Raw genomic sequence first — 57671 nt, 5'->3', positions numbered from 1 at the left:
TATAGCTTAATTTTCTTGCACGCCATTGTTTTAATTGTCGGTGGGGCATATACCTATGCACGTGTACCTTTAGGTTTTGAGATCGCTCAATGGTTCAGTTTAGATCGAAATCCTTATGACAAGATTGGACATTTTATGCAAGGTTTTGTGCCTGCCATTGCTGCACGGGAAATTTTGATTCGACATCAGATTTTAGCCAAAGGGAAAATGCTCAGTTTTATTGTGATCTGTATTGTACTAGCCATTAGTGCGACTTATGAATTGATTGAATGGGCAGCTGCATTAGCGCTTGGACAAGGTGCGCAAGAGTTTCTTGGTACACAAGGATATGAGTGGGACACTCAATCTGATATGTTCTTTGCCTTAATTGGAGTAATAACTGCCTTGCTATTGCTGTCCAAATGGCATGACCGACAAATTGCAAAGCTGATGAATTGATCTTAATCAATGCATGAATCTGTCATTAAGAAACGACAGATTCATTTTTCTGTGAGTATTTTGCATACGCCAGTGCAATGAGCAGAATTGCCAAACCACCCAGGCTTAAAACAAAACCCACCCAGATCGGTGCTAACCAACCCATATTATGGCTAAGTACCCATCCTCCAAGAAATGCGCCTAAGGCATTGGCTAAATTAAATGCGGAATGATTTAATGATGCCGCTAATGTTTGTGCATCGCCTGCGATGTCCATTAAATGTGTTTGTAATGCGCCACCTAATCCAATCACAGTGAAACCAATCAGAAATAAGGCTGTAATCGCAGTATAGAGATTAGACATCATAAAACTTGCAAGTACAAAGGCGAGTGCAGAACTCACCAAAATTCCAATCATCGTTCTGAATAGGCTTTTATCTGCTAGCCAGCCTGAAACGAGACCTCCAATCACCATACCAACACCCCAAATGGCTAGCGCAATCGGGACGATACGAATATCGGCGTGTGTATATTCAGTTAAAATTGGAGATACATAACTATAAACAGAGAACATGCCGCCAAAACCAACTGCACCCACAGCAAGTGTTAGCCACATATTGATGTTTTTTAGACCTGCCAATTCCGCTCTAATACTGGCTGACTTTTGTAGTGGAATATTGGGAACGAAAAGGCTGACACCGATTAAAGTAATAAAGGCAATCACGGCAGAAAACTCAAAACCAGATTTCCAACCAAATTGCTGACCAAGCCAAGTTGCAATAGGAACCCCAATCACATTTGCAAGGGTGAGTCCCATCATGACTTGTGCAATCGCAGTTGCTCTACGTTGTTTTCCTGCCAATTCGGCTGCAACTAATGCGGCTACACCAAAATAAGCACCATGAGGAAAGCCTGCAATAAAACGCGATATCAGCATAGCTTCAGATGTTGTTGCGAAGGCATTGGCGGCATTGGCTAAACCATAAAATAACATCAAGCTGAGTAATAGCGTTTTACGCGGTACTTTAGCTCCTAAAATTGCAATAATCGGTGCGCCAACCATAACACCAAGCGCATAGGCGCTAATGAAATAGCCTGCATGTGGAACACTGACATTTAAATCAGTAGCGATTTCTTGAATCAACCCCATAGCAACAAATTCAGTCGTTCCAATACAGAAACTACCAACTGCTAAGGAGAAAATCACTAGAAAAAGAGAGAAATTAGGTTGAGGAGATAAATTTAACAACTGTTTTAATCAGAACATAGAGAGATCTAAATTATAACCATCAAGATACTTTAGATCTTAAGCTTATCGTATTGATTGTGCATATTTATCAGATTTCGTAGAGCCTTTTGGCTATACCTTGGCAATTCATAGAAGTAAAAAGATGGCTGATTACAGAGAACTACTTAAAACTAATTTTTCGACGAATCTGTATTTTATTCCAGCTTATAGGCCTGAGTTAAATCGAATCGAGATGGTATGGAAGCAAATGAAATATGATTGGCGAGATTTTCAAGTCATGACAGCTGATAAAATAGAGCAATGAGTGGAGAAAGTATCAAAACAATTCGGAAAAGAATACATGTTTACTTTTTGATGACAACCTATAATCAGTAAATCAATAAAAGAAGAATGGGTATTGAGCATGTATTTGGCAGCCTGAAAACCTTCAAGATCCCTTGCCGAACGTTATCGAAATAGAGGCAAAAGACTCGGTTTGAGATTCAATTTAATTGCTGGAATCTATAACTTGGAGCTGAGTAAAAGATGATTTATGAAATAAGTCTATTATAAAAAAGTTTTAATTATTTATGTCAAATCATAAAAGTAGAAATAGTCGCAACTACTTCTACTTTAATTAGAGGATGTATCAGGCTTAATGAGGTGGTAGCAACATAATAACTGCTTGATTCAGTAACAATACGATATCTTCTAAAATATCCGTATGATTAAATTCTTCATCAAATGTTAAGCTTTCACCATCTGCAATTTGTTTCAGTTGTGCTTGGAAAGATTGAGAAATACAGATATTTTCCCCATTTGCCCAAAAGTCTAATAATTGATCTTGTTGTCTATAGAGCAATCTTGATGCAGGTTCTAGAATAAGTTGATAGCCGCCATTGATAACTTCAAGTAAATCATCTACCACAATTTCTTCTGGCTCAGGAATACTATTGGGATATTTAGACTCACTCATGTATGCCATGATCGCAGCATCAAATTCTGGTGCTTGAGTGAGATAATCAAGTAATTGAGTCTTGAGATAAGAAAATTCGGAATTATTTATCTCTCCAATAGCATTTGTTTTTATGCGAGTAATATCCACGAGAGGATTTGTTAAGACTGAGTTTTTTGCGAATTGTTCACTGAGTCGATCTGTCATTTCAGCTAAATTTGGCATACGGAAGCCAAATGAGAAAGTTAAACAATCATCCTCGGCAACGCCATAATGAGCAAGACCAGGTGGTACATATAATAGATCGCCAGGTGCAAGTACCTCATCAAAATTTACACTCATTTGAGAAAGGAGTTTTAATGGTTGATCTGCAACAAACTCTGTTGATTCATCACACATTTGACCGAGTTGCCAACGGCGATGACCATGCCCTTGTACAAGGAATACATCATAGAAATCGAAGTGCTTACCAACAGAGCCACCTTTAGGTGCATAAGAGACCATGATGTCATCGCGGCGCCATTGAGGAATAAATGGAAATTTTTTCCAGAGCTCAGCAATATCAAAAGAATAATGGTCCACCGCTTGAACCAGGATAGTCCAAAGATTCGGTAACTTTTGGAAATCGCCTTTAGTGAGTGGTGATGATTTTACATGCCATTCATTTGGATTTTTATTTTTTTGACGAATCAAGCGAGCACTGACATCTTCTTCTAGCGCTAGTTCCTTGACATCTTCGGGTTCTAATAAACCCATAATTTCAGGCATTGCATTGCGAACTAACAATGGTTTTTTTTGCCAATATTCATTCAAGAATTGTTCTGCGGTAATACCGCCGAGTACCGCTAAGGATTCAGACATGTCAAAGAGACCAGCAACTTAAAAATTATGGTGTATTCTCTATTGAGTTGAATATCGGTGCAAGTCTTGTGATGATTGTAAGTAAATCTATAAGAAATTCGGTTTAAAAGCTTCAGAAAGTATTTAATCTTGATCAATTAGAAGTGGACTCGTTCACAGCCTTTCAAAAAAACAGTATGCTTAAGATGCAGAAAGGAGCATACATGTATCAAGTACTGGCAAGAAAATACCGTCCTCGTAATTTCAATGAGTTAGTTGGGCAAAACCATGTTTCTCGTGCTTTAACCAGCGCATTAGAACGTGGGCGTTTGCATCATGCTTATTTGTTTACAGGAACGCGCGGTGTCGGGAAAACCACGATTGCCCGTATTTTAGCCAAGTGTTTGAACTGCGAGACAGGGGTCACTTCAACGCCGTGTGAAGTTTGTGCAACTTGTAAGGCGGTCAATGAAGGTCGTTTTATTGATTTAATTGAAATCGATGCGGCATCACGGACCAAGGTTGAAGATACCCGCGAGTTACTCGACAATGTGCCTTATGCGCCGACGCAGGGTCGCTTCAAGGTCTATCTGATCGATGAAGTGCATATGCTTTCAACGCATTCATTTAATGCCTTGCTCAAAACTCTGGAAGAACCACCAGAGCATGTGAAGTTCCTCTTTGCAACGACAGATCCACAGAAATTGCCGATCACCGTCATCTCGCGCTGTTTGCAATTTACGTTACGTCCTTTGGCTGTTGATGAAATTACGGAACATTTGACAGCAATTTTAAATAAAGAGCATATCGAAGCCGATCAAGATGCGATTTGGCAAATTGCAGAATCTGCACAAGGTTCATTACGTGATGCCTTGTCTTTAACAGACCAAGCAATTGCTTATGGTCAAGGTGCAGTCCATCATCAAGATGTTAAAGATATGCTCGGTTTGATTGACCGAACCATTATTTATGACCTGATTCTTGCTATTCATCACAATCAGCAAGCACGGGTAAGTCAGCTCCTTCTACAATTTAGACAGCAAGCTTTAGATGTGTCCTTGGTTTTAGACCAATTGGTTTCTACCTTGCATGAATTGGCGTTGTTGCAATATTTACCTGATCTTGCACTGAAATATAGTGAAGAAATTAACCAGAAGATTCTACAATTGTCGAAACTCATTTCTGCCCAAGATTTGCAGTTGTATTATCAAATTGCCTGTAAAGGTCGAGCTGAGTTGCAACTTGCGGTGACGCAAGAGCAAGGCTTTGAAATGACGGTGTTGCGTTTACTGGCGTTTAGACCGTTGAATTTGAATGAAGTTATCGTAACTGCAACACCTGTTACGCAAATTACAGCGCCTGAAGCGCATCAGCCTGTACAGGATTCAAGTACAGAAAATCAGTTTGCATTTCAGCAAGAAGCGGTTAGCGTTGAACCTGAACCTGAACCTGAACCTGAACCTGAACCTGAACCTGAACCTGAACCTGAACCTGAACCTGAACCTGAACTGCGCAATCAAAATCCTCATCTCATGGTGTTTGAGGTCGAGGACGGCCAGTTAATAGGATTGGATATATCAGCGCAACAACAAACGATTCAGTCGAATATCGTTGAGGCGGATGATGTGCTGGTTTTTCCTGTTGAGCAAAATCTTCAAGTACATCTGAAGCAGCCTCAAGCTGAACAGGAACTTGATCTCATCGCAGAGCCAGTGCTTGAAGCGGTTGTTTCGGAACCGATTGTGGTCGCAGATCAGCCTGTTGGATCGCCAATACAACAGCAAGATTTTGGGCAAACAGATTTGATGCCTCAAGATATTTTAAAATTGCGTGAGCGGGTTTTGGAAGGTGAGTGGAATTTGGAGAAGTGGGAATACTGGTTTAGAAATAGTGAACTTTCGCCAGCCGTTCAGGAGTTGGCACAGCATGGCATTATGCAGGGGTATATTAATGGTTCATCTGTGTTTCATATTCCGCAGAAATATGAGGTCATGTTGTCACAATTAAGGCAGGCATTGGAAGAGGCACTTAAATCACAGTGGCCGAATACGCAGTTTAATGTGCAATATCAAGATATTGATTCGATAACACCTTTTACCATGCAGGTCATGCGTAAGGAAAAGGCGTTTCATCGGGCTGTTGAGTTGTTACAGCAGGAACTCACCATTAAAAGTTTAATTGAAACCTTTGATGGTGAGTTACAGAATATTCAACTCAAGTCCTGATGCTTGAGTCCCCCTAAATTTGATATTTGGCTTGTAGTTTCTATCTAACGGCTTGTTGCGAATACTTATTAAAAATACAGAATTGTCTATTTATTTTAAGTAATTAAGTGCTGGTGCATAGTACAACCAAAAAAATTATGTTAAAAAAGAAAGTGAATAATACACTGAAAATAAGGAAAAATAATAATGCGCCGTTTACCTGTTTATTTATTATTGGACACCTCAGGGTCGATGCATGGAGAGCCGATTGAAGCGGTCAAAAATGGGATGCAAATTTTACTTTCAACCTTGCGTCAAGACCCCTATGCGCTGGAAACAGCTTATCTTTCTTTAATAGCTTTTGATAGCCACGCTAAACAACTGGTTCCTTTAACTGAATTGGCTGCATTTCAAGCACCTGATTTGCAGGTAACAGGAACTACTGCTTTAGGCGAGGCCTTAGCCTTGTTGGCTGAGAAGATTGAACAGGAGGTGGTGAAAACAACGGCTGAAATTAAAGGGGATTGGAAGCCGCTTATTTTTATAATGACTGATGGCGTACCCACTGATGACTGGCGCAAAGGTTTGCAACGTTTACAACAAGTCAAAACAGGCGTGATTGTGGCATGTGCCGCAGGGCATGGGGCAGATACATCCATTTTAAAACAAATCACGGAAGTGGTTGTTGAGTTGGCAACCGCAGATTCCAACACAATCAAGGCATTCTTCAAATGGGTGTCTGCAAGTATTTCCACAGGTAGTCAGAAAGTAGATGCAGCCCAAAAAGAAGTGAAAGGCTTGGGTGATTTGCCACCGCCACCACCCGAAGTCAATATCGTATTATAAAACAAACATTAAAATCAAAAGGAGATAAAAATGGCTGTAAGTTTAGGAAAAGGTCAGGGCATTAGTCTAAAAAAAACGGAAAATAATCTGTCACAGGTGACGATTGGCTTGGGGTGGGATATTCAGGAGCAGAAAAAAGGCTTTCTGGGAGGCTTGTTTGGCGGAAAAGATGCCGATTATGATCTTGATGTCGTTGCTTTTTTAGTGGGGCAAAATGGTAAGGTTAATAATTTAGGGCGTGATACTCAAGGCAATGTGACTTTGCAGAATGGGGATGTAGTTTTTTTTAACAATCAGCATCATTCATCAGGACATATTTGGTTGACAGGTGACAACCGCACTGGTGCAGGTGATGGGGATGATGAGCAGATTGTGGTTAAACTGAATGATCTGGGGCAGCAATACCATAAAGTGGTGTTTGTGGTGCAAATCTATAATGGGGCCAGCAATCAGCAACATTTTGGTCAGGTTAAAAATGCCTTTATTCGGGCGGTGGATACCACAGGCAAAGAGATGGTGCGTTTCGATTTGTCAGGTACGGGACAATATGACCAGCAACGTTCGTTGCTCTTTGCCGAGCTGGTTCGGGAGCCTACAGGCTGGAAGTTTAATGCAGTCGGGCAGCCATCAAGTTCTGACTCATTTGTGGAATGGTTGAAACAATACGCTTAATTGATGATTTGTATAAGGGTTTTTACACAATGCGCCGTTTGCCTGTTTATATTTTATTGGATACTTCGGGGTCAATGCGAGGAGAGCCAATTCATTCTGTGAATGTTGGATTACAGTCGATGCTTAGTGCATTACGGCAAGACCCTTATGCACTGGAAAGTGTGCATTTAAGTATTATTACCTTTGATTTAGAGGCAAAGGTCTATTTGTCACTGACCCCACTCGATCAGGTTCAATTGAGCAATATTGATGTGCCAAGTGCAGGGGCAACCTTTATGGGCGCTGCTCTGGAGTTGTTGGTAGAACAAGTGAGCCAGCAAATTCAAAAAAGTAGCGATGAGATTAAAGGGGACTGGAGACCTTTATTATTTGTCATGACAGATGGCTCACCCTCAGATGTGTATGCATATCAGCAAGCCGTTCCTGTGATTCAGCAATTAAACTTTGCCAGTATTGTTGCCTGTGCGGCAGGGCCCAAAGCCAAAACTGAACATTTATTGCAACTGACAGATAAGGTTGTGGTATTGGATACCATGGATGCTGCGTCATTTTCAGGATTCTTCAAATGGGTATCGGCAAGTGTAGTGGCAGGCAGCAGCAGTGCAGGCATTTCAAACTCGATTTCATTGCCACCACCACCGCCTGAAGTGCAACTGGTTTTATAAATAACATTATTAAGATTAAGGATATTCAGTTAGATGCGCCGTTTACCTGTTTTTTTTGTGTTGGATTGTTCTGAATCCATGGTGGGGAAAAATATTGAGCAGATGCAGCAGGGTATCCAGCTTATCATGCAGCAATTACGCAAAGACCCTTATGCGCTGGAAACGGTATATGTCTCAGTGATTGCCTTTGCAGGAATTGTCCGAACCCTTGTGCCTTTGGTGGAAGTGTTTGCTTATTATCCAGTGAAATTACCTTTAGGTGGTGGTACACATTTAGGCAAGGCGTTGGAACATTTAATGAATGAGTTTGATCGTCATTTGATCAAGACGACAACGGAAACCAAAGGTGACTGGAAGCCAGTCGTATATTTATTTACAGATGGGCGACCAACCGATGAATGCAAGGATGCTATTTATCGCTGGCAAAAAAAGTATGCTCGCCGTTGTACACTGATTGCACTGGGAATGGGGAAAAATGTCGATTATCACACCCTAAAGCAACTGACAGAACACTGCATAGCCTTTGATGAGTTGAATGAAAAGGATTTCCAAAAGTTCTTCCAATGGATCAGTGCCTCAGTCGTTGCACAAAGTAAAAGTGTGGGGGATGGTGAACAGCAGCAACATCTACCGCTTTTGGATGAACGCTATATGCGGCTGATTAAAGATGTTCAGCCGCAAACTTTGCTGGATGAGCTGTGCGCAACTTTTGTTGGTCGTTGTGGGAAGCTGAATCGCCCTTATTTGATGAAATTTGAACGTGAAATTCAGTATCAGGCCCCTAAAGACTTAGATATTAACCTTAATTTGTATCACTACCAACTGAAAGAGTGCTGCAAAATTGATGAGGATTATTTTACCTGGTCAGATCAAAGTCAGCACCAACAGCAGATTAATACCACTTTGCTTGAAGGCGCGCCTGAGTGCCCACATTGTTTGGCAGAAACGGCATTTGCCATGTGTGGCTGTGGTCAATTGATGTGTTATGACGGTTTTAGTGAAGAAGTCAGTTGCCCGTGGTGCCGCCGCCAAGTTAGTTTTGGCTATGGCGGTTCGGATGGGTTTGATGTGCAACGTGGTCGAGGCTAGGACATTTGTCTTAAGGCTAAAAAGGAAATTTTGTTTATGCTTCAGCCATTAACACCAGAATTACAACAGGCTTTTGCTGATACATTGGCACAACTTTTAAATCATAAAAGCCAGTCATTAACTGAAATGCAAAATCAGGAATGGTGGCAGCAATGTCTACAAAATAAGCGTCTTTACAATGCCTATTATGATCTGGCAGAACAGTTTTATGATGCGGTGGGTTTTCAACTGGAGCAGTTGCCAGATTTTCAGGGATGTTTGTTACAACAAATATTGCAACAGGGACGTTTGCCGATTTATGCGCCTATGCAAAATAGCCCATGTGAAAAGCATGGGTTGTCAAAGAATGCTGTAGAACCTCTGGGCTTTTATCCACAGCCTGATACTGTTCAAGCAGAATCTGTGCACCTTGAATCAGAACAGAAACAACCTTTGACACCACCAAATAATGACAATCAATCCATATTATCCGAAATGACAGATTTGTCTGAATCTAATTCGGTTGAGCCTACGCATTTACCGTTGGCCGTAACGACTCCAATCATTGAAAAACAATCCAGCCCTATTCCAGACAATGCCTCAACATCCCTGCAAACTGGGGTAAAAACGGTGAAAAAAATGCCTCACTTTCAGATTCCCAACGCTAGAGTGGGACAGAACTATCAAGCCAGCATTCAAATGCAACATCCCGTGAAACAGGATGTACAGATTCATCATGAAAGTGTCAGGATTCCTGAAAATCTGGGTATTTGTTTTGATGCGGTGACACAGCAACTTTCAGGCATACCCACACAGGCAGGTGAATTTAAACTCATTTTTCAATATAAAATGGCAAATGAGCAGGCAGGATGGTTGTCAGGGGAAGTCACGTTTATTGTCACGGCTGACCCGCGTAGTTTATGGCAGGTGAATGAGCCTGATCCAAATGCGATGTATTGGAAAGCAAATAATCATTGTCAATTGATTAAGGCGGCAGATTTTAATATTGCTGCGTGTAGTCAGCGAGGACGTTCACATGAACATGCAGGAACGTTCCGTGATGATGACTTTTTTATTGCACAGGTCGCGGATAGTAATTGGTCGGTATTGGTTGTGGCAGATGGTGCAGGAAGTGCCGAATTTTCCCGTGAGGGGTCGAGGGTTGCTGTGAATACTGTTGGCGAGTATTTAAAAGCTTTCATGCAAAAACAATCAGGTGAATCTGACCGATTGCTGGCACAGTGGCAAATCGGAGCCAATGATGATCCTGAAACCAAAAATGCAGCGCATCAGTTAGGCAATCAATTTAGTGATGCGTTTTATTCAGCCGTAACAGAAGCCATTGAACAAATTGAACATGAAGCCACTCGACAAGGCGTTGCCTCTAAATTGTTTGCGACAACATTATTGTTTGCAGTGGTACGGCAACAAGACAATAAAACCTTTATAAGTAGTTTTTGGGTCGGTGATGGAGCGATTGCAGTTTATGGTAAAGACCGCGTGCGGTTAATGGGTAAACCTGATGGAGGAGAATTTGCAGGACAAACCCGCTTTTTAGATTATGGTTGTTTGGTACGAGATTTTAAACAGCGAGTCCATATTGGCTATTTTGATGACGCTCAGGCAGTAATTCTCATGACCGATGGGATTTCTGATCCGCGTTTTGAAACAGATGCAGGGCTGGAAAATCAACAAAAATGGCAGGCACTTTGGCAAGAAATTGAACCACACTTACAACAGGAACAACCTGAACAGGCCTTATTGGAATGGTCGGCATTCTTTAGTGCAGGACACCATGATGATCGAACTCTGGCAATTTTATGGACGGTTTCGACAAGCTCAATCCATGACTCATCTATGGTGACTGAGCCTGTCGAAATAAACGGAGAAGAACATGAGTAAAGTCATTCAATGTCAAACGCTCGATGGCCGTCCAATTGCATTTATTGATGAAGTGATCGGTTCGGGTGCCATGAAAGATGTATATTTTTCTCCTGATAAATCTTATGTGGTGTGTTTTTTTAGCAAGGAAAAAAACCATTTTTATCAGTCTCATGCTGAACTGGAACGGCAGAAAGATCGGTTAAAAGAAATTGTGGGCAATAAATGGCAAGGTATTTTTAACGGTGCGGGTGGTGATTACTGGAAAAATGTATTTTGCTGGCCTGATGGTTTGGTGGAATACAATGGCTTGCTGGGGATTACAGCACCTACTTATCAAAAGCCATTTTTCTTTGAGTTTGGTTCTAAAAATAATGATTTTTTGGGGATTAAAGGGAAAGAAAAAGAGGGAAAATGGTTTGCGAGTGCCAATAACCAGAACCGCTTTCTGGATGAACGGGAAAAAGGCACATGGCTGAACTATCTCAAGATTTGTATTTTAATTGCGCGTGCAGTGCGCCGTATGCATGCGGCTGGTTTGGCCCACTCCGATTTGTCCTATAAAAATATCTTGATTGATCCTGTCATGGGGCGTGCTTGCGTCATTGATGTGGATGGTTTGGTTGTTCCAGGCAAATATCCGCCTGATGTGGTGGGAACACCAGATTTTATTGCGCCTGAAGTGGTGATGACCAACCATCTTAAAAAAGATGATCCTCAACGGCATTTGCCCAATATCATGACGGATCGTCATGCTCTGGCTGTGCTGATTTATATGTATTTGCTCTATCGCCATCCATTACGTGGTGGCAAAGTACATGATGTCAATGACCCACAAAAAGATGAAAATCTGGCAATGGGTGAAAATGCATTATTTATTGAACACCCATCGGATGCAAGTAATCGGGTTAAAGTGGCGCAGGTTCGTCCGAGTGCATTACCGTGGGCAGACCCCGAAAAAATTCCATTTACAGTGACAGGGCCATATTTAAAGGAACTCTTTCTACAGAGTTTTGTTACAGGTCTGCATCAACCGCAGCAACGGCCCTCTGCCAATGACTGGGAAACGGCATTGGTGAAAACGGTTGATTTAATGCAGCCCTGCCTAAATCCAGATTGTGGTCAAAAATGGTATGTATTTGACAACAGCACCAAGCCTGTCTGCCCATTTTGTGGCACGGCATTTCACGGCAAATTGCCTGTGTTAAACCTATATTCGGCACGCAGGGAGGGGAGCTTTAGACCTGATAATCACCGTTTGATGGTCTGGACAGGCCAGTCAATCTATCAATGGCATGCCAATAACTTGATTGCGCCAAATGAACGTTTAAGTGTAGAGCAAACCAAACGGGTGGGTTATTTTATTTTCCATCAACAGCAATGGTGGCTGGTCAATGAGAATTTACCTGAACTGATGGACGTGGCAAGCAAAGAGATTATTCCGATAGGTGGAAAAATTGAATTGACCGATGGGAAGCAGATTTTATTGTCACGTCAGGATGGCGGACGTTTAGTGGTGGTACAAATGGTGGAATGTGAATGAATGCAGCTTTAGAAGTGACGGGAACAAATACAGAAATGAATATCGCTGAAAACTCTATTGGAATCTGGTTTACCCAAGCCCATTCCTGTCAGCGAGATTTAATTTTGGCAGCAAAACATACACCTTTTAATCTACCTATTCATGTGGTGGCCTCCCATCCCGAGTGGCGGCCTGAAATCACATCTGTTGCAGATATTGCGTTACAGGAGCCTGCCGTTGCTGAGCGCGTGGAGTGGGTGCTACAACAGGCACAGCGCCTAAAGGTAAAGCTAATTATTGCAGGGCGTTTTGGACGAATTTATCTGGAACAGAAACACCGTTTCGAGGCTTTGGGTATTCGGATTATGGCTGGCTGCGATCACATGGAGCAGATTGCCCAATTACATGATAAATCAGTATTTACCCAAACCTGTTTACACCATCAGATTGCGGTTGTCCCTGCCACCACTGTATATCATGCTGAAGAGTTGCAAGCCGCCTATGAAAGTTGGTCGAAGAAAGGTGAAGTATGTGTAAAGCCTGTGACAGGTGTATTTGCATCAGGTTTTTGGCATCTGGATACAAAGGCGACATCATTTGATATGTTTGCCAATAGTCAGAATTTTAGGGCACATCCACAAACATTTATTGAAAGTTATCGACAATCGCCGAATCCGCCTGCCTATTTGGTGATGCCATTTTTATCGGGTCAGGAATGTTCAGTGGATATGTTTTGTGTGCATGGGCAAGTCCGATGTGCGGTTGTCCGTTGTAAACAGCGCGGTGGTTACCAGCAACTGAAACTCGAAGGTGAGGCCATTGAACTGGCCAGACAGGTTGCTGAATTGTTTGGTTGTGATGGTTTGGTGAATATGCAGGCCCGTTATAATGATCATGGACAATTATTTATTTTGGAAGTTAATCCTCGCCCTTCGGGTGGAATAGGGCACACATTTTATAGTGGTGTCAATCTGGTCCACGCTGCTATTGCAGAAACATTCGGATTGGATTATCAGCCTGAAAAAATTGAAAATACTGTTATGGTTCGACATATTAGCCAAAGTGTTTGTGTGGTATAAAAAACGGTATAAATATAATTTTTAAGTTAGATTTAAGATATATATGATTGAGATTGAATTACAGAGGGGAGTATTAAGCTTACAACCCAATGACAATAGCCACTGGAAATGGCAGGATTTATTGGGTTTTGCCGAACGCATTAATCCAAAGCGTGCATTTTTATTTGTATCGAAAGTATTAGGGCGGCATATTCCCGTCAGTCCCCACATTATGCGCCATGCCTTTACTGATTTGGCTGAGCTGGTTCCTGATGATTTACCTGAACCTGTGTTGGTTATTGGCATGGCGGAAACGGCGGTTGGGCTGGGCGCAGGCGTTCATCAGGTGTTGCAGCAACGTTATCCTGAAGCGATTTATGTGACAACAACACGCCATCCAGTACATGGTGCGCCATTACTGGCACGTTTTTTAGAAGAACATAGCCATGCACAGGATCAATTGTTATATGGTTCACCCGATGCAGAGCTTCAACAACAGATTCTAAACAGCAAAAGCATTGTACTGGTAGACGATGAAGCATCAACTGGCAAGACCTTTGTCAATTTAATCCATGCTTTACAACAGGCAGGGCTGAATCGAATTTCTCATGTGGTGACTGCCACGCTGGCAGATTGGTCATCAGGCATTCATATTGCCGATCTAAACTGTCAGTCTGTAGCATTAATGACAGGCAAATGGCAATGGCGTGATGCTGAGAATCCAATCCAGATCAATATGCCAAAGGTGGATACAGTCGCCTTTGGCGCGTTTGATACTTTAGCACAGCCGACCTGGGGGCGTTTACCCATTCAGGACAGTGGTGCGCATATTCGGTTGGCGGTACAACCTGATGAACGTATTCTGGTGTTGGGCAGTGGCGAGTATGTCTGGTCTTCTTTCCTGTTGGCAGAGTATTTGCAGCAGCAAGGCGCAGATGTGAGGTTCAGTGCAATTACCCGTTCACCGATTGCTGTTGGACATGCCATTCAGTCTGCCTTGGCATTTGCGGATAACTATGGGCTAGGTATTCAAAATTTTGTCTACAACATCAATCCACAGGATTATGACCGAGTCTTGATTACTGTCGAAACCGCAACACATTCAGTCGCGAAAAGCCTGCTTGAAGCGTTGCCAAATGCTGAAGTGATCAGTGCTGTGGACTATCCTCATCAAAATTTTAACTTGTGTGTTGTAAATGACTGATTTTTTATTTGACTCCAGTGAAATTCGTACACCCTTAATGTTGGTGGATCTGGATGACACGTTGTTCCAGACCCATCGCCGCATTACACCTGAAGCTGACTTTAAAATGGTCACCACTGATAAGCAGGGACAAGCTCTGGCCTATATGAACCCGATACAACAGCATTTTGTACAGTGGTTATTGCATAGTACCCATGTGATTCCAGTGACTGCACGCTGTGCCGAGGCTTTATCCCGAGTTCATTTACCCTTTCAGTATGGGGCGGTCTGTTCTCATGGTGGAACGGTGCTGAATGCGGACCTTAGTGTCAATGCTGAATGGCATGGACAGATGCAACAGGCATTACAACCCTATCAGACACGTCAGGAAGCCCTGATTGAAGCTGTGCAGCAGCATTCCAGACATTTTGGTTCAATTCGGACATGGGTGGTTGAAGAACAGGGATTGGGTTTGTATGTTGTGGCAAAGCAAAATACAGAAAATGACAATCCTTATGCGCCGAATTTTTTGCCCCAGTTGCTCAATAGTCTTGATGTGAATTTATTGTCAGGTTTTTACTTCCATTTAAATGGTAATAATCTGGCACTGATTCCACAGCCTGTGAGTAAGGCCAATGCGGCCAGATTTCTTTTGCAGCAACTTAGCGCACAACAACGCCCAATTTTAGGCTATGGCGACAGTTTGTCGGATGTTGAGTTTTTGAATTTATGTCACTGGTGGGGAATGCCAAACCATAGCCAGTTGAATCGTTGGGTAAAACACAATCTGACGCAGCAGTACAAACAAGAAGGATATTATGGCGATTACCAGTAAACAAAAAATTAGTAGAGAAAAAGCATCAGAACTTATTTTAACACAGGGATTTAGTGGAAGTTATCAAGCTGGGCAAGTGACGTTCCTGTTAAATCGCATCCAGATTCAACCAACAGACACATTGGAAAAGGAACGCCTCATTCAATCAGGTGAAAAACATTATTCACAAATGATCAGTCAGGAGCAGGCACCCACGGAGCGTCATTTGCAGCTATTTGAACAAGCAATGCAGCACGGGCAGCAACGTTTGGCAAAAGAGGTGCAACAACTGGCACAAACACTCTCAACAGAGTTTGCTGAACCGATTGTATTGGTCAGTTTTGTACGTGCTGGTGTGCCATTAGGGGTGTTGCTTTATCATGCATTGCAAGATTTGGGGCATGATTGTGTACATTATGGCATCAGCATTATCAGGGATCGTGGTATTGATTTTGCTGCTCTGGAAACAATTATTGCCAAACATGGCCATCAATCTTTAGTGTTTGTAGATGGCTGGACTGGTAAAGGCGCGATTCAAAAGGAATTGCAACGGAGTCTAGCCAATGACCCCCGTTTTGCTGATCGACCTTTGCCCTTGGTAGTGTTGTCAGATATTGGTGGTTGTGCTTGGTTGGCAGCCAGTGGTGAGGATTGGTTGATTCCATCAGGTGTTTTAGGCTCAACCATTTCAGGATTAATTTCTCGTAGTATTTGCGAAAATGAGCCTTTGCAATTCAACGAGATTGAGGAAAGCAATCTCGGTCAGTGGCATGGCTGTGTTGAATATAATCATTTAAAAGCTTTTGATATGTCACAGTCATTTATTAAACAAATCAATCAGATACGCCGAGAACTTCCGTCAGAAAAAAATGCCGTTTGGACAAGCGCTCAACAGCAATTACAAAGACAGCGAAGTCAGGCTGTGGTTAAACAATTAGCAGAACATTATCAAATTACCAATATCAATCGGATCAAGCCAAGCATTGCCGAAGCAACACGGGCAATTTTAAGGCGTGTGCCTGATCTGGTTCTGCTCAGGGATGCGAATGATGCCGACACGGCATTGTTACGTCATTTAACCGAAATAACCCAGACACCAGTCCAGATAGTGGGTGACCAGATCGCACCTTATCGCGCAATTACCCTCATTCAGAAATTGGGAGCAGGTTGATGTTATCGGCATTATCTTTAGGTGCAACACTCTATATGCCAGCGACCAGACCTGATTTATGGCAAGTGGTGAATGGGGAAAAGTACCCTGAGTTACGTTCTCTGGTCATCTGTCTGGAAGATGCAGTTTCCGAGCATGAGCTGGAAGCGGCAAAAGTCAATTTAAAGCATTTGTTGCAACAGGTTCAGGATCAACCACGTCAAGCACAACATCCTAAAATCTTCATACGCCCTCGCCATATTGCAATGGCGGAAGAGTTGGCGCAGTGGCAGGAACTGATTGCGGTTGATGGCATGGTGCTGCCTAAATTCTGCTTAAATCAATTACGACAATGGCAGCAGATATTACCTGACTTTATTCAGGTGATGCCAACACTTGAAGATGCAGAAGCCTTTGATATGGGCGCTATGCGTGAATTACGTCAGGCATTGCAACAGGACTTTCGTCAGGTTCTGGTGCTGCGAATAGGCGGCAATGATTTACTCAACTGTCTGGCTGTGCGCCGTCCAAGTGATTTGACCCTGTATCAAACGCCTATTGGGGCATTAATTGCAAATCTGGCGGGGCAGTTTTTACCTTATGGCTTTGCACTGAGTGCGCCTGTCTGTGAGCATTTTACTCAGGTGAAGTTATTGCAGGACGAGTTATATCTGGATTTACAACATGGTTTATCTGGAAAAACCATTATTCACCCTGCACAGATTGCGATTGTGCATCAGGCCTATCAAGTCAATGATATTGAATTGAAACAAGCTCAGGATATTTTAAGAGATTCTGGTCAGGCTGTATTCGCCTGTCATGGAAGTATGTTGGAACCTGCCACACATCGCCGTTGGGCAGAACGTATATTAGAGCGATCACAAATATTTGGCATGAAGCAATAACACTAAAAAAAGAGGATAATGAATAATGCAACAATTGACTGCGGGTGCAAATTTGGTACTGGCACAACCTCAGTGTCAGATTAAAATCAAAACTGCATTACCTGCACATATTGATTTAGATGTAAGTGCATATTTACTCAATGCCCAAAACAAAGTTCGTGGTGATGCGGACATGATTTTTTATGGACAGAAACACACTCTAAACCGTAGTGTTGAGTTAATTGAGGCAAATGGTAAAACGCCTTATTTGGCGCAATTCAATTTAAATACCCAATTGCTGGATCTGGAACGGAATAAGATCGCTTTGTGTGCCACCATTGATGGACAGAGTGCAATCAATGCGATTCAGAATATTGAGGTTGAGTTATGGCAAAATGGACAGTTAAGTGCTACGGCTATAGTCAATAGTGCTGAAAAGACTGAAAAAGCCCTCATTTTGGCAGAAGTATATCGTTATAAGGATCAATGGAAATTCCGCTTTGTCAATCAGGGCTTTAATGGTGGATTAAAGCCGCTCTCCGAATATTTTGGTGTTGAAATCAACGATCAACCCAACATGCCGCCGCCACCACCTGTTGCTACACCGCCTCAGTCTAAAATAAACCTCAGTAAAATTACGCTGGACAAAGGCAACAGTCGAATTAATTTAACCAAACAGACACAGGGTTTTGGTGAGATTAAGATTAATCTCAACTGGAATCAGCGTTCTATACAGTCCCAATCGGCAGGCTTCTTTAAAAAACTGCTCAACCAGAATCAGGGAATTGATCTGGATTTAGGCTGTCTATTTGAAATGCAGGATGGCACCAAGTCCGTGATTCAGGCATTGGGCAACCGTTTTGGGGATTTTAACGCTTTCCCATTTATTCAGCTTTCTGCGGACGACCGTACTGGGGCTTTACAGGGTGGTGAATGGCTAAGGATTAATGGTCAATACTGGCAAGAAATTCGCCGTGTCGTGTTATTCGCATTTATCTACGAGGGTGTACCCAATTGGGCGGAAACAGATGCTGTGGTCACCATTTTTGTGCCAGACCAGCCACCCATTGAAATTCGTTTAACTGAGGGACAGCCCTTGGGTATGTGTGGCATTGTCGAACTGACCAATCAGGCTGGCAATATTCAGGTGCAGCGACATGTTCGTTATGTACCTGGTCATAAAGAACTGGATCAGGCTTTTGGTTTTGGCCTGCGCTGGGTAGCAGCTAGTAAATAAAAACCTATTGACTTTTAACTCCAATTAAATTTCTATCATGATGCAATGAGGGAGAAAAAATATGGCAATTAGCTTAAATAAAGGGGGAAATCTTTCCCTAAGTAAAACAGATCCAACTTTAGTTCGTATTTTAATTGGTTTGGGGTGGGACGAACGTGCAACTGATGGCGCATCTTTTGACTTGGATGCCAGTGCGTTTTTATTAACCGCCTCAGGCAAGGTGCGTGGCGACCATGATTTTATTTTCTACAACCAGTTAAAATCACAGGATGGCTCGGTTGAGCATACGGGTGACAATCGTTCAGGTCAGGGCGATGGTGATGATGAATCACTTTTAGTCGATTTATCTAAGGTTTCTCCTGAAGTTGAAAAGATTGCCATTACGGTCACCATTCATGATGCCCAAAGTCGTGGACAGAATTTTGGACAAATTGCCAATGCTTTTATCCGTGTCGTCAATCAGGATTCAGGTATAGAAATTGTGCGTTTTGATTTAGCCGAGGATTATTCAACCGAAACCGCCATGGTATTTGGTGAGGTCTATCGTCATAATGGCGAATGGAAATTTAGAGCAGTCGGTCAGGGCTATGCGGGCGGACTTGCTGCAATGTGTCAACAATATGGTATTCAAGTTGGCTAAAACCGATCTCTCAAAACAGACAAGATGTATGTTTTGAGATTTTTTTGAAAGGGTAACAATGAAACATTTTCGTTTCTCAATTATTTTTACCGTGATCTGTCTGGCATTATCTGCATGGTGGGGCTTCAGTCATGGACCAGAGGCAGGCGTGCAGGCAATGCTTCGGGTATTGCTGATCACTGCAATTCTGGCGGTGATGGAAGTGTCGCTATCTTTTGATAATGCCGTGGTCAACGCATCAATATTGCGTCACTGGGACGAATTCTGGAAAAAAATCTTTTTAACTGTCGGGATTCTGATTGCCGTTTTTGGTATGCGCCTGATTTTCCCAATTGTCATTGTGGCTGTAACTGCAGATATGGGAATGGTTGAAGTTGTCAGGATGGCACTCAACGATCCAGTTCAGTATTCTGAAAAGTTATTGGCACATCACGCGGAAATTGCTGCCTTTGGGGGCATGTTCCTGCTTTTGGTTTTCCTTAACTTCCTGTTTGATGATGGTAAGGACACGCATTGGTTTCATTGGCTGGAATCACGTTTAGCAAATTTAGCGAATGTTCCTGCCATGTCAGTTTTCGTTGCAATGATCGCCCTTCTCATTATGGTGGGTTTTGTTGCGCCAGAGACGAAATTGGTGGTGGCGATTGCAGGCATCTGGGGTATTGTGGTTTATGTGGGTGTTCAGGCACTTGGGCATTTACTTGAAAGCAGCCAGTCAGAAGATGAAGAAGGCGAAGCTTCAGAAAGCGTTACCAAAGGTGCATCAAGCACAATTGTGAAAGCAGGTATTGGGGGTTTCCTTTATCTGGAAGTGCTGGATGCCTCATTCAGTTTTGATGGTGTGATTGGTGCTTTTGCAATTACAACTGATGTTGTTGTGATTATGCTTGGTCTTGCGATTGGTGCAATGTTTGTACGTTCCATGACCATTTATCTGGTGGAAAAAGGCACATTGGAAGCCTTTATTTATCTGGAGCATGGTGCAATGTATGCAATTGGAATGCTGGCAGCAATTATGCTATACACAGGTACAGGTGGGCATGTGCCAGAAGTGGTAACAGGCCTGATTGGGGTGGCGTTCATTATATGGGCAGTTCTCTCATCAATTGCCTATGAAAAACGACAATCACAATCTTGATAAAATCCAGGGATATAACAAAACTGTTATATCCATAAAATATAATTTAGCAATGAGATAAGGAGAATAACTCATGGCAATTAGCTTAACCAAAGGTGGCAATGTTAGCTTGACTAAAGAAGCGCCGGGAATCACTAAAACAACAGTCGGTTTAGGCTGGAACCCTCGCGTGACAGATGGTCAGGCTTTTGACCTTGATGCGATTGCATTCCTTGTTGGAGAAAACGGTAAGGTACGTGCAGACAATGACTTTATTTTCTTCAATAATTTGACTTCATCTGATGGTTCAGTCAAACACAATGGTGACAACCGCACAGGTGAAGGTGCTGGCGATGATGAAACTTTAAGCGTTGATTTAAGCAAAGTTCCTGCTGATGTGAGCAAAGTGATTTTTGCAGTGACGATTTATGATGGTCAGACACGTAACCAGAACTTTGGCCAGGTTGGCAATGCCTATATCCGTGTCATCAATGATGCAGGTGGTAGCGAAATTGCACGCTATGATTTGTCTGAAGACAGCAGCACTGAAACAGCCATGATCTTTGGTGAGCTTTATAAAAATGGCAGCGAATGGAAATTCCGTGCCATTGGTCAAGGCTTTGCAGGCGGTTTAGGGCCTTTGGCAGCCTCTTATGGTGTAGCGGTTTAAGTCGGCAAACCTGCTTTGGAAAAATAGTGTTTAGGCACTATTTTTCTTCACTTGAAGAAATAATGATAAAATAGGCTATTAAAAGAAATGCTGAATCTAGTTCGTGGACAAAAAATAAAATTAAATGATTTATTGCAGGACCAAAACGCTTTTTATATTCAGATTCAATATCAAGCCAGCTTTATACTTGACCTTGCCAGTTTTGGTCTGGATGCTCAATATAAATTGAGTGATGAGCGTTATATGACATTTTATAATCAGCCTAAAACACCATGCCAAGCCGTTCAGTTACTCGATAATCAGCCACAACAGAGTCGTTTCTTGGTCAATCTTGATCAGTTACCAAACACAATCCAATATCTCGTTTTAACCGCTGCGATTGATGGTCAGGCAGTGATGTCACAACTGCAACATGCCACGATTCAAATTTTAAATTTACAATTACAGCCGATTGCTGAATTGAAATTAGAGGGGCAGCTCTTTGCTCAGGAACGAGCCACGATGTTGGTTGAAATTTATCGTAAAGATAATATTTGGCGTTTGGCAGCCATTGGGCAAGGATTCAATGCAGGTTTGGCGGCATTGATTCAACATTTTGGTGGTGAAGTTGCAGAGGAATCAACTCCAGCGCCAATATCACAAACACAAGCTTCCCTAAATATGACACCTGTAGCATCAAGACTTGATTTAAAGAAAAAACTTTCGCTGGAAAAAGCCGAAAAAACAGGTAATGCCTCAATTATTGATCTGACTAAAAAGTCTCTGGTTCAATTAGAAAAGAAAAATTTATTGGGTGTGACAGCACGAGTGGCGTTGGTACTCGATGCATCAGGTTCAATGGATGGACAATATCGCCGTGGTGATGTACAAAAAGTGGTGAATCGTTTAATGCCACTGGCAATTCATTTTGATGATGATGGCAGTTTTGAATGTTGGGCATTTGCACAAAAAACCACACAACTGGATGATGTCACCCTAAATAATGTCAATGACTTTATCAACACCACCCAGCGTGGCTGGAAAAACTGGCAGGTCGGTGCCCGTTATAATGAGGAAATTCCTGCCATTGAGGCTGTCATTGACTATTATAAAAGATTTAAGGATAAAACTCCGACTTATGTATTATTTATTTCTGATGGTGGCGTGGGAAATCGCAGACAAATGCAAAAAGTACTGACCAAAGCCGCAGAATTGCCTATATTTTGGCAGTTTGTGGGAGTGGATGGGCGTGACTACGGAGCTTTGGAAAAACTGGATGAAATGTCTGGACGTATTGTGGACAACTGCAATTTCTTTAGTCTGGACCGAATTGAAAGTGTTTCTGACGAGCGTTTATATGAATTGTTATTGGAAGAATTTCCCGATTGGCTCAAAGTAGCTCAGCAAAAAAATATTGTTCAGAACTGAAGGAATAGAGAAATGGCACAATTTAGTCTGGTTGGTTCACCTGAACCATTTTTACATGTATCTATGCGCCGTGGCGATAAAATTTACTGTGAAAGTAATGCAATGGTCATGATGGAAGCTCCTTTAGAACTGAAAGGACGTTTACAAGGTGGCTTAATGCAGTCATTGTTGCGCCGTTTTGCCAATGAAGAATCTTTATTTCAACAACATATCGAAGCAGTACGTGGTGATGGGGATTGTTTACTTTCTGCTGCACTGGATGGAGATATGCAGATTTTAGATGTAGGTGCAACCCAGTACATTTTAAGTGACGGCGCGTTTGTCGCAGCGCATGATTCCGTGGAAATCAAGGCACGTTTAAACAGCAGTATTGGCGGCGCCTTTTTCGGAAACACGGGTGGATTTCTGGTCATGGAAACCAGCGGACACGGGCAGGTGGTGGTTGCGGGTTGCGGTACATTGTTTGAACTGGAAGTGGAACCAAATAAAGAGGTTGTGATTGATAATGGACATGTGGTGTGTTGGGACTCACGCTTAAACTATAACTTATCTGTTTCAACCTCACAAAGTAGTGGTCTGTTGGGAAATCTGATGAATAGCGTCATGAGTGGCGAGGGAATGGTGTTACGTTTTTCAGGTAAGGGTAAAGTCATTATCTGTTCACGTAATCGTCAGAACTTTCTGGCATGGTTACAAAGCAAGCTAGGCCCATCACGTTCAGGTCAGTAATTTTTTATTATGAATGATAAATCATTGAAAACGTTTATTTCACAAAGAGGAGAAAACAATGGCGATTAATCTGGAAAAAGGTCAGAAAATTAATCTTGAAAAAGCGGATGGAAGCAGCTTACAACAAATTTTTCTGGGTGTAGGCTGGGATGTTGCCAAAAGCAAGGGTTTATTTGGCTTTGGTGGTGGCAGTGGAGACATTGATTTAGATGCGTCCGTCATTCTGTTTGATGAAAATAAACAGGTTGTAGATGTGGTTTATTTTGGGCAGTTACGCAGTAAGGATGGCAGTATCGTACACTCAGGTGATAACCTGACTGGTGCAGGCGATGGTGATGATGAAGTGATTCATGTGAATTTGAATCAAGTGCCAAGCCATGTCAAGTCATTGGCATTTACCGTAAGCAGTTTCCGTGGACAAACTTTTGAAAAAGTTGAAAATGCGTTCTGCCGTCTGGTTGATCAAAACAGTAATCAGGTGATCGCGAGTTATAAACTGTCTTCGCAAGGTGCACATACTGGCCTGATTATTGCCAAAATTTACCGCCATAATGGCGCCTGGAAAATGCATGCGATTGGTGAAAATGTGCATGGTCGTACTTTCCAGGATATTGTTCCGCATGTGTTACCGTATGTTTAATAATTAAGCAGCCCACTTTTCCGAGTCATAATCTGGAAAAGTGGGTTTGATTTAATCCATGAGCATATAGGCGTGTAACACTTCACGCATATATTGTGGAATTGCTCTACTTTTTCTGGTTTGTCGATCTACAAACACATGCACAAAATGCCCTTGAGCTGCTGCTTGTGTTTGATCTTGCTTAAAAATTGCCAGCTCATAACGCAGTGAGGAGTTACCAATCTTTCCAATGGCGACACCCACCTCAACCATTTCAGGAAAGGAGAGTTCCTGTAAGAAACTACAGGCTGAATCTACCACCAAACCAATGATCTCACTGTTGTGAATGTTAAATCCCGTTTTTTGGATCAGTAATGAATTGGCTGCGGTATCAAAGTAACTGTAGTAGGTTACATTGTTGATATGCCCGTAAATATCATTGTCTGCCCATCGGGTCTGAATTGGTAAAAAGAACTTAAACTGTTCGCGTGTTTTTAAAGTGGGTTTACTCATGCATAAATCGCCTGATAAATCTGTAAAGCATCTTGTTCGGTCATTTCTCTTGGATTGTTCTGCAACAGTCGGGTTTGCAGCATGGCATCCTTTGCCAATTGCGGCAATTTTGCCTCGGCAATATCCAGTTCCTTGAGTTCCAGGGTAAGACCACTTTGATCCAGATGGTTTTGCATGTGGTCAATAAATAAATCACATAGTCCATCGATACAGCCTGTACTACGAGGGTCCAGCCATTGCATCAGTTCAGCATAATATTGTTTGGCTTTTGGTGCATTGAATTTTAGAACTTCAACCAAAACCAGTGCATTGCTATGTCCATGTGATAGATGGAAATGTCCACCCAGTGGATAGGCTAGTGCATGAACCGCACCGACAGGTGCATTGGCAAAAGCCTGACCTGCCAGCATTGAACCTACCAGCATATTTTGGCGAGCTTCTAAATCAGCCCCATTTTTCAATACTTTAGTTAAATTATGATTTAATAATTTCAGTGCATTTTGGGCTAACATATCTGCATAGAAGTTTTTTTTAACATTTGAAGTATAGGCTTCAATTGCATGTACCATCGCGTCAATACCTGTTGCAGCCGTGATATGCGCAGGTAAGCCTTGTGTAAAAGTTGCATCTAAAATGGCCACATCGGCATATAAAATTGGTGCTACCACACCCATTTTAGTGGTTGCACCTGTTGTGACAATTGAGATTGGTGTGACTTCTGAACCTGTTCCCGCTGTTGTTGGAATAAGAATGAGTGGCAAACGAGGGGATGTGGCTTGGTTTACACCATAGATTTCACTCAGTTTTTGCTGTTGTTTAGGGTGTGCGAGCAAGGCAATGATTTTAGCCACGTCCATGGAACTACCACCACCAAAACCGATGATCACATCAATTTGCTCTTGTGTCGCAAAATCAACAGCTTCTAAAACAATATGTTCAGGTGGGTCGGCCTGAATATCGGAATAAATGATAGTCTCAAGACCTATCTGATCCAGAATGTCTAGAATGGGTAAATGAAGCTGCTGCTTAATCATGCCAGCATCAGTGACCAGAAGCGCTTTTCGATAATCATGTTGTGACAAGATGGTTCTAAGTTCCTGTATTGAACCTAAACCTGCAATAATGTTGGGAACGGTCTGGAACTGAAACTGGTTCATACGTACATCCTTATTTCTATCTTTTGACAAATCATCGTCCATACCTGACCTATGTCGCAATCATAGACAAAATGCCAACAAATTCTAATAAATACAACATTTTTATATAAGGCAACTATAGGTTTCACTGCCCAAATAAATTACCATAAGATGTTCTAAAAAGTGTAGTTTTGAGGTGATTATGCCATCCCCAATACCGTACAAGGTATTATGTGTCTGTTTAGGAAATATATGCCGTTCACCCACAGCGGAAGCAATTCTCAGACATTATTGTGATGCGCATGGTTTAAATGTATCTGTCGATTCGGCGGGTACGAGTAATTACCACCCAAACAAGGCACCTGATGCGCGAAGCCAGAAACATGCGCTACAGCGTGGCTATGATTTATCGGGCTTACGTGCCAGACAAATTCGTCTTGAGGATTTTATTGAGTTTGATCTGATTCTGGCGATGGACCATGAGAATTTTGAAGATATTCAGTCCCTCATGTCGAAAGCGGTACACCAGTTTGGTGCGGAACAGATCCGCGCCAAAATCGCATTGATGAGTGAGCATGATCCTCATTTTAACCAGCAGGCAGTGCCTGACCCTTACTACGGTGGATCGGATGGATTTGATCGAGTACTTGATCAATGTGAATCTAGCAGCCAAGCATGGGTTAACGTTTTTAAAAAGCAAATGAAAGTAGGGTAATAGGATTTAATTTAATATGCAGGTACAAGCACAAGTTCAGCTTAAAAACTTAAATACATTAAATTTGAGTGCTATTGCTTCGCATTATGTTCAAATCAATCATCCTGATGATGTGATCGAGGCATTAAACTTTGCTGAGCAACACAATTTGAATGCTTTGATTTTATCTGGTGGAAGTAATGTGTTATTACCCCAACAGATTCAAGCTTTGGTGTTGCATTTAAATATACAAGGGATAAATGTTCTCGCTGAAGATGAAAATACCATCACAGTAAAAGTGGGTGCTGGGCAAGTATGGCATGACTTTGTGTTGTACAGCACTCAACAACAATGGTTTGGTTTGCAAAACCTCGCACTCATTCCCGGCTTAGTGGGTGCATCACCTGTGCAGAATATTGGTGCCTATGGTGTTGAAGTTGGCGAGTTTATCGATTCTGTTCAAGTCTATGATCGTCAACTAAAAGTATTTGATTCTATTTTAGGTTTAGACTGTCACTTTGCTTATCGCCATAGTATTTTCAAAGATTATCCAAACCGCTACATCATCGTCAGTGTTACTTTCAAACTATTAAAAAAAGCTGATTTGAAGTTGAGTTATGGTGATCTTAAACAAGCTGTTGGAGAGGAATTCACCGCTGAAAATTTACAAAATCAGGTGATTCATATTCGTCAAAGTAAATTGCCCGATCCAAAAGAATTTCCAAATGTTGGAAGCTTTTTTAAGAATCCAATCTTGACTGAAGCTGAATTTGGCAAAATTGCTCAACATTTTCCAAATATTCCCCATTATCCTCAAACACATAGCAATGTTAAAGTTGCAGCGGGTTGGTTGATTGATCAAGCAGGTTGGAAAGGTAAACAACTTGGTTCTGTTGGAATGTTTGATAAACAGGCATTGGTGTTAGTGAATTATGCAGATGCGACATTAGCTGATGTTAAAAATACCTATCAAACTGTACAAAGTGATGTAAAACAGAAATTTAATATTCAATTAGAACCTGAACCAGTGTTGTATAGTGAGCAAGGCTTAATCCAAGCACATCATGTATAAGGAATTTTATGGGTAAAGTACATTGGATGATTGGCTTAGTACGAATCATAACTATATTTTTCATGCTATTAGGCTGCTCTGTACTTTTTTTATATTCGCCATTTTATTCGCAATTGGTTGTAAAGGGGCTAAACCGATTTGTACCTGTTGATGTGAATGAAGTTGCTGCACAAAGTCAGAAACCAGCTGCATTAAGCGAGCATGAAACTTTGGAGCCGGGGTCTAATTTGTGGATTGCGCGCCAAGCTTATCTCAAGTTAATGGAAAAAACATTTCGGTCTGAAAAACCTGAAGATTTAAGATTAATTCAAGCACGTTATAAATTATTACAACAACTGATGACCGAAGAGCAAGAACGTGAAAATGTAGAAGAAAACCAGCAGACCAATATTCCATTAATGGCGGAGAAATCAGAACAGGAACAAGAGAGTTCTGCTGTAGCAGCAAGTACGCCAATGGATTTTTTACAGTGGAATACGCCTGATAATCAGGCTTTAATGGGAAAATATATTGCTTTTTTAGAAACATATCCTATTGAGTTACCTGTTTATTCAGATGAAAAAGACGAGACAAATAAAGATTTAGTCGATCTGAAGAAGAACAAGGATGGAATGAACGAGTCGCAAGGATTGTCTCAGCCATATGCAATTGTTGTTTTAGGCGGTGGCTTGACACTTGGTGCAAATGGTAAAGATATTGTTGTAAATAACTATACACGTCTTCGATTGGAAAAAACTTTGCAAGTCGAAAAGCAATATCCTCTTCCTATTGTTTTAAGTGGTGTTGAAGCACCTTATATGCAAGCTTGGCTTAAAGAACGAGGTATAGAAGCGAAGCTTCTAGAAAATAGAAGTATGAATACCTGTGAAAACTCCAGATTTAGTTCATTATTACTGCAAAAGAAAGGTGGCGCACCGACAGTCATTCTCATCACAGATGAATATCATATGCCACGAACAAGACGTTTATTTGCACTCAATGGAATTGAAACTGTTCCTGTGATCGCACCGATGCCAACAACATTGACAGACTGGCGACCAAGTGAACAAAACTATGATCACAGTCGTCGTGCTAACTATGAATTGCTAGCAACGATTCGTGATACGCTTTTTGGCTCAAGTCATTGTCGAGAGATACCATAATATGTCCAATATTCCATTTTTAAATCCGACAATACTTAAACAATTGGATTTACCTATCCCCAATAGAGAAACAACGCCTCAGCTTTTAGAGCCGCTTGATTTATCAAAAATAATAGAACCTTCAAAAGCACTACAAGCTTATAGAAAGCTTTATGGTTTAGATTTACTTGAATGCGAACACTGGCAAGGCTATGTTGAAATGCCATTATTTCGTTTACATGTACAAGTATTTCAACCTCAACGCGAAAAGATTTTAGGTACGGTATGCTTATTACATGGATACTTAGAACATAGTGGTATTTATCAACCCATTATAAAAGAAATTCTTGATCAAGGATTCAGTGTTATTACATACGATTTGCCCGGTCATGGATTAAGTAATGGTTCACCAGCAAGTATTCAGAATTTTGACCATTACCAACAAGTATTGCATGCAGTTTATGATGTTGTTCGTAGTGCTAAACAACTACCAAAACCATGGTTAGGAATAGGGCAAAGTACTGGTGGTGCGATTTGGATGCATCATTTACTTGAATTTGCCGAGCGTAGAGAAGATCCGATCGTTAATCGAGTGTTGCTCTTATCGCCATTGATTCGACCTGCAAAAACAGCTTGGTGGCATAATTCTGTTGGCTTAGGAATTATTCGTCGTATAAAGAGCCAAGTACCACGACATTTCCGTCGTAATAATCATAATCCTGAGTTTTTAAGATTTATTCGCCTAACTGATCCGTTACAGCCTCGAATGATGGGGATGGATTGGATTTTAGCAATGTCCAAATGGATGTTAGAAATGGAACATCGACCTGCATGTCGTATTCCTGTATGGCTTGCTCAAGGTGCACTCGATCAAACGGTAGATTGGCGTTATAACATTGAATATATTCGCCGAAAATTTAGATTACAGACCTTGTTGATGTTGGAAGAGGGTTCACATCAATTGATTAATGAGCGTGCAGATATTCGAGCTGCTTTGACTGGATTGATTCCTGCATTTTTACATGCAAAACCAAATCACCACTATTACTAGTGGTGATTTTTTATAGCTTAATCATTACTCGAATTAGAATGTATTAGCATCTGCCAATTTCCACATTCTATGTTTCCTTGGAATCAAATGACGAATGGTGGTAGTCCATTTGTGATGGTTGTTTGCATCACTTAAAATTTATGTTTATCGCAAGGCAATACATCTTGTTGTGAATGATAGCTGTTGATCTATGTAAAAGGCGCGTGAATTGTTTCAATCTTTAAGTATCCAAACCCGCTTGGGTGGTTTCTACCTGTTCTACTATTCCATAGTGGGTACATTCATGCCTTATTGGAACTTGTATCTACAAGATCAAGGTTTTAATTATCAAGAAATTGGTATTTTGTCTTCAATTGCGATTATTACTCGTTTTTTTGCACCGCTGATTTGGGGCTGGATTGCTGATAAGTCAGGCAAACGAATGTTGCTAGTGCGTATTGCAACATGGATGGAAGCCTGCATCTGGTTTGCCATTTTTGTCATCCCGAATAGCTTTCAATCTGTTGCACTACTCATGCTGATCTTTAGTTTCTTTCAAAATGCAATTTTGGCGCAATTTGAAGGCGTTACTTTATTCTGGTTGGGGGATAAACGCGCAGAGCTTTATGGAAAAGTTAGAAAGTGGGGATCTGTTGGCTTCATATTAGGCGTATTCATTATCGGAGCTTTATTAGAAATTATTCAAATTTCAATGCTACCCATTTTACTTCTAGCGGTTTCTTTTTTAGCTTTTTTGTGGTCATTTAGCATTAAAGAACCTGAACATGCGCCTAGCTCGCAAAAAAAACTAGAATCTATATTACCTATTTTAAAACGACCTACTGTGGCTGCATTTTTTGCGATTGAATTTGTTTTATTATTCTCACAAGCGCCATTTTATAGTTTTTATAGTAATTTTTTAAAAGAGATTGGGTTTAGCACGACACAAATTGGAACGCTGTGGGCAACAGGCGTAATTGCAGAAATTATCATGTTTGCCATAGCGCAAAAAGTTTTCTTTACTCGTTTCTCTTGGCGGACACTAGTTGCAGTATGCTTGATTTTGACAAGTTTACGCTGGTTTTTGGTTAGTATATTAAACACACATTTTTTTGGTCAGTTATTTGCTCAATGTTTACATGCCTTTAGTTTTGGATTATTTCACTTAATTGCAATGAAAGTGATTTTTCAAAATTTTTCAGCTGAGCAACAAGGGCGGGGACAAGCACTTTACAGCACCATGTGGGGGTTAGGGGTTGCATCTGGAAGTCTATTAGCTGGGCATTATTGGCAAGTGTTTTCAGGCGCAACAATTTTCTTATATGCAAGTGGTATCGTACTCGTCGGTTTGTTTTTAGTATTTTGGCTGCCGAATCAATTGGAAACGGCAGCTAAAACTTAGGTTAGAGTTGAATATTCTGATATTGAGACATCCACGGTTGTGTTTGTTCTAATTGTGCTGCAAGTTGCAATAAACGATCTTCACGCCCAAATGGTGCAATAAACTGACTACCCAAAGGCAAGCCACTTTTATTCCAGTATAAAGGCACAGACATGGCAGGTAGACCTGTAACATTTGCTAACTGCGTAAAAGGTACCCAACTTAAATTATCCTGCACCATTTTTTCAACTAATTTACCTTGTGCCAGATAGTGCGCTTTTCCTACTTTTAACAGTCCTTTCAAGATTGGTTTTTGCCAATTAGGTGTCGCAACTTCCCCATTTTTAGGTGCGACTGATGCTGTTGTTGGGGTTAAGTAAAGATCATATTTTTCAAAGAAAATGTTCATTTGAGTGCTATAAAGCCCCCAATTATTCAGTGTATGAATATATTCTGTTGCGGTTGTCTTGGCCCCAAAAGCAGCGAGGGCAATAGAATCTAATTCGAAATCATGATCAGTTGCACCTGCCATTTGTTTAATTTGTGTCTGCATATATGAGAACTGGCTGAACCAAGTCGTTACAAAGTCTTTTCCTAATGCTAAACCATCTATTTTTGGACGATCTTCTACAACAATATGCCCTAAAGATTCCAGTAACTGAGCGGTTTGTTGAACAGCTTGAATCGCGTCTTTAGAAACTTTTGTTCCAATCGGTGATTGAGTATTAAAAGCAATTTTGAGTTTTCTTGGAGCCTGTTGAATGATATCTAAATATTTCTTTTCAGGTGCTTCTATTCTAAAAAGTGAAGTTTGTTCTGGGCCTTGAACTGCATCGAGCATGGCAGCACTATCGCGAACTGTTTTGCAGAGAACATGTTGCATGGCAGCACCATGCATTGCTTCACTGTATTGTGGCCCCCAAGGTGTACGACCACGACTCGGCTTTAATCCAAATAAACCACAATAAGAAGCGGGGATACGAATTGAACCGCCACCGTCACCTGCGCCAGCAATCGGGACGATTCCACCTGCAACTGCAGAGCCTGATCCACCAGAAGAACCACCGCTATTGTGTTTTAAATTCCACGGGTTGTGGCAAGCTCCCCAAGCATCGGGTTCTGTAATTCCTTTGATACCAAACTCAGGCGTGTTCGTACGACCAAAAGTGATAATCCCTGTTTGTTCCCAGCGGTTTACGATTTCAGCATTAAAATCAGGCGTATAGTTAATTTTTTTTAGCGCTTGACTACCATAAGAGGTTGGAATACCTTGATATTCTTGGAATAAGTCTTTGACTAGAAAAGGAACGCCTGCAAATAATCCAGAGGATTCTTGCTGTGTGCGCTGCTTCGCTTGCTCATACATTGGAATAATAATGGCATTTAGCTTTGGATTGACTTGATCTGTTCGTTCTAATGCAATTTTTAATAATTCTGAAGGATGAACTTGTTTGCTTTTGACCAGTTCTGCTAATCCTAAACCATCATATTGCACATATTCAGAAAATTTCATGGCTTTTATCCTTAAAGCTAAATCTTTATAATGTAAATAAAATAACTGTAAATCTAGAGCTAGCATACCTGAAAAAATGCCATAACAATCAAATAAAGTTCAAGCTAAAAATATTGTGTTTATATGGTTATGAATGCATGTTTTTCTCAAAAAATATGCTAATTTAAAACCTTACACCGTTTAGATTACGACTTAATTAAATCTATGAAAAATATTTATATTATTGGATTATTATGGGCTTGCTCAACATGGACTATGGCAGACACGGTCGTAAATGAAAAAGCAGTAACAGCACAACAATTGGCTAAAGCAAATGCGATTCGGGTGATAAGTCGTCCTGAAATCATGGGGCTATGGGGAATGGAAATTCCTAATAATAAGAAGTGTATCGAATACTATAATTTTCGTGGAATGAATGAGGTCGTAATTAAGAGTAACCAAGAATGGTCTTATGGTTTATATGATTATCAACCTTCAGAAGATCATAAAGAGCGTTTACCTGCATTAGTTTTACAGATTAAGTATGACAATAATCAAATGGATTGCTCAGGTCAAACACTAGACCAAACTGGTGAAGTTTCGCAGTATTTTGTGAAATGGGAAAATGATCACACCATTAATTTTTGCGCCAATGAAAAAGGCGAAAAATGTTTTGCGACATTACGCCGTGTTCTACCTTAGAAAGATTGAATAATAAAAAAGCCTCTTAACTTAGAGGCTTTTTTATTTATGCTTTTTCAGCTTTCGATTCAAGCTGTTTTAGTAGATGCTTCTCTAGATAATGAATATCCATAGCTTGTTCACAGAAGTTTTTATCCTGCAAAATAAGATCTTTGTGCAATGGAATATTGGTTTTGATTCCAGTCAAAATCATTTCATCTAAAGCTTGACGCATACGAGCTAAAGATGTTTTACGATCTTTACCATGAGCGATGAGTTTTGCAATCATCGAATCATAATACGGCGGAATACTATAGCCTTGATAAATATGAGAATCTAAACGAATACCTGCGCCGCCTGGTGCATAGAAGTTTTCTATTTTACCAGGAGAAGGTAAGAAGGTGGTCGGATCTTCAGCATTGATACGGCATTCAATCGCATGACCTTTTACTTCGACTTCATGCTGTTCAATATTTAAACCTAAACCAGCCGCAATCCGCAGTTGTTGTTCAATAATATCAATGCCAGTAACCATTTCAGTTACAGGATGCTCAACTTGAACACGAGTATTCATTTCGATAAAGAAGAATTCGCCTTCTTCAAATAAAAACTCAAAAGTTCCAGCACCACGGTATTGCATCAACTTACAAGCATTGACGCATGCTTCTAAAATATCAGCACGTGCTTGTTCTGGTAGATTTGGAGCGGGTGCTTCTTCTAACACCTTTTGATGACGACGTTGTAAAGAACAGTCTCGGTCATATAAATGGATTGCATGACCGTTACCATCACCTAACACTTGAACTTCTACATGGCGAGGTTTCTGTAAGAAGCGCTCCATGTATACAGTATCATCACCAAACCACATCTCAGCATCACGTTGTGCAGCTTGAACTGATTCAAGTAATGTGTCGACACGTTCAACGATACGCATACCACGACCGCCGCCGCCTGATGCTGCTTTGACGATCAACGGGAAGCCAATTTTTTTTGCTTCAGCAAGTGCATTGTTAATCGTTACAGCATGGTCACATCCAGGCACGGTGGGTACGCCAGCCTTTTTCATGGCAATAATCGCGGATACCTTGTTACCCATAAGACGAATGTGTTCAGGGCGAGGACCAATAAAAATAAAACCTGAGCTTTCTACAATTTCAGCAAATTCAGCATTTTCAGACAAAAAGCCGTATCCAGGATGGATGGCATCCGCACCTGTAATTTCTGCAGCAGTAATAATTGCAGGAATATTTAAATAACTTTCACTTGTGGTACCCGGCCCAATACAGACAGCTTCATCAACGAAGCGTAAATGCATTAAGTCTTTGTCAGCATCAGAATAAATACCAACTGTTTTAATGCCAAGCGTTTTACAAGCTCGCGTAATTCGTAAGGCGATTTCACCGCGATTTGCAATTAATACTTTTTGCAACATTAGAATCCCCAAATTAATTAGGCGCGGTAGCGGAAAAGTGGTTGACCAAATTGGATCACTTCACCATTTTTTACCAAGATTTCTTCAATCACGCCGCTTTTAGTCGCCTCAATTGGGTTCATGATTTTCATCGCTTCGATGATACCCAGTGTTTCACCTGCAGAAACTGTTTGACCTACATTTACGAATGGGCCTTCGCCTGGGCTTGGTGCAGAATAGAACACACCAACCATCGGTGACGTTTCTACGGCGCCACGAGGTGTTTTTGCTGCTGGAGCCGCAGGAGCAGAAGCACTAGGTGCTGCTGCCAAAGGTGCCGCTGCGTAAACTGGAGTAGGGCGAGTTAATGAGATGGATTGATCACCTTCCTTAACTTCAATCGCTTGTAAGTCAGATTCAATCATCAAATCGATGAGTTTCTTGATTTTACGGATATCCATGAGTGAGCATTCCTGAAATGTATAAATTAGTTAGAAGATTGAATTTTTTCGATTGCAAAATCGAGAGCAAAGGAGTAACCCTTCGCACCTAAGCCACAAATAACACCAATGGCTTTGTCTGATAAATATGAGTGATGACGGAATGATTCACGGGCGTGAACATTTGACAAATGAACCTCAATAAATGGAATCGCAACGCCAAGAAGGGCATCGCGTAGAGCAACTGAAGTATGAGTCAAGGCTGCAGGGTTAATAATGATAAATTTAACCCCTTCAGTTTGTGCTTGATGAATGCGATCGACAATCGCACCTTCCCAGTTGCTTTGAAATGTATCTAGTGTAAATGATGCTTGTTGGGCTTGAGTGGTGAGTTGCTGGTTAATATCATCTAAGGTGAGATAACCATAAACCTCTGGTTCGCGTTTTCCTAGCAAGTTCAAATTCGGTCCGTGAATTACCAAAATGGTTGAGCTCATTCAGCCTGCTCCAGTTCTAAATCTGCAAATGTTTTTTGCAAGATGTCTGCAAAGTTTGCTTATTATGGCACAAAATTCTGCATTTTTTTCTTATAATTTCTTTTAATGGATGAAGAAAGTTGCATACCAAGCATGCTGCATATAATGAAAACTTTGCAAGGAAATGGCAATGTTAAAATATGACAAATTTCAGGCTTATTTATTTTTCACTATTTTAAACTGAATTACCTTATTTCGTTCATGTAATTTGTGTAACTCGAAAGTCATGTAATTCATTGATTTGCTTTTTTGAAACTTATATTGAGTTCTAATTAGTTCATGTGTTTATTTCAAGCTATGAATATTTTTTTATTCTAAACTTTTGAAAAATATTTGTTTTAATTCTAATGGATTTTTTAAAATTAGTATAAATATACTTCTAAAGAGAGCAGTGGATGAAGCGTCGTGATACTGAATTATAAAAATATTCTAGTTTAGATTGATAATAAGGATTAGCTTCAATTTGACATTCGGTTCAAGCTCGTGGGTAGGGGGTTGATTAAATCGACGAAAGTGGCTTATTGGCAAAAAAGATGAATTGTGAAGTTTTGTATGGCTGCTAATGACATGAAAATGTCCGAAAAAGATAAATTGAATATAGATAGTATACCTATTACATAAGAGATCGCTCTCGATTGGCAGAATCTCTTATGGGTCTTTTCAAAGCTGTCTTTTTCACAAGACAGCTTTTTTTATCACGAGTTCTCTTATTTTGATGCTGCTAAATAAGTATCTAATAGTAGAAAACTTTGCGCTTTATTTTCGTAATCTATAGAACCTACAGGCAAATTGTTCCATTTTTGCATTTGCTGAAATAACCATTCAAAATCTGTACTTTTAGGTATAGCGCTACTTTTAACGAAGTTCCGAATTATATCTTGGATCGTATAGTATTTTTCAACATGAATGCTTGGCGAACATTCAAACTGGATGACATCAAAATCAATTAAAAGTTGCCAGACAGGTTCAAAATCTTCTAACACACGTAACTCTTGTTGAGCCTGCAAGATTGCGCGAGTTAAGGCAATTAATGTATTTGGATGCTGTTGAGCCCACTCTTGCGTTACAGCTAGAACTTTATCCGCAACATTGGGAATGATGTCTTGGCTCGAACCGACAATTTGCGCTAATCCCGCCAATTCTGCCTGAGTATTCCATGGCTCGCCAACACAAAAACCATCAATTAAATGGTTATTTAGCGCTTCTACCATATATGGAGGTGGTAAGGTTTTGAGTTGTATTGAATGTGCCAGTTCAGAATCTGCTAATGCTAACCATTCTCTTAAGCAATAATGATGGATGGAATGCTGGAAAACATGTCCTAAAGAAACCACATAATTTTTTTTCATGTGTTCTACTAATTTTTTAGCTGATAGCTCTACAGCATCATATTTCTTTATATCTAACTGATAACATAGTTTTTGACTTAAACTTATAAAAGCTCGATTTTCACTGAGAACGAGTGGTGTTTGTAATGGAATACCAATTTGATCAGCACCTATTGCGGCTGCAGGTAACATGGCAGATAAACAATGTGCAGCATCTAAAAGACCAAAAGCCAGTCGATCACGTAGGCTTGCCCAAGAAGCTTCTTTGGTTAAGGTAACATTTAGACCTACTGCTTCAAACAAACCACGCTGTTTTGCCCATAATAAGGCAATACAATCGAGCAAAGGGATGTAGCCAAGTTGCAATTCACTTTTTTCTAAACTGCTCATTTATTCATCCCTTAATTGATTGTTCAAAAGCTGTTGTGCATCGAGCAAGCGACGTGCCATTTCACCGATGGTCATACGATGACTCATCGCATTTTTTCTTAATAATTGGAATGCTGTATCTTCAGTGAGACCGTGAAGTTGCATCAGTAAAACTTTCGCTTTTTCAATATCTTTTCGATCTGCGAGTTTTGTTTTTGCATCTTTTAGATCACATTCAAGTTTTTTATGCTTTTTATATTGCTCAATCGAAATATCCAGAATGGTATGTAAACGACTTGGATCGATACCATCAACAATATAGGCAGTGATGCCTGCATCAATTGCTTGTTTGATGGTGTCTTTGTCAGTGTTTTTAGTAAAGAGTACAGTGGGTAGGTCAAAGTTACTTACACAGCTTTCAATAACGTCACGATGTGGATGATCCATATCGAGCAAAATGACATCTGCTTGAAGATGTTCCAATTTGAAAATATTCAGGTGATCAAGAGTAAAGCAAGCAACAACATCAAAATCATGTTCAATTAAACAAGTTTTGATGTATTCAGCTCGGGCTTGATCATCATCAATAAGTGCGATTCTGAGTTTCGGCATAAGTATAAAGATCAAACGATAAGTGTGTGTGCATTTAAGACGATGCACGATGAATGTTGTTTTAAAAGCAAAATTGGTGCCATTGGAGTTATTCTTATTCGGTGCAATCGCTCCTTTAGCATCTACATTATGCGCTTTATTGTATCGTTCATTGATTTTAGAACCAAAGAAAATTTAGAACTATGTTTTAAAACTATAAAATGTATTGTTTTGGTGCGTAAAAAGAGTTCTTTTGAAGCAGAAAGAATTGTGCTTTAAAACGGGTCATCCTCATAAAGCCCTATTTTGTATAGGGGTAAAATGTAGTGCTTAAGCTATTTTTATTCATAAAAATCATTAAAAAACAATTATTAATATAATATCTTGCTTTGATTTATTAAAGTTGGCATAGCATTTGCTAAATATTTATTGAGTCAATGAAGACTTTTTAAAAAATTGTAAGACGGCCAACGATGTCCGATCTGATCGGTTTGTTTACACAGCGACATGTGTCAACAAAGCAGTATACGTTCAGTATAGGAGATGGCAATGTCTTTAGATTTATCGGCGAAAAAAGCCACATCAATTAAGTTATTTAACTTCTCAGCGCCAGCGATGCGAGCATTCCACATGAGTTGGCTTGCTTTCTTTGTTTGCTTCTTTGCTTGGTTTGCCTGCGCACCATTGATGCCTGTCATTGCGGGTGAGTTTCATTTAACCAAAGATCAAATCGCAAATATTAACATTGCCGCAGTTGCCATCACGATTCTGGTTCGACTGATTGTAGGGCCATTGTGCGACAAATACGGTCCACGTAAGACGTATACCACTTTGTTGTTATTAGGAAGTATTCCTGTATTTGGTGTTGCATCAGCAAATAGTTATGAATCGTTCCTTTTCTTTCGATTGCTGATTGGTGCAATAGGTGCAAGTTTTGTAATTACTCAATATCACACTAGCATTATGTTTGCTCCTAACGTTGTAGGTACAGCAAATGCGACCTCAGCAGGTTGGGGAAATGCAGGAGGTGGAGCAACGCAAGCCCTTATGCCGCTACTTCTATCTGCATTGGTGATGTTTGGTGTAGAGCAAGCGATGGGGTGGAGAATTGCACTGATTGTACCTGGTGTAATGATGGTGATTGTTGGTCTTCTTTATTGGAAATTCACACAAGATTGTCCGCAAGGTGATTTTAAAGAATTGCGTGCACAAGGTTTTGCTGCGGGTAGTGATAAAAAAGGCGGTATTGCAATTTTAATGCATGCTGCACGTAACTACCGTGTTTGGATTCTATTCTGCTCTTACGCTGCATGTTTTGGGATCGAAATCTTCATGCATAACATCATTGCGATGTACTACGTCGAACACTTTAGTTTCGGATTAAAAGAAGCTGGTTTAGCAGCAGGTATCTTTGGTTTGCTCGCATTATTTGCCCGTGCATTGGGTGGGATTCTTTCAGACAAAGTTGCACTCAAAAAAGGCTTGGATGGTCGTACTAAAGTACTGTTTGGATTGATTCTTGGCGAAGGGCTTTTCTTAATGTTGTTCTCGCAAATGAATGGACCTGTACTCGCTATTCTCGTAATGACGGTATTTGCATTATTCACACACATGGCATGTGGTGCGACTTATGCGCTTGTTCCATTTATTGATCGTGAAGCGCTAGGTGGTGTTGCAGGCATCATCGGTGCAGGTGGAAACGTTGGTGCAGTGGCGGCAGGTTTCTTACTGAAAGGTATGTTGGATATTCAAACTTGTTTAATGGTTCTAGGTGGCTTAGTGGTCATTGCTGCGAGTTCGGTCATGCTTATCCGATTTTCGGTAGAGCATAAAGAAAAAGAACAACGTTTATTTGAACAAGCAATTTTAGAACGTGGCTCAGAACAAAACAGCGCAGCTTAATCTCAGATTAGATTTTAGGAGAAACACAATGAAATTAGTGATGATTGGTCACGGTATGGTGGGTCATAAATTCATCGAAGCCATCTTAGAGAAAGCTGATGATGAATTAGAAATTACGATTCTTGCTGAAGAACCACGCATTGCATATGATCGTGTACATTTAACTGAATATTTTTCAGGAAAATCAGCAAAAGACTTATCACTTGCACGTTTTGATTTTGCAGATGCGCATGGTATTGACTTACGCTTGAATACCAAAGCCATTGCAATCGATGCTGTCGAAAAAACAGTGACAACAAGTTTTGGTGATGTGATTAGTTACGACAAATTGGTATTGGCAACAGGCTCATATGCATTTGTTCCACCAATTTCAGGCAATGACCGTGAGAACTGTTTTGTTTATCGAACCATTGAAGATTTAGATGCGATTCGTGCTGCAAGCTTAAAGTCAAAGTCAGGTGTAGTGATTGGTGGAGGTTTATTAGGCTTAGAGGCTGCAAAAGCTTTACGTGATTTAAACCTAGAAACGCACGTTGTTGAGTTTGCACCACGCTTAATGGCGGTTCAAATTGATGATTTAGGTGGTAAAGTTTTACGCCGTAAAATCGAGAATCTGGGTGTAAAAGTTCATACTCAAAAAGCAACTTCATCTATTGAAGCGGGAGAAAGTGCAACGCATGTGATGAAGTTTGCGGATGGTAGCGAGCTTGAAACAGACATTATTCTATTCTCAGCAGGTATTCGCCCACGTGATGAACTTGCACGCAGCAGCGGGTTGGCACTAGGTGAGCGTGGGGGTATCAAGATTAATGATTATTGCCAAACCTCAAATGAAGATATTTATGCGATTGGTGAGTGTGCGCTTTGGGACAATAAAATCTATGGTCTCGTTGCGCCGGGCTATGATATGGCGCGTATTGCAGCCAAGCATATCTTAGCTGAAGAAACACATTGTTTCGCTGGTGCTGATATGAGTACCAAGCTGAAGTTGATGGGTGTGGATGTCGCATCGGTTGGTGATGCACATGGCATGAGTCCAAACTCCCTCAGCTATTTCTATGCTGATGAAGATGCATTGGTTTATAAGAAAATCGTTGTCGATGCAGATAAAACCAAATTACTGGGTGCAGTACTGGTTGGTGATGCAAAAGAATATAACGATCTTTTACAAATGATGTTGAATGGTATCGCATTGCCAGAAACACCTGAAAGCTTAATCATGCCAGGATTTGCTGATTCTGGTGCGAAAGCGGGCGGTAGCGGTGTTGATTTACTTCCAGATAGCGCAACGATTTGTTCATGTAACAACGTATCGAAAGCAGATATTTGCCAAGCTATTTGTGATGGTTCCACCTCTTTAGGTGCTTTAAAGAAATGTACTAAAGCAGCAACAGCATGTGGTGGTTGTGCGCCATTAGTTACTCAAGTTTTAAAGTCTGAGTTACAACGTCAAGGTGTAACGGTTAATAACCATGTATGCGAACACTTCCCATACTCACGTCAAGAGATCTATCACTTGGTGCGTGTCAATGAAATCAAAACATTTGATGATTTGATTCAACAACATGGTCATGGTTTAGGTTGTGATATCTGTAAACCAATGACAGCAAACATTTTGGCATCGTGCTGGAATGACTTTGTATTGGAGCCAACGCACGCAGGTCTACAAGACAGTAATGACTACTACTTAGGAAATATCCAAAAGGATGGTTCATACTCTGTTGTACCGCGTATGGCAGGTGGTGAAGTCACGCCAGATGGTTTGATTGCGGTAGGTCAAATTGCTAAAAAATATAACCTGTATACCAAAATTACAGGTGGTCAACGCGTTGATTTATTTGGTGCACAACTGCACGAGCTACCATTTATTTGGGAAGAGTTGAATGCAGCAGGCTTCGAGTCAGGTCATGCTTACGGTAAATCATTGCGTACAGTGAAATCATGCGTAGGTAGCACGTGGTGCCGTTATGGCGTAGATGATTCTGTTGGTTTAGCGATTGAATTAGAAAATCGCTACAAAGGCTTACGCTCACCGCACAAACTAAAAATGGCTGTGTCGGGTTGTACGCGTGAGTGTGCTGAAGCACAAGGTAAAGATGTTGGTGTAATTGCGACAGAAAAAGGCTGGAACCTATATGTGTGTGGTAATGGTGGAATGAAACCACGCCATGCAGAGCTTTTAGCTTCTGATCTAGATACTGAAACTTTGATTCGTTATATCGACCGCTTCTTTATGTTCTATATCCAAACTGCTGATCGTTTACAACGTACGAGTGTATGGCGTGACAACATGGAAGGTGGTTTAGATTATCTCAAAGCTGTAATTGTCGATGATTCGCTTGGTCTTGCAGAAGAACTTGAAAATCGCATGGCACATGTCATTGGAACATATCAAGACGAATGGCGTACTGCGGTAGAGAATCCTGAGATTCGTAAACGCTTCCAAACTTACATTAATGCAAGCGCTGAAGAGCAAGCTGATCCATATATTCAATTTACTGAAGTGCGTGATCAGATCCGTCCATTAAATGAAGCTGAGCGTTCAGTTGATCGTATCCCGATGGTAGAAGCATAAGGAGAATCAAAATGACAAATCTAAAAGACATGAATATGCTTCCAGAAAATCAATGGATTGATGTGTGTCATCTTGATGACATCACGCCAAATACAGGTGTAGGAGCACTTATTGCGGGTCAATCCGTTGCTTTATTCCGCGTAGGGAGCGAAAAACGTATTTATGCATTAAGCAATAAAGATCCATTCAGCCAAGCAAATGTTATGGCGCGCGGTATTATTGGTGATTTGCAAGGTGAGCGTGTTATTGCCTCACCGATTTACAAACAACACTTCAGTTTAGCAACAGGTCGATGCCTAGAAGATAAAGATCAAAAGCTTTCTGTTTTTCCAACCAAAATCGAAAATGGTCGAGTTTGGGTAGGTACTGTTCCGCAAAAAACTTATATTACCAACAATGGAATTTCACAAGAGAAGTTAAAGCTTGTTCTGATTGGTAACGGTTTGGCTGGGATGCGTTGCCTAGAAGATTTGCTTGATATGGCGCCAGATCGTTATGAAGTGACAGTCATTGGTGAAGAACCTTGGGGTAACTATAACCGTATCATGCTGTCACCAGTGCTTTCGGGTGAGAAAACGATCGAAGATATTATGTTGCATCCTCATGCTTGGTATAGCGATAAAGGGATTAAGTTTATTGCTGATGATCCTGCGATAAAAATTGATCGTACTCGCAAGACAGTCCATACAGAAAAAGGTGAAACTATTGATTATGACCGTTTAATTATTGCCACAGGTTCTAAGCCGTTTATTCCACCAGTACAAGGTGTTGACTTGAAAGGTGTGATTAGTTTCCGTGATATTTATGATGTGAATACCATGATTAAATATTGTGAAACTAAAAAAAATGCAGTTGTGATTGGCGGTGGTTTACTTGGCCTAGAAGCAGCGTATGGTCTGAAGCAACGTGGCATGAATGTAACGGTGCTGCATCTAATGGATCGCATTATGGAGCGTCAATTAGATGGTCGAGCAAGCCGTATGCTACGTCATAGCATTGAAGAGAAAGGCATCAAGATTATTACTGAAGCCAATACCGAAGCTTTAATTGGTAAAAATGGTCATGTCAGTCAGATCCGTTTAAAAGATGGTACTTTATTAGATGCTGATTTAGTGGTCTTTGCTGTAGGTATTCGTCCAAATATCACTTTGGCGCAAAGCGCTGGATTACGTTGTAATCGCGGCATTTTAGTGAATGACACCATGCAAACCTTTGATCCAAGTATTTATGCGGTTGGTGAATGCATTGAACATCGTAACCAAACCTTTGGATTGGTGGAGCCACTTTGGGGGCAAGCATTTATTTGCGCAACCCATTTGGCTGAACATGGTAGCTTAACGTTTAAGTCTCCAACGGTACCAACTCAGCTTAAAGTGAGTGGTGTCGATGTCTTTTCAGCAGGTAATTTTGAGCCTAAAGAAGATTATGAAGACATCATTCTAAATGACGAAAAACGCCATATTTACAAGCGTATTATTATCCAAAAAGATAAAGTGATTGGCGCTGTTTTATTCGGTGATACCGAAGATGGTATGTGGTATGCCGAATTAATTGCGGATCAAACACCTGTTTCGACATTTAGAAATAAATTGTTATTTGGTAAAGATTTTGCATTGAAAAAAGCAGGTTAATCTTACTTTGGTTTAGGAGAAATTTCTCCTAAACCAAAAACTCAGTTATTTAACTACTTTATAGTAGTCAACCAAAGATTCACAATAAAAGTTAAGGCGTAGATTATAAATTGGCTATTGATCACGGATCATACAATTTTAAGCGATTGAAACTTTAATTAGGGCAAAGATGGAATAGGTAAAGGAGCAGTCATGAACAGTATTCAAAATTTAGAACACAGTCGCTCCGATCATGCACAAACACTCATTACAAAAACAACTTGTCCATATTGTGGCGTTGGATGTGGTGTTAATGTTGAAGTTCAACATAAAACACAAGGTTCAAATATTAAAGTTTCAGGAGATACAGAACACCCTGCAAATTTTGGGCGACTCTGTATTAAAGGGAGCAATTTAGCAGACACCTTAGGGTTGGAAACCCGTGTTTTAAATCCGATGTTGGGACGCAAAAATCACCGTAATGTGACAACATGGGATGTTGCAATTGACAAAATTGCAACTCAATTTCAGGCATGTATTGAGCAATATGGACCCGAAAGTGTGGCATTTTATGTTTCGGGGCAGTTATTAACTGAAGATTATTATGTGGTGAATAAATTCGTAAAGGGTTATTTAGGCACAGCCAATATTGATACCAATTCACGTCTATGTATGTCTTCAGCAGTTGCCGCGCATAAACGTAGCTTTGGTGAAGATATTGTACCTGCAAGTTACGAAGACTTTGAACATGCTGATATGGTGGTATTGGTTGGTTCAAATACAGCATGGTGTCATCCAGTTTTGTATCAACGGATTATGCAAGCGAAGAGTCAAAATCCTAATTTATTTGTGGTTGTCGTCGATCCACGATTTACGAGCACTTGTGAGCAAGCAGATTTACATTTGCCAATCTTGCCAGGTCAAGATGTGGCTTTGTTTAAAGGATTATTACAATATTTATATCAACATGGTTATGCTGATCATGAGTTTGTTGAATCTTATACTGAGGGGCTTCAAGCACTTTTAGAAGCGAATCGAACGGAACAAGATTTTAAAGCTGTCGCCAAACGCACAGGTATTTCAGAAGAAAAATTACAACTGTTTTTTGATAAATTTGCCACAACTGAAAAAGTAGTGACTCTTTTTTCAATGGGAGTTAATCAATCATCTCAAGGGGTGAATAAAGCCAATAGTATTATCAACTGTCATTTGCTGACGGGTAAAATTGGTAAGCTAGGCGCTGCACCATTTTCAATGACAGGACAGCCCAATGCAATGGGTGGACGTGAAGTGGGTGGACTTGCGAATATGTTGGCAGCACACTTGGATATTGATAACCCAACACATCAAAATTTGGTGCAAAGTTTTTGGAATAGTCCAGCTATTGCAACAAAAGCGGGTCTTAAAGCGGTTGATTTATTCCAAGCGGTTGAAAGTGGAAAAATTAAAGCGATTTGGATTATGGCAACCAATCCTGTCGTCAGCCTTCCTGATGCTGATCAAGTGAAGCGTGCTTTAGAAAAATGTGAGTTTGTTGTAGTTTCAGATATTTGTGCGGATACGGATACGACAGCTTATGCCGATGTTTTGCTACCTGCATTAGGTTGGGGTGAAAAAGATGGCACAGTGACTAATTCAGAGCGTCGAATTTCACGTCAACGCGCATTTTTAGCTTCACCAAAACAAGCCAAAGCAGATTGGTGGGCTGTTGCTGAAGTTGCAAAAAAACTTGGTTTTTCTGGTTTTGATTTTAGCAATGCGTGTGACATTTTTAATGAGCATGCTGCATTGTCTGCATATCAAAATGCAAGTTTAGCTGAACGTGATCAGGTAGAAAATTTTCGTTATTTTAATTTAAAAGGTTTAACCAATCTAAGTCTTGAAGAATATAATGAGTTAAAACCAACGCAATGGCCTGTGTGGGAAAAAGGTCAGACGACATCGGTTAAGCAACTTTTTGGTCAAGGCGAGTTTAGTTATGCTTCTCGTAAAGCAAAACTTATTCCAACGATCGCAATCGATCCCGTACACTCAGTTTCTGAAGATTATCCATTAATTCTGAATACGGGGCGTATTCGGGATCAATGGCATACCATGACACGTACAGGTTTATCAGCAAATTTAACCACACATCGTGCTGAACCATTTTGTGAGATTCATCCAAACGATGCGCTTAAATTTGGTATTCGCGATAAAGGATTGGTCGAGATTCGTTCGGCATGGGGAAGTTGTGTATTACGTGTGACATTGGCTCAAGGTGTTCGTCGTGGACAAATCTTTGCCCCGATTCATTGGACAGAACAAGTTGCCTCAGATGCTCGGATTGGTAAAGTAGTTAACCCTGTTGTAGATGCAATTTCAGGTGAACCTGAGTTTAAGCATACGCCAGTATCGATACAGCCTTTCCATACGACTTGGCAAGGCGTTTTATATGTTCGAGAAGGGTTCGAACATCAAATTAAACCATCTTTACAGACTTGTGCTTGGTGGACAAAAATCAAAACTGCAAAAGCAATGCGTTATGAGCTTGCCGATAGACACAGTATTGATCAAACTCAAAAAAACTTAAAAACCTTTTTGCCTTTTGTCGATGAAACATATGAATGGTTAAGTATTGAGGATATTTCATCGCAACTCAGTCATAGTATTGTACTCAAAGATGGGATTTTAATCGCAAGTCTTTATATTGCACCTGCTGAGTTATTACCTGATCGTGATTGGGTTGCAAGTTTATTTAAACGTGAGCGATTAAGTGCTTTGCACCGTAAAGCATTGTTGGCAGGTATGCCAATGTCTGCTGCTAATAACGATGGTCCATTGGTGTGTAGTTGCTTCAAAGTAGGAAAAAACAAGATTATTGAAGCGATCAAAACTCAAAATATCACGCATGAAAAGCAAGTCACGGCATGTTTAAAAGCGGGCGGTAACTGTGGTTCATGTTTACCAGAAATTCGTGGTTTGATTAAGACTTGTCAGTTGGAGGCAGAAGCATGACTATGCAAATTCCCGCTACAGATCTCGTGATCTTGGCGGGAGGACAAGCACGCCGTATGAATGGCATGAATAAACTACTTCAACAATTTGATGATCAAATTCAACTATCTAAAATTTGTCAGAAATTTAAATCAGAAGTGCAAAGCATTTGGGTAAACAGTCATCGAGATAGTTCGATTTACAAGCAGATTGAACCGAATATCTATTGTTATTCAGATGATCAAACAGGTTTTTTAGGTCCATTAATGGGGATGAAAAGTGCGTGGTCCCATCTGCAATCGGACTATGCTTTGTTTATTCCGTGCGATGTTACGTATATACCCAATCAAGTTTTAATTAAGTTGCATCGCGCACTACAAAAAAATCCACAAGCACTAGTGGCTTATGTTGCAATTAATGGAGATGCTTTATATCCATTTTGTTTATTAAAAAAAGAAAGCCTGCCAATTTTACAACAACAAATGAATACCAATAAATTAAGTTTAAGAGATTGTTTTAAGCAATTGCATGCACAAAGTGCTTCATTTAAAAAGCAAAGCCTGTTTTGCCATAGTATTAATTCTTTGGATGAGTTACAGCAGTACCAGCAGATGAAATTTTTTAAACAATTGTTTATTTAAAATTTTAGCTTTAAGTTAATCGCACCAAAATATTTCAAAAAATACAAAATTGCTTTTAATTGGTGCGAATGGTTTTCGGTTGTATATTGAAATTTATAACAGTTGTGTGTTGTGAAGCGATAAATTGTTTTGTTAGATAAATAAATGCTCTCAAGGTGGATTAGAGTAAAATATTGGAATAAATATTGCTTAAGTAGAACAGTATGCTGCACATATACAAGCCGCGTCGCACATAACTTGTGCTTAAGTGTTCAGCAAATTCACAATATGAGTGCAAATGATGAAGCATGATATATCTAGGAACAGCCCGATCTTAGAAGATCAGTATGGTCGTATTAAACGTAAGTTGCGGATTTCCGTGACAGATCGCTGTAATTTTAAATGCATTTATTGTATGCCTGAACATCCAGAATGGATGAAAAAACAAGATTTACTCAGTTTTGAAGCATTGCTGCTATTTTGCCAATATATGGTGAAGCAAGGAATTGAAAATATTCGCATTACTGGGGGAGAACCTTTAATGCGTCAGGGTGTTGTTCATTTTATTCGTGATTTGCAGAGTTTACGAATTTTGGGCTTAAAACGAATCTCGATCACTACCAATGCACATTATTTAGCTAAATATGCTGAAGCCCTAAAACAAGCTGGATTAGATGATCTTAATATCAGCCTAGATAGTTTAGACCCAGATCAATTCAAGCAACTGACTAAAAAAGAACTCACTCCCGTATTAAATGGGATAGAGGCGGCAAAAAAAGCGGGGCTTGCTTTCAAAATCAATTGTGTGTTGATGAAAGGTCAAAACGATGAGCAAATTATTCCGATGGTGAAATGGGCAAAGCAGCATAACATTCCATTACGCTTTATTGAATTTATGCCTCTGGATGGTGATCAGCATTGGACTGATCAGGCAGTGGTCAGTGAAGCAGAAATTTTAGCGCAACTTCAGCCTTTTTATCAGATTCAAGCTTTGCAACAGCAGCATGAGCCCGCACGTCAGTATCAGTTAGATGGGCAATATTGTATTGGTATTATTTCAACGATAACTCATTCATTTTGCGGTGATTGTGATCGAATTCGATTAACAGCACAAGGTGAATTATATAATTGTTTATTTGCACAACAGGGTCTGAATATAAAGCCGTATTTACAAGCTGTGATTAAACAGAAACAACTAGCTCAAGATATCAATGATCAAGAGCTTGATCAGCAAATTAAACCTTATATTTGGCACAAAGCGAAAGGTTATCATGCGATAAAACACCAACAAGTACGCAAAATTAGTATGCATATGTTGGGTGGCTAGTTTGGAAAAAAGTGGTCTGGAGAGAATATGCAAACCATTGACATAAAAATAGAAGCTTTTGGTGCTATTGAACGGTTATTGCCAAAAGAGCTTGCATTTGAGTTTGCAGAAAATCAAACGGTTGAAGAAGTGCTAAGTCATATTGTAATGCTTTACCCAGAAGCAACAAAAGCGATGGATAAATGTGCGTGTGCGATAGGTGAAGATATTGTGCTACGTCAAACAGCATTAAATACTTCATGTACTTTGGTATTGTTATCACCTGTTGCAGGAGGGTGAAATGCGCGAATTTTCAAGAGTTCAAGATCAGGCTCTAAGCTTAGACAGTTTTGATCCTATACAATCATTTCCTGAATGTGGTGGTATTGATATTTTTATTGGAACTGTACGTAATCATCATGAAGGTAAAGCAGTTAAAGCATTAAAATATACCTCGTATACACCTGTTGCTGAAAAAATGATTCGTGAAATCGAACAGCAAATCAAAGAGAAGCATCAGGTTTCTTATGTGCGTGTGATTCATCGAATTGGTTATTTAGATGTCAGTGAAACAGCAATCATTGCAATTGCGTATGCTGCTCACCGCCGTGAAGCATTTCAAGCCTGTGAAGAAGCCGTTGAACGTGTAAAACACGAAGTACCAATTTGGAAAGAAGAGTTCTTTATGGATGGTACAAGTCAATATGTAGAAGGTTGCTGTATTCGTAAAGATACGGTCGAAACTGATGCTCATGTCCATAAACATGAGCATCACCACCGTCAAGAACATGAAAATTGTGCGCATGAGCATACACACGAATAAAGCGTTAGGAAGTAAAAATGAAAAATGTTGGGATGAAACCCGAAAGTTACCGTGTTGCAGAAGCACAAGCGATTTTATACGCTCCACCGCATTGTATTCAGCTATTGCGTGATGGAAATACTGAAAAAGGCGATGCTTTAAAAACAGCTCGTATCGCAGGAATCTTGGCGGCAAAACGGACTGATGAACTGATTCCTCTTTGTCATCCTTTACCGATTTATCGTGCTGATGTTGAATATGATTTACAACATGATCATGTTGTAATTCTGACGACTGTAGAAACCATTGGGCCTACAGGGGTTGAGATGGAAGCCTTGACTGCTGCGAGTTTGGCAGGGTTAACTATTTATGACATGTTGAAGCCACATTGTGAACCTGATGAATTGTGTCTAGACCAATGTAAATTGCTTAAGAAAAAAGGCGGTAAGTCGCACTTTAAGCGCACTTTACATCAACCTGTTTCAGCGGCAGTGATTGTGCTTTCTGATACGGTTGCAGCAGGTCGTAAGCCTGATACTGCTGGTAAATCTGTGGTTGAGACCTTAACCGAAGCAGGTTTTGATCCAATTCATTATCAAATTTTGCCAGATGAATCAGATCAATTGAAAGAATTGGTACTAGAATTGACAAAGTCTTATGCATGTATCATGACCGTTGGTGGTACAGGTATTGGTAAACGAGATATTACGGTTGATACACTTGAACCACTTTTAGAACGTAAATTAGATGGTCTGATGGAAGCAGCACGTTCTTTTGGTCAAAAACGCACACCATATGCAGCTATGTCTCGTGGCGTAGCAGGTTTTATTGATCGTTCCTTAGTGGTAACGCTGCCAGGTAGCCGTGGTGGTGCGAGTGAATCAATGGCAGCTATTCTGCCAGCGCTGGTTCATATTTTTGATGTTTGCCGAGATTTACCACATCCGGGGGGATATGAATAATGTCAGGATGTGGTGCTGAAAAGGGTTTAATCAGTATTGATGAGGCACTTGAACTCATTCGAACTCAGCCTAAAACATTGACGACTGAGGTCTTGGCTTTAGCCCAAGGTTTGAATCGTTATCTCGCTAAAGCAATCTATTCCGAGGTCAATCTACCTAGCTTTTCTCAAAGTGCGGTAGATGGTTATGCGATTAATAGCTCACTTACACAGCTTCAAGATGTTTGTTTTGATGTAATCGGTGAGATTAAAGCGGGTAGCGAACTCGAATATCAATTACTCGATGGGCAAGCTATTCGTATTTTTACAGGTGGCAAAATTCCTGAAGGCACCACACATGTTGCTCGACAAGAAATTGTTAAAGTTGAGTCGGAGACAATTCGACTGATTGAACAGCTTAAACCACAGGCTGATATTCGATTTGCCGGTGAAGAAGTCAAACAAGGTCAACAGCTTGCGGACGTTGGTCAGAATATCAATATCGGTGCACTTGCTGCTCTAAGTATGGCAGGTGTGCAAACTGTCGAGGTATTTCAACAGCCTAAGGTTGCTGTGGTTATTACTGGTGATGAGGTTGCTGAGCACCCTGAAGATTTACACGTTGGTAAAGTTTTTGATGCCAATGGGCCGTTACTGAAGGCTTGGTTCAAAGCTTATGGTATCGATGTCGAGATTCTACATATTGCAGATGCGGCGGAACAAGTCACAGCATGTTTCGAGCGATTAAAATCTTTATATGACGTCATTATTACCACGGGTGGTGTCTCTGTGGGGGATTATGACTTCGTTCGTCCATGTGCTTTTGAGACTGGATTTGAACAGATCTTTTGGAAAGTTAAACAAAAACCGGGTAAGCCATTATTTTTTGCAAAATATGAAGATCCTGACCATCATTGCTATTTATTAGGTTTACCGGGTAATCCAGCAGCTGTTTATGTGTGTATGCAGATTTATGGCAACGCTTTATTAGATACTTTGCAAAATCAACGTGAGCCTATGCAATGGTTTAGTGGAGTACTCACCCATGGACTGAAATCTGACGCACGTGAGCGATTTTTAAGAATGCATGCTTATTTTGATCAGGGACAGCTCAAGTTACAAAGCCTTGCGAAACAACAATCACATATGTTGAGTAATTTAATGCAGGCCAATTGTTTAGTGCGTATTCCTGCAAATATTCAGTTAGATGCTGGACAAGAACTTTCAGGTGTTTTTATTCATAGCTAAGTTGTCGAATGAATTTAGATGAAATGATCTGTTTTTTTGATATTTAACTGAGTACCAATATTGCATCTGATTGATCAGGTGGTTTAGTGTATATTTTATAGTGTTTAGTTTCTAAACGTGACGGTTCAAGGCATCGATGAGATGTCTTCAAAGTTCTAAAAAATGATCAGGTGATAATAATGAAATGGGAAGAAATTGGCGATCAGCCATGTTCAGTTGCGAGAACGCTTTCTGTACTCGGTGATCGTTGGACAATGCTAATTTTACGTAACGCTTTCATGGGAATACGTCGTTTTGATGACTTCCAACGTAGTTTGGGACTGACCCGCCACGTACTTTCAGAGCGTCTTAAGCGTTTAGTCGAGCATGGTATTTTAACCAAAGTTCCCTATGTGGAACGTCAGGAACGTTTTGAATATCAACTTACCGATAAAGGTTTGGATCTTTATCCTCTTATTTTAGCGATGGTGCAGTGGGCTGATAAGTGGATGGATATGGGACTTGGAAAACCGATTGAATTTACCCATAAAACCTGTGGTCATAAATTTAACTCAAAGGTTGTTTGTTCAGAATGTAATGAACCGCTGAATGTAAAAGATGTCCATGTATCAGCTGGTCCAGGTTATTTTGCGTTTATGCAACAAAAACAAAATAGCGCCTGATAGATCATTTTCAATGATCTATAAACAATTGGCAGGTTTAGGCACGCCAGCCAAACGGCTTAAATGTCGTGCAACCAACCCTGTATTAAATCTTTGTTGTAATTCAGCATTATTGATTTCAGGACTAACCGTCTTCATCAAAAATTTAATCAGTGGACGAGTTGCTGGGGAATGCCCAAATTGTTGATAGAATTGACGTACGGCGTGGAGAATTTCGAAATGCCAAGCGGTCAGTTCTAGATCAAGTGATTGAGCAAGTTGCTGGGCAACTTCAGTATTCCAAATTGTATAATCGACCAAATGACCGTCTTGATCTAACTCTAATTGCATGAAATAGCCTAATTAACTAAAAATAATTTATTTTAAAGAAATACAGCGTTTGAATTGCAGAACTAAATCAGCGAATTCAGCGTATTCTATAATTTTAACCTCAGATTTGATTTCATCTCCAAGTAAGTTTTGCTCATTACTTAAGCAGTAAAGATTTGGATAAAGATCTACAATCTTTTTAGTTAGCAGTAAAAGCCCATCCCCCATGACTACAATCGTATCATGCACATGTGCCATTTGAGCTAACTCAATCCAGATTTTATCTGTGTTGTAGTAAGGGGATTGAATCAAAAATAAAGTTGAATTTTCCATGTTTCTGAGCTCTACCAATACAAAATATGATCGAAGGATTGAATAAATTCAGGCTGAATCTCAACAAACTCGATTTCTTGATCACTATCTTGCGCAATCGCCAAGTGTTGATTTTTAGTTTCAACTAAAATCGGGGTTAGATCATAGAACTCAAAACTGTCCACCATATTGGCAGCAACTTTGAAAGCTTGTTTGAATTGATCGAACTCTAATTTATTGTTCAATAAGCTCAGTGCAGCATCTTTTAATAAAACTTTGACAGAAATACCAAAGGTTGCTAAAACCATAGTTGCAGACACGCTTTCGTTGATCTGCAAACTAGTTAAATTGGATTGCGTTAGGATGACGAGTACAGATTTCACACAATTTACCTTTTAAAAGCAACACTCTATTAATGAACTTAAACTAAAATTGAATTAAACGAGAACAGCTTTGCACAGCATCAGCTAGCTCTCCAAGCCCAACTAGCTCAAAACCTTGCGCTAAGTTGTGTTGTTGAAGTGAATGACGTTGGGCATTGCTTGCATCAGTGATTCCCCGAGCAAGGGCAGCACTGACACAGACAGGGAGTCGAATGCCAAGCTTTTGCCATTCTTGTTTTAGATTGCGTTGATCATCAGGAAACCACTGTAAATCATTCGCAACCTGAACACCATCTTGGTAAAAGAAGACACGAAAATCTTCGGACTTATTCCCTAATGCTTGAGCTAAACCAAAAGCATGCCAAGCCATAATTGAAGTAGGTGCAGAAGTTATTAACAGTAGTGTACTCATTGAACATTCACTATGGTCACGTAAGCAAAATGATGGACAGATTAAAAAGAAGGTAAGTATACAATGATTTTGGTGACAGGTGGTTTAGGCTTTATCGGTTCACATATTGCTTTGAGTTTATTAGCACGTGGGCAAGAAGTTGTTATTGTTGATAATTTAGCCAATTCGACTTTGCAAACCTTGGAGCGCTTAGAATACATCTCAGGAATGTATATTCCATTTGTTAAAGTAGATGTGAGAAATACACCTGCCTTAAATAAAGTATTTGAACAATATTCAATTCATACTGTTATCCATACAGCCAGTTTTAAATCGCTTGAAGAATCTGTATTAAAGCCACTGGAATACTACAATGATAATGTCAGCAGTATTATGAGCTTATTGAGAGCAATGCAGCGGATGGGAGTTAGAGAATTAATCAATATTTCTAGTTTGGCCGTATATGGGCAATCTAATCCAAGTGTAGTTGAAGAGACTGAGTTTAATTATCGCTACCCAAATCCATATATTCGATCTCAGCAAATGGTTGAAGATATTATTGCAGATACTTATAAAGTCGATCATGAATGGAAAATTATCAATCTCAGATTATCCAATATTGTTGGTGCTTTTGAACATGGAGTTTTAGGAGAATACGTAACTCAACTCCCTAAAAATATTGTGCCTTTAGCTTTACAAGTTGCAGCGATGCAGCGAGATTGTATCGAATTGCAGAATCAAGCGCAGACAGAAGATGGAACGGTTGAAAGGAGCTTTTTACATGTTTTGGATGCTTGTGATGCAGTTTTGATCGCATTAAATTGGTTAAAAACACAAACCAGTTGTTTGGAAGCATTCAACATTGCACATCATCAACTTACATCTATACAAAATTTGATTGATGAAGTTGCGAGAGTCACTCAGACCGAAATTCAAGTGCAACCTGCTGTATATCAAAACCAAGAGTTAGCGCAATTGGGTGCAAATATTGATAAAGCAAAAAAAATATTAAATTGGGTTCCTAAACGTTCTCTATCACAAATGATTGAAGATGAGTGGCGTTTTTATCGCAATACCTTAACAGGTAATTAGGATAATGATTCTTATTTACAATTTTAGTGGCTTTGTTTAGGATAATTAAGACTTATCAAATATACATCAATATGAACTGAGTCTTCGCTAGCCAAAAGCATCAGTTTGCTTCAGCCCGTGAACATTTTAACCAAATAAAGCAGAGGTTGTTTATGCAAATGCGAATTGAACATGACACTATGGGCGAAGTTGAAGTTCCAAATGACGCCTTATGGGGTGCACAAACGCAACGAAGTTTACAGAACTTTAAAATCGGTCAAGAACGTTTACCGCGTGCCATGATTCGTGCCATGGGTTTGGTGAAAAAAGCAGCTGCAATCACCAATGCCGAGTTAAAACAACTACCTGAAGATTTAAGTCAATATATCGTTGATGCTGCTGAAGAAGTGATTGTTGGTCAATGGGACGCACAATTTCCGCTTGTCGTTTGGCAAACAGGTTCTGGTACGCAAAGTAATATGAATTGTAATGAAGTGATTGCAAACATTGCCAATCAGAAATTAGGACAAGTACTAGGTGCGCAAAAACCAGTGCATCCAAATGATCATGTCAATCGTGCACAATCCACCAATGATTCTTTCCCAACTGCAATCCATGTGGCTGCAAGTATTCAAATCAATGAATTACTCATTCCTGCAGTGGAAAAGTTAAAAGCGACTTTAGAGCTTAAATCCAAAGAATTTGATGATATTGTCAAAATTGGTCGTACCCATTTGCAAGATGCGACTCCTTTAACCTTGGGGCAAGAGTTCAGTGGTTATGTTTCGCAACTAGAGCATGGTCTAAAACGTTTGCAGCAAGCACTTGCAGGTCTTTATGAGTTGCCTTTAGGGGGAACGGCGGTAGGTACTGGCTTAAACGCACATCCAGATTATGCGGTGAAAGCAGCAGAACAGTTAGCCGAGTTAACAGGTTTACCGTTCGTCACTGCACCGAATAAGTTCGAGGCTTTAGCAGGACGTGATGCGGCAGTATTTGCTTCTGGTGCGTTAAAAACTTTGGCGGTGAGCTTAAATAAAATTGCCAATGACATTCGCTGGTTGGCAAGTGGCCCACGTTGTGGTTTCGGTGAAATCCGTATTCCTGAGAACGAACCTGGTTCAAGTATTATGCCAGGCAAGGTGAATCCGACCCAAAGTGAAGCCATGACCATGGTGGTGGCTCAAGTGTTGGGCAATGACACTACTATTAACGTTGCTGGTGCGTCTGGTAACTTTGAGTTGAATGTATTTATGCCTGTTATTGCTTATAACTTACTGCAATCAATTCAGTTATTAGGCGATGCTTGTAATAGTTTTAATGATCATTGTGCGGTAGGTATTGAACCAAATCGTGAGAAAATTGATTATTTCTTGCATAACTCTTTAATGTTAGTCACAGCACTCAATCCAGTGATTGGCTACGAAAATTCTGCCAAAGTTGCCAAAACAGCTTATAAGGAAAACAAAACCTTAAAGCAAGTTGCGGTTGAACTTGGTTTAGTGACTGCTGAGCAATTTGATGAAGTGGTTAGACCTGAAAATATGGTTTCTCCGAATAGTAAGTAAATCGTATTGGTAGTTTAAAAAATCCTTCTTTAACCTAGGGGGATTTTTTATGAGTAGTTTTTATAAATCGATCTGCGTACAATATGCTTTTGATTTACCTGATTGTTGCTTCATTATGCTCAATATTTATTTAACAGATACCAAAACCAATATCCAGTTTTCTGATCTTCCAAATGAAAATCCTGTTAAGTTTCTGTTGAATTTAAAGAAAATTTTTCCGAGCACCGCTGATTTATTGTTACCAGTATTACCAGAAGACAATAATTTGGAAAATGTCACATGGGAAGCAACGTCTAAAGATTTCGAAGTATTTAAGAAATTATTGGAAGGTTGGGGCATTATTGAATTGCGTTTAAGTGCTATTACCGCTTATAAAGATAAAAATTTTGCCAACGCGTTAGTCAAAAAAGCGCAGGTTAAACGTAAACAGATTTCTCAGAAACACCCACAGCTTTCCTTGATTGCATTGGATTATGTGTTGATGCATGAGATTCATGCACTGATTGATGCTGAATTAGTGATGATTGGTGAAAAATTCTATTTACCAACATTACGAGAACTCTGGAAAGGGCAGTTTTCAGATCAAGTTTTGCAATGTAAATTTTAATTTTCAAAAGCAGACTTCGAGTCTGCTTTTTTATACTTCGATTTATTTTAAATTGCTTAAATCTTAATCTACAAACAATTACAAGAATTTGGTGTCTGTATTTTTAAACGGCATATATATTGCTTATATGGATATAAATATTATTGCGGGAGAGAAGTTCTTCAATGAACTCGCCGAAGGAGCAACGACCCCGGAAACTCTCAGGCAGAAGGACTGTAATAATAGAAATACAATCTGGAGAGCAGTGCTCAACTTGTAGAAACATACGATAATTTTTCTTCTACGATTAACACTCACCGAAGGGGAAGGCTTCATGATTAATTGGTAATCATCTGCCAAAACTCTCAGGTACCATGACAGATGGGGCTAAGCATTATGAAATGTTATGCATTTCAAGGAGTTTGCTATGCCACATGTTGTTGTTATTGGTGCGGGGATTACGGGTGTAACGTCTGCTTATGAGTTAATTAAATTGGGTTATGAAGTCACAGTGATTGATCGTCATTTATTTCCAGCAATGGAAACTTCATTTGCCAATGGTGGGCAGTTGTCTGCTTGTAACGCTGAGGTCTGGAATCAGAAGGCAACGGTGTTGAAAGGCATTAAATGGATGAGTAAGAAAGATGCACCTTTATTGCTCAATCCGTCTTTTAGTGTGCATAAGTATCGCTGGCTAGTCGAGTTTTTGACTCACATCAAGGACTATAAAGTAAATCTCTGTACACGACAAAAAAAGATAACTCATTGAAATAATGGCATAATACTTGTTTTCTGACGACGAATATGATGAC

At 40.2% G+C, this 57671-nt stretch carries 54 protein-coding genes, 3 pseudogenes and 1 riboswitch (1 of these 58 running past the window's edge); of the genes and pseudogenes, 43 read left to right on the top strand and 14 right to left on the bottom strand.

The features are described 5' to 3' along the window. A protein-coding gene (locus CDG56_RS10270) for a DUF2238 domain-containing protein (RefSeq protein WP_087547801.1) crosses the window boundary here: on the top strand, positions 1-438 show its 3' portion. The gene continues 174 nt to the left of window position 1, outside the view; 438 of the gene's 612 nt are visible here — the last part of the coding sequence; its start codon lies off the left edge, out of view; its stop codon occupies positions 436-438. Positions 439-463: 25 nt separating this feature from the next. On the opposite strand, the gene CDG56_RS10265 is transcribed toward CDG56_RS10270, so the two are convergent. Further along, a complete protein-coding gene (locus CDG56_RS10265; RefSeq protein ID WP_087547800.1) occupies positions 464-1666 on the bottom strand; it encodes an MFS transporter in 1203 nt (400 codons plus the stop codon). Between the two features lie 121 nt (positions 1667-1787). Here CDG56_RS10265 and CDG56_RS10260 point away from each other — a divergent pair. After that, a pseudogene (locus CDG56_RS10260) lies at positions 1788-1970 on the top strand (transposase); the annotation flags it as partial. Between the two features lie 95 nt (positions 1971-2065). Beyond that, positions 2066-2195 (top strand): annotated as a pseudogene (locus CDG56_RS17315) (IS5/IS1182 family transposase); the annotation flags it as partial. 105 nt (positions 2196-2300) lie between these two features. Here CDG56_RS17315 and CDG56_RS10255 read toward each other — a convergent pair. After that, the gene (locus CDG56_RS10255; RefSeq protein WP_087547799.1) at positions 2301-3461 is read right to left on the bottom strand and encodes a cupin domain-containing protein; all 1161 of its coding nucleotides are present in this window, start codon (positions 3459-3461) and stop codon (positions 2301-2303) included. Between the two features lie 203 nt (positions 3462-3664). Between CDG56_RS10255 and dnaX the strand changes: the two genes are divergently transcribed. The 19 genes from dnaX (at position 3665) to CDG56_RS10160 (ending at position 23827) form a co-directional block, all read left to right on the top strand. Next, a complete protein-coding gene (gene dnaX / locus CDG56_RS10250; protein ID WP_087547798.1) occupies positions 3665-5665 on the top strand; it encodes a DNA polymerase III subunit gamma/tau in 2001 nt (666 codons plus the stop codon). Between the two features lie 186 nt (positions 5666-5851). Further along, a complete protein-coding gene (locus tag CDG56_RS10245; RefSeq protein WP_087545815.1) occupies positions 5852-6490 on the top strand; it encodes a vWA domain-containing protein in 639 nt (212 codons plus the stop codon). 30 nt (positions 6491-6520) lie between these two features. Further along, complete coding sequence (locus CDG56_RS10240; RefSeq protein ID WP_087547797.1) at positions 6521-7162, top strand: TerD family protein; 642 nt, start codon at positions 6521-6523, stop codon at positions 7160-7162. Between the two features lie 29 nt (positions 7163-7191). Further along, complete coding sequence (locus CDG56_RS10235) at positions 7192-7827, top strand: vWA domain-containing protein (protein ID WP_087547816.1); 636 nt, start codon at positions 7192-7194, stop codon at positions 7825-7827. Between the two features lie 33 nt (positions 7828-7860). Further along, positions 7861-8916 carry a TerY-C metal binding domain-containing protein gene (locus tag CDG56_RS10230; RefSeq protein WP_087547796.1) on the top strand — a complete coding sequence of 352 codons (1056 nt, stop codon included), beginning with the start codon at positions 7861-7863 and terminating at the stop codon, positions 8914-8916. 36 nt (positions 8917-8952) lie between these two features. Further along, positions 8953-10797, top strand: coding sequence for a PP2C family serine/threonine-protein phosphatase (locus CDG56_RS10225; protein WP_087547795.1), 1845 nt, complete (start codon positions 8953-8955; stop codon positions 10795-10797). Further along, complete coding sequence (locus tag CDG56_RS10220) at positions 10790-12319, top strand: helix-hairpin-helix domain-containing protein (RefSeq protein ID WP_087547794.1); 1530 nt, start codon at positions 10790-10792, stop codon at positions 12317-12319. The genes CDG56_RS10225 and CDG56_RS10220 overlap by 8 nt, the downstream gene beginning before the upstream one ends. Further along, on the top strand, positions 12316-13377 hold the full coding sequence (locus tag CDG56_RS10215; RefSeq protein ID WP_004682418.1) for an ATP-grasp domain-containing protein: 1062 nt from the start codon (positions 12316-12318) through the stop codon (positions 13375-13377). Before CDG56_RS10220 ends, CDG56_RS10215 begins: the two co-directional genes overlap by 4 nt. A 43-nt stretch (positions 13378-13420) precedes the next feature. Further along, positions 13421-14560: a phosphoribosyltransferase domain-containing protein gene (locus CDG56_RS10210; protein ID WP_004682417.1), complete on the top strand. Its 1140-nt coding sequence runs from the start codon at positions 13421-13423 to the stop codon at positions 14558-14560. Beyond that, positions 14553-15374 (top strand): HAD family hydrolase, encoded by an 822-nt coding sequence (locus CDG56_RS10205; RefSeq protein ID WP_004682412.1) that lies wholly within the window; start codon positions 14553-14555, stop codon positions 15372-15374. The genes CDG56_RS10210 and CDG56_RS10205 overlap by 8 nt, the downstream gene beginning before the upstream one ends. Next, the gene (stiP, locus tag CDG56_RS10200) at positions 15358-16524 is read left to right on the top strand and encodes a cysteine protease StiP (protein WP_004682411.1); all 1167 of its coding nucleotides are present in this window, start codon (positions 15358-15360) and stop codon (positions 16522-16524) included. Before CDG56_RS10205 ends, stiP begins: the two co-directional genes overlap by 17 nt. Then, on the top strand, positions 16524-17408 hold the full coding sequence (locus CDG56_RS10195) for an HpcH/HpaI aldolase/citrate lyase family protein (RefSeq protein ID WP_004682410.1): 885 nt from the start codon (positions 16524-16526) through the stop codon (positions 17406-17408). The genes stiP and CDG56_RS10195 overlap by 1 nt, the downstream gene beginning before the upstream one ends. A 25-nt stretch (positions 17409-17433) precedes the next feature. Beyond that, positions 17434-18624, top strand: coding sequence for a TerD family protein (locus tag CDG56_RS10190; RefSeq protein ID WP_087547793.1), 1191 nt, complete (start codon positions 17434-17436; stop codon positions 18622-18624). Between the two features lie 61 nt (positions 18625-18685). Then, the gene (locus tag CDG56_RS10185; protein WP_004682407.1) at positions 18686-19264 is read left to right on the top strand and encodes a TerD family protein; all 579 of its coding nucleotides are present in this window, start codon (positions 18686-18688) and stop codon (positions 19262-19264) included. A gap of 58 nt (positions 19265-19322) precedes the next feature. Next, positions 19323-20402 (top strand): DUF475 domain-containing protein, encoded by a 1080-nt coding sequence (locus CDG56_RS10180; protein ID WP_087547792.1) that lies wholly within the window; start codon positions 19323-19325, stop codon positions 20400-20402. A gap of 73 nt (positions 20403-20475) precedes the next feature. After that, complete coding sequence (locus CDG56_RS10175) at positions 20476-21051, top strand: TerD family protein (protein ID WP_004682404.1); 576 nt, start codon at positions 20476-20478, stop codon at positions 21049-21051. A gap of 87 nt (positions 21052-21138) precedes the next feature. Beyond that, complete coding sequence (locus tag CDG56_RS10170) at positions 21139-22458, top strand: VWA domain-containing protein (RefSeq protein ID WP_004682402.1); 1320 nt, start codon at positions 21139-21141, stop codon at positions 22456-22458. A 12-nt stretch (positions 22459-22470) separates the two neighbouring features. Continuing rightward, a complete protein-coding gene (locus tag CDG56_RS10165) occupies positions 22471-23187 on the top strand; it encodes a TIGR00266 family protein (protein WP_004682400.1) in 717 nt (238 codons plus the stop codon). Between the two features lie 58 nt (positions 23188-23245). Beyond that, positions 23246-23827, top strand: coding sequence for a TerD family protein (locus CDG56_RS10160; RefSeq protein WP_004682399.1), 582 nt, complete (start codon positions 23246-23248; stop codon positions 23825-23827). Between the two features lie 51 nt (positions 23828-23878). Here CDG56_RS10160 and CDG56_RS10155 read toward each other — a convergent pair whose 3' ends face one another. Then, positions 23879-24319, bottom strand: coding sequence for an acyl-CoA thioesterase (locus CDG56_RS10155; RefSeq protein WP_004682398.1), 441 nt, complete (start codon positions 24317-24319; stop codon positions 23879-23881). Further along, on the bottom strand, positions 24316-25476 hold the full coding sequence (locus CDG56_RS10150) for an iron-containing alcohol dehydrogenase (protein ID WP_034602699.1): 1161 nt from the start codon (positions 25474-25476) through the stop codon (positions 24316-24318). Before CDG56_RS10150 ends, CDG56_RS10155 begins: the two co-directional genes overlap by 4 nt. A gap of 181 nt (positions 25477-25657) precedes the next feature. Here CDG56_RS10150 and CDG56_RS10145 point away from each other — a divergent pair, with 181 nt between their 5' ends. The 5 genes from CDG56_RS10145 to CDG56_RS10125 all read left to right on the top strand — a co-directional run bounded on the left by CDG56_RS10145 (position 25658) and on the right by CDG56_RS10125 (position 30774). Next, a complete protein-coding gene (locus CDG56_RS10145; protein WP_087547791.1) occupies positions 25658-26170 on the top strand; it encodes a low molecular weight protein-tyrosine-phosphatase in 513 nt (170 codons plus the stop codon). 16 nt (positions 26171-26186) lie between these two features. Then, positions 26187-27221, top strand: coding sequence for a UDP-N-acetylmuramate dehydrogenase (gene murB, locus CDG56_RS10140; protein WP_087547790.1), 1035 nt, complete (start codon positions 26187-26189; stop codon positions 27219-27221). An 8-nt stretch (positions 27222-27229) separates the two neighbouring features. Then, positions 27230-28363 (top strand): YdcF family protein, encoded by a 1134-nt coding sequence (locus CDG56_RS10135; protein WP_087547789.1) that lies wholly within the window; start codon positions 27230-27232, stop codon positions 28361-28363. A gap of 1 nt (position 28364) precedes the next feature. Then, positions 28365-29393, top strand: coding sequence for an alpha/beta hydrolase (locus CDG56_RS10130; RefSeq protein WP_005160442.1), 1029 nt, complete (start codon positions 28365-28367; stop codon positions 29391-29393). 208 nt (positions 29394-29601) lie between these two features. Beyond that, positions 29602-30774, top strand: coding sequence for an MFS transporter (locus CDG56_RS10125; RefSeq protein ID WP_205666495.1), 1173 nt, complete (start codon positions 29602-29604; stop codon positions 30772-30774). A gap of 1 nt (position 30775) precedes the next feature. Here the strand turns inward: CDG56_RS10125 and CDG56_RS10120 are convergent, their stop codons facing one another. Beyond that, the gene (locus CDG56_RS10120) at positions 30776-32266 is read right to left on the bottom strand and encodes an amidase (RefSeq protein WP_087547788.1); all 1491 of its coding nucleotides are present in this window, start codon (positions 32264-32266) and stop codon (positions 30776-30778) included. 204 nt (positions 32267-32470) lie between these two features. On the opposite strand from CDG56_RS10120, the gene CDG56_RS10115 reads away from it, so the two are divergent. After that, the gene (locus CDG56_RS10115; protein WP_087547787.1) at positions 32471-32947 is read left to right on the top strand and encodes a hypothetical protein; all 477 of its coding nucleotides are present in this window, start codon (positions 32471-32473) and stop codon (positions 32945-32947) included. A 46-nt stretch (positions 32948-32993) separates the two neighbouring features. On the opposite strand, the gene accC is transcribed toward CDG56_RS10115, so the two are convergent. From accC to CDG56_RS10090, 5 genes are all read right to left on the bottom strand, one after another. Beyond that, entirely contained in the window at positions 32994-34358 is a 1365-nt protein-coding gene (gene accC, locus CDG56_RS10110; protein ID WP_087547786.1) for an acetyl-CoA carboxylase biotin carboxylase subunit, read from the bottom strand. A 17-nt stretch (positions 34359-34375) separates the two neighbouring features. Then, the gene (gene accB, locus CDG56_RS10105) at positions 34376-34798 is read right to left on the bottom strand and encodes an acetyl-CoA carboxylase biotin carboxyl carrier protein (RefSeq protein ID WP_005160413.1); all 423 of its coding nucleotides are present in this window, start codon (positions 34796-34798) and stop codon (positions 34376-34378) included. Positions 34799-34824: 26 nt separating this feature from the next. After that, positions 34825-35274 (bottom strand): type II 3-dehydroquinate dehydratase, encoded by a 450-nt coding sequence (aroQ, locus tag CDG56_RS10100; RefSeq protein WP_005160410.1) that lies wholly within the window; start codon positions 35272-35274, stop codon positions 34825-34827. A gap of 746 nt (positions 35275-36020) precedes the next feature. Further along, positions 36021-37031, bottom strand: coding sequence for an ABC transporter substrate-binding protein (locus CDG56_RS10095; RefSeq protein ID WP_087547785.1), 1011 nt, complete (start codon positions 37029-37031; stop codon positions 36021-36023). Next, positions 37032-37622: an ANTAR domain-containing response regulator gene (locus tag CDG56_RS10090; protein WP_087547784.1), complete on the bottom strand. Its 591-nt coding sequence runs from the start codon at positions 37620-37622 to the stop codon at positions 37032-37034. It abuts the gene before it with no gap. Between the two features lie 528 nt (positions 37623-38150). Here CDG56_RS10090 and CDG56_RS10085 point away from each other — a divergent pair. The 11 genes from CDG56_RS10085 (at position 38151) to CDG56_RS10035 (ending at position 52239) form a co-directional block, all read left to right on the top strand. Then, entirely contained in the window at positions 38151-39503 is a 1353-nt protein-coding gene (locus CDG56_RS10085) for an MFS transporter (RefSeq protein ID WP_087547783.1), read from the top strand. Between the two features lie 28 nt (positions 39504-39531). Then, positions 39532-42078, top strand: coding sequence for a nitrite reductase large subunit NirB (gene nirB, locus CDG56_RS10080; protein WP_087547782.1), 2547 nt, complete (start codon positions 39532-39534; stop codon positions 42076-42078). 11 nt (positions 42079-42089) lie between these two features. Then, the gene (nirD, locus tag CDG56_RS10075) at positions 42090-43709 is read left to right on the top strand and encodes a nitrite reductase small subunit NirD (RefSeq protein ID WP_087547781.1); all 1620 of its coding nucleotides are present in this window, start codon (positions 42090-42092) and stop codon (positions 43707-43709) included. A gap of 192 nt (positions 43710-43901) precedes the next feature. After that, the gene (locus tag CDG56_RS10070) at positions 43902-46682 is read left to right on the top strand and encodes a nitrate reductase (RefSeq protein WP_087547780.1); all 2781 of its coding nucleotides are present in this window, start codon (positions 43902-43904) and stop codon (positions 46680-46682) included. Further along, positions 46679-47302 carry a molybdenum cofactor guanylyltransferase gene (locus CDG56_RS10065; RefSeq protein WP_087547779.1) on the top strand — a complete coding sequence of 208 codons (624 nt, stop codon included), beginning with the start codon at positions 46679-46681 and terminating at the stop codon, positions 47300-47302. The genes CDG56_RS10070 and CDG56_RS10065 overlap by 4 nt, the downstream gene beginning before the upstream one ends. A gap of 277 nt (positions 47303-47579) precedes the next feature. Then, positions 47580-48608, top strand: a complete 1029-nt coding sequence (moaA, locus tag CDG56_RS10060; protein WP_087547778.1) for a GTP 3',8-cyclase MoaA — start codon at positions 47580-47582, stop codon at positions 48606-48608. Positions 48609-48635: 27 nt separating this feature from the next. Further along, positions 48636-48887: a MoaD/ThiS family protein gene (locus CDG56_RS10055; RefSeq protein WP_087536153.1), complete on the top strand. Its 252-nt coding sequence runs from the start codon at positions 48636-48638 to the stop codon at positions 48885-48887. A gap of 1 nt (position 48888) precedes the next feature. Next, positions 48889-49410 (top strand): molybdenum cofactor biosynthesis protein MoaE, encoded by a 522-nt coding sequence (locus CDG56_RS10050; protein WP_087547777.1) that lies wholly within the window; start codon positions 48889-48891, stop codon positions 49408-49410. 17 nt (positions 49411-49427) lie between these two features. Further along, positions 49428-50351, top strand: a complete 924-nt coding sequence (gene moaCB, locus CDG56_RS10045) for a bifunctional molybdenum cofactor biosynthesis protein MoaC/MoaB (protein ID WP_087547776.1) — start codon at positions 49428-49430, stop codon at positions 50349-50351. Continuing rightward, a complete protein-coding gene (locus CDG56_RS10040) occupies positions 50351-51577 on the top strand; it encodes a molybdopterin molybdotransferase MoeA (protein ID WP_087547775.1) in 1227 nt (408 codons plus the stop codon). The genes moaCB and CDG56_RS10040 overlap by 1 nt, the downstream gene beginning before the upstream one ends. A gap of 179 nt (positions 51578-51756) precedes the next feature. Continuing rightward, positions 51757-52239 (top strand): winged helix-turn-helix transcriptional regulator, encoded by a 483-nt coding sequence (locus tag CDG56_RS10035; RefSeq protein ID WP_087547774.1) that lies wholly within the window; start codon positions 51757-51759, stop codon positions 52237-52239. Between the two features lie 18 nt (positions 52240-52257). Here CDG56_RS10035 and CDG56_RS10030 read toward each other — a convergent pair whose 3' ends face one another. The 4 genes from CDG56_RS10030 to tusD are packed head-to-tail and all read right to left on the bottom strand — an operon-like array spanning position 52258 to position 53655. Further along, positions 52258-52569: a TusE/DsrC/DsvC family sulfur relay protein gene (locus CDG56_RS10030; RefSeq protein WP_005216019.1), complete on the bottom strand. Its 312-nt coding sequence runs from the start codon at positions 52567-52569 to the stop codon at positions 52258-52260. 27 nt (positions 52570-52596) lie between these two features. After that, complete coding sequence (locus tag CDG56_RS10025) at positions 52597-52881, bottom strand: hypothetical protein (protein WP_005160343.1); 285 nt, start codon at positions 52879-52881, stop codon at positions 52597-52599. Positions 52882-52892: 11 nt separating this feature from the next. After that, positions 52893-53243 carry a hypothetical protein gene (locus CDG56_RS10020; RefSeq protein ID WP_005160339.1) on the bottom strand — a complete coding sequence of 117 codons (351 nt, stop codon included), beginning with the start codon at positions 53241-53243 and terminating at the stop codon, positions 52893-52895. A gap of 43 nt (positions 53244-53286) precedes the next feature. Continuing rightward, entirely contained in the window at positions 53287-53655 is a 369-nt protein-coding gene (tusD, locus tag CDG56_RS10015; protein ID WP_005160335.1) for a sulfurtransferase complex subunit TusD, read from the bottom strand. A 63-nt stretch (positions 53656-53718) separates the two neighbouring features. On the opposite strand from tusD, the gene galE reads away from it, so the two are divergent. From galE to CDG56_RS09995, 4 genes and pseudogenes are all read left to right on the top strand, one after another. Beyond that, positions 53719-54726, top strand: coding sequence for a UDP-glucose 4-epimerase GalE (galE, locus tag CDG56_RS10010; RefSeq protein WP_005160333.1), 1008 nt, complete (start codon positions 53719-53721; stop codon positions 54724-54726). 152 nt (positions 54727-54878) lie between these two features. Further along, entirely contained in the window at positions 54879-56273 is a 1395-nt protein-coding gene (gene fumC, locus CDG56_RS10005) for a class II fumarate hydratase (RefSeq protein ID WP_087547773.1), read from the top strand. A 115-nt stretch (positions 56274-56388) separates the two neighbouring features. Further along, on the top strand, positions 56389-56880 hold the full coding sequence (locus CDG56_RS10000) for a hypothetical protein (RefSeq protein ID WP_087547814.1): 492 nt from the start codon (positions 56389-56391) through the stop codon (positions 56878-56880). Between the two features lie 136 nt (positions 56881-57016). After that, positions 57017-57106: riboswitch (glycine riboswitch) on the top strand. A gap of 180 nt (positions 57107-57286) precedes the next feature. Then, positions 57287-57595: pseudogene (locus CDG56_RS09995) on the top strand (FAD-dependent oxidoreductase); the annotation flags it as partial. Between the last annotated feature and the right edge of the window lie 76 nt (positions 57596-57671).

This window comes from Acinetobacter sp. WCHA39 (assembly GCF_002165385.1).
In the GTDB taxonomy this organism is placed as follows: domain Bacteria; phylum Pseudomonadota; class Gammaproteobacteria; order Pseudomonadales; family Moraxellaceae; genus Acinetobacter.
This window is presented reverse-complemented; position numbering and strand designations above follow the sequence as displayed.

Coding starts and splice junctions, on each gene's coding strand:
- CDG56_RS10255 (WP_087547799.1), bottom strand. CDS start 3,461: ATGTCTGAATCCTTAGCGGTACTCGGCGGTATTACCGCAGAACAATTC.
- dnaX (WP_087547798.1), top strand. CDS start 3,665: ATGTATCAAGTACTGGCAAGAAAATACCGTCCTCGTAATTTCAATGAG.
- CDG56_RS10245 (WP_087545815.1), top strand. CDS start 5,852: ATGCGCCGTTTACCTGTTTATTTATTATTGGACACCTCAGGGTCGATG.
- CDG56_RS10240 (WP_087547797.1), top strand. CDS start 6,521: ATGGCTGTAAGTTTAGGAAAAGGTCAGGGCATTAGTCTAAAAAAAACG.
- CDG56_RS10235 (WP_087547816.1), top strand. CDS start 7,192: ATGCGCCGTTTGCCTGTTTATATTTTATTGGATACTTCGGGGTCAATG.
- CDG56_RS10230 (WP_087547796.1), top strand. CDS start 7,861: ATGCGCCGTTTACCTGTTTTTTTTGTGTTGGATTGTTCTGAATCCATG.
- CDG56_RS10225 (WP_087547795.1), top strand. CDS start 8,953: ATGCTTCAGCCATTAACACCAGAATTACAACAGGCTTTTGCTGATACA.
- CDG56_RS10220 (WP_087547794.1), top strand. CDS start 10,790: ATGAGTAAAGTCATTCAATGTCAAACGCTCGATGGCCGTCCAATTGCA.
- CDG56_RS10215 (WP_004682418.1), top strand. CDS start 12,316: ATGAATGCAGCTTTAGAAGTGACGGGAACAAATACAGAAATGAATATC.
- CDG56_RS10210 (WP_004682417.1), top strand. CDS start 13,421: ATGATTGAGATTGAATTACAGAGGGGAGTATTAAGCTTACAACCCAAT.
- CDG56_RS10205 (WP_004682412.1), top strand. CDS start 14,553: ATGACTGATTTTTTATTTGACTCCAGTGAAATTCGTACACCCTTAATG.
- stiP (WP_004682411.1), top strand. CDS start 15,358: ATGGCGATTACCAGTAAACAAAAAATTAGTAGAGAAAAAGCATCAGAA.
- CDG56_RS10195 (WP_004682410.1), top strand. CDS start 16,524: ATGTTATCGGCATTATCTTTAGGTGCAACACTCTATATGCCAGCGACC.
- CDG56_RS10190 (WP_087547793.1), top strand. CDS start 17,434: ATGCAACAATTGACTGCGGGTGCAAATTTGGTACTGGCACAACCTCAG.
- CDG56_RS10185 (WP_004682407.1), top strand. CDS start 18,686: ATGGCAATTAGCTTAAATAAAGGGGGAAATCTTTCCCTAAGTAAAACA.
- CDG56_RS10180 (WP_087547792.1), top strand. CDS start 19,323: ATGAAACATTTTCGTTTCTCAATTATTTTTACCGTGATCTGTCTGGCA.
- CDG56_RS10175 (WP_004682404.1), top strand. CDS start 20,476: ATGGCAATTAGCTTAACCAAAGGTGGCAATGTTAGCTTGACTAAAGAA.
- CDG56_RS10170 (WP_004682402.1), top strand. CDS start 21,139: ATGCTGAATCTAGTTCGTGGACAAAAAATAAAATTAAATGATTTATTG.
- CDG56_RS10165 (WP_004682400.1), top strand. CDS start 22,471: ATGGCACAATTTAGTCTGGTTGGTTCACCTGAACCATTTTTACATGTA.
- CDG56_RS10160 (WP_004682399.1), top strand. CDS start 23,246: ATGGCGATTAATCTGGAAAAAGGTCAGAAAATTAATCTTGAAAAAGCG.
- CDG56_RS10155 (WP_004682398.1), bottom strand. CDS start 24,319: ATGAGTAAACCCACTTTAAAAACACGCGAACAGTTTAAGTTCTTTTTA.
- CDG56_RS10150 (WP_034602699.1), bottom strand. CDS start 25,476: ATGAACCAGTTTCAGTTCCAGACCGTTCCCAACATTATTGCAGGTTTA.
- CDG56_RS10145 (WP_087547791.1), top strand. CDS start 25,658: ATGCCATCCCCAATACCGTACAAGGTATTATGTGTCTGTTTAGGAAAT.
- murB (WP_087547790.1), top strand. CDS start 26,187: ATGCAGGTACAAGCACAAGTTCAGCTTAAAAACTTAAATACATTAAAT.
- CDG56_RS10135 (WP_087547789.1), top strand. CDS start 27,230: ATGGGTAAAGTACATTGGATGATTGGCTTAGTACGAATCATAACTATA.
- CDG56_RS10130 (WP_005160442.1), top strand. CDS start 28,365: ATGTCCAATATTCCATTTTTAAATCCGACAATACTTAAACAATTGGAT.
- CDG56_RS10120 (WP_087547788.1), bottom strand. CDS start 32,266: ATGAAATTTTCTGAATATGTGCAATATGATGGTTTAGGATTAGCAGAA.
- CDG56_RS10115 (WP_087547787.1), top strand. CDS start 32,471: ATGAAAAATATTTATATTATTGGATTATTATGGGCTTGCTCAACATGG.
- accC (WP_087547786.1), bottom strand. CDS start 34,358: ATGTTGCAAAAAGTATTAATTGCAAATCGCGGTGAAATCGCCTTACGA.
- accB (WP_005160413.1), bottom strand. CDS start 34,798: ATGGATATCCGTAAAATCAAGAAACTCATCGATTTGATGATTGAATCT.
- aroQ (WP_005160410.1), bottom strand. CDS start 35,274: ATGAGCTCAACCATTTTGGTAATTCACGGACCGAATTTGAACTTGCTA.
- CDG56_RS10095 (WP_087547785.1), bottom strand. CDS start 37,031: ATGAGCAGTTTAGAAAAAAGTGAATTGCAACTTGGCTACATCCCTTTG.
- CDG56_RS10090 (WP_087547784.1), bottom strand. CDS start 37,622: ATGCCGAAACTCAGAATCGCACTTATTGATGATGATCAAGCCCGAGCT.
- CDG56_RS10085 (WP_087547783.1), top strand. CDS start 38,151: ATGTCTTTAGATTTATCGGCGAAAAAAGCCACATCAATTAAGTTATTT.
- nirB (WP_087547782.1), top strand. CDS start 39,532: ATGAAATTAGTGATGATTGGTCACGGTATGGTGGGTCATAAATTCATC.
- nirD (WP_087547781.1), top strand. CDS start 42,090: ATGACAAATCTAAAAGACATGAATATGCTTCCAGAAAATCAATGGATT.
- CDG56_RS10070 (WP_087547780.1), top strand. CDS start 43,902: ATGAACAGTATTCAAAATTTAGAACACAGTCGCTCCGATCATGCACAA.
- CDG56_RS10065 (WP_087547779.1), top strand. CDS start 46,679: ATGACTATGCAAATTCCCGCTACAGATCTCGTGATCTTGGCGGGAGGA.
- moaA (WP_087547778.1), top strand. CDS start 47,580: ATGATGAAGCATGATATATCTAGGAACAGCCCGATCTTAGAAGATCAG.
- CDG56_RS10055 (WP_087536153.1), top strand. CDS start 48,636: ATGCAAACCATTGACATAAAAATAGAAGCTTTTGGTGCTATTGAACGG.
- CDG56_RS10050 (WP_087547777.1), top strand. CDS start 48,889: ATGCGCGAATTTTCAAGAGTTCAAGATCAGGCTCTAAGCTTAGACAGT.
- moaCB (WP_087547776.1), top strand. CDS start 49,428: ATGAAAAATGTTGGGATGAAACCCGAAAGTTACCGTGTTGCAGAAGCA.
- CDG56_RS10040 (WP_087547775.1), top strand. CDS start 50,351: ATGTCAGGATGTGGTGCTGAAAAGGGTTTAATCAGTATTGATGAGGCA.
- CDG56_RS10035 (WP_087547774.1), top strand. CDS start 51,757: ATGAAATGGGAAGAAATTGGCGATCAGCCATGTTCAGTTGCGAGAACG.
- CDG56_RS10030 (WP_005216019.1), bottom strand. CDS start 52,569: ATGCAATTAGAGTTAGATCAAGACGGTCATTTGGTCGATTATACAATT.
- CDG56_RS10025 (WP_005160343.1), bottom strand. CDS start 52,881: ATGGAAAATTCAACTTTATTTTTGATTCAATCCCCTTACTACAACACA.
- tusD (WP_005160335.1), bottom strand. CDS start 53,655: ATGAGTACACTACTGTTAATAACTTCTGCACCTACTTCAATTATGGCT.
- galE (WP_005160333.1), top strand. CDS start 53,719: ATGATTTTGGTGACAGGTGGTTTAGGCTTTATCGGTTCACATATTGCT.
- fumC (WP_087547773.1), top strand. CDS start 54,879: ATGCAAATGCGAATTGAACATGACACTATGGGCGAAGTTGAAGTTCCA.
- CDG56_RS10000 (WP_087547814.1), top strand. CDS start 56,389: ATGCTCAATATTTATTTAACAGATACCAAAACCAATATCCAGTTTTCT.